General features: G+C 65.7%; 46 protein-coding genes (2 of these 46 cut by a window edge). 23 read left to right on the top strand and 23 right to left on the bottom strand.

Annotation, left to right across the window (positions count from 1 at the left end; genetic code table 11):
* Both AC56LV_RS07005 and AC56LV_RS07000 read left to right on the top strand, forming a co-directional pair.
* Nucleotides 1-23 carry the end of a glycoside hydrolase family 43 protein gene (locus AC56LV_RS07005; RefSeq protein ID WP_499556654.1) on the top strand. The gene continues 1,003 nt to the left of window position 1, outside the view, so 23 of the gene's 1,026 nt are visible here — the last part of the coding sequence; its start codon lies beyond the left edge, outside the window; its stop codon occupies nt 21-23.
* A gap of 67 nt (nt 24-90) precedes the next feature.
* Complete coding sequence (locus AC56LV_RS07000; protein ID WP_499556653.1) at nt 91-3,906, top strand: beta-galactosidase; 3,816 nt, start codon at nt 91-93, stop codon at nt 3,904-3,906.
* A gap of 168 nt (nt 3,907-4,074) precedes the next feature.
* Here the strand turns inward: AC56LV_RS07000 and AC56LV_RS06995 are convergent, their stop codons facing one another.
* The 6 genes from AC56LV_RS06995 to AC56LV_RS06970 are packed head-to-tail and all read right to left on the bottom strand — an operon-like array spanning nt 4,075 to nt 11,100.
* Entirely contained in the window at nt 4,075-5,487 is a 1,413-nt protein-coding gene (locus tag AC56LV_RS06995; RefSeq protein ID WP_499556652.1) for an FGGY-family carbohydrate kinase, read from the bottom strand.
* A gap of 13 nt (nt 5,488-5,500) precedes the next feature.
* Nucleotides 5,501-6,553, bottom strand: a complete 1,053-nt coding sequence (locus AC56LV_RS06990; protein WP_499556651.1) for an ABC transporter permease — start codon at nt 6,551-6,553, stop codon at nt 5,501-5,503.
* Nucleotides 6,550-7,569, bottom strand: a complete 1,020-nt coding sequence (locus AC56LV_RS06985) for an ABC transporter permease (protein WP_499556650.1) — start codon at nt 7,567-7,569, stop codon at nt 6,550-6,552. The genes AC56LV_RS06990 and AC56LV_RS06985 overlap by 4 nt, the downstream gene beginning before the upstream one ends.
* 8 nt (nt 7,570-7,577) lie before the next feature.
* Entirely contained in the window at nt 7,578-9,164 is a 1,587-nt protein-coding gene (locus AC56LV_RS06980; protein ID WP_499556649.1) for a sugar ABC transporter ATP-binding protein, read from the bottom strand.
* 59 nt (nt 9,165-9,223) lie between these two features.
* Nucleotides 9,224-10,243: a rhamnose ABC transporter substrate-binding protein gene (rhaS, locus tag AC56LV_RS06975; protein WP_499556648.1), complete on the bottom strand. Its 1,020-nt coding sequence runs from the start codon at nt 10,241-10,243 to the stop codon at nt 9,224-9,226.
* On the bottom strand, nt 10,240-11,100 hold the full coding sequence (locus AC56LV_RS06970; RefSeq protein WP_499556647.1) for a DeoR/GlpR family DNA-binding transcription regulator: 861 nt from the start codon (nt 11,098-11,100) through the stop codon (nt 10,240-10,242). Before AC56LV_RS06970 ends, rhaS begins: the two co-directional genes overlap by 4 nt.
* 376 nt (nt 11,101-11,476) lie before the next feature.
* Here AC56LV_RS06970 and AC56LV_RS06965 point away from each other — a divergent pair, with 376 nt between their 5' ends.
* From AC56LV_RS06965 to AC56LV_RS06950, 4 genes are all read left to right on the top strand, one after another.
* Nucleotides 11,477-13,585, top strand: a complete 2,109-nt coding sequence (locus AC56LV_RS06965; RefSeq protein ID WP_499556646.1) for a bifunctional rhamnulose-1-phosphate aldolase/short-chain dehydrogenase — start codon at nt 11,477-11,479, stop codon at nt 13,583-13,585.
* A gap of 98 nt (nt 13,586-13,683) precedes the next feature.
* Entirely contained in the window at nt 13,684-14,979 is a 1,296-nt protein-coding gene (rhaI, locus tag AC56LV_RS06960) for an L-rhamnose catabolism isomerase (protein ID WP_499556645.1), read from the top strand.
* Nucleotides 14,980-15,044: 65 nt separating this feature from the next.
* Nucleotides 15,045-15,368 carry an L-rhamnose mutarotase gene (locus AC56LV_RS06955; protein WP_499556644.1) on the top strand — a complete coding sequence of 108 codons (324 nt, stop codon included), beginning with the start codon at nt 15,045-15,047 and terminating at the stop codon, nt 15,366-15,368.
* A gap of 214 nt (nt 15,369-15,582) precedes the next feature.
* On the top strand, nt 15,583-16,761 hold the full coding sequence (locus AC56LV_RS06950; protein ID WP_499556643.1) for a GGDEF domain-containing protein: 1,179 nt from the start codon (nt 15,583-15,585) through the stop codon (nt 16,759-16,761).
* A 181-nt stretch (nt 16,762-16,942) separates the two neighbouring features.
* Here the strand turns inward: AC56LV_RS06950 and AC56LV_RS06945 are convergent, their stop codons facing one another.
* The 4 genes from AC56LV_RS06945 to AC56LV_RS06930 all read right to left on the bottom strand — a co-directional run bounded on the left by AC56LV_RS06945 (nt 16,943) and on the right by AC56LV_RS06930 (nt 20,202).
* Nucleotides 16,943-17,245, bottom strand: a complete 303-nt coding sequence (locus tag AC56LV_RS06945) for a hypothetical protein (protein WP_499556642.1) — start codon at nt 17,243-17,245, stop codon at nt 16,943-16,945.
* 89 nt (nt 17,246-17,334) lie between these two features.
* Complete coding sequence (locus tag AC56LV_RS06940; RefSeq protein WP_499556641.1) at nt 17,335-17,679, bottom strand: hypothetical protein; 345 nt, start codon at nt 17,677-17,679, stop codon at nt 17,335-17,337.
* A gap of 221 nt (nt 17,680-17,900) precedes the next feature.
* On the bottom strand, nt 17,901-18,836 hold the full coding sequence (locus AC56LV_RS06935) for an alpha/beta hydrolase (protein ID WP_499556640.1): 936 nt from the start codon (nt 18,834-18,836) through the stop codon (nt 17,901-17,903).
* A 16-nt stretch (nt 18,837-18,852) separates the two neighbouring features.
* Nucleotides 18,853-20,202, bottom strand: a complete 1,350-nt coding sequence (locus AC56LV_RS06930) for a TolB-like translocation protein (protein ID WP_499556639.1) — start codon at nt 20,200-20,202, stop codon at nt 18,853-18,855.
* 154 nt (nt 20,203-20,356) lie between these two features.
* Between AC56LV_RS06930 and AC56LV_RS06925 the strand changes: the two genes are divergently transcribed.
* Entirely contained in the window at nt 20,357-22,657 is a 2,301-nt protein-coding gene (locus AC56LV_RS06925) for a DUF6250 domain-containing protein (protein WP_499556638.1), read from the top strand.
* A 16-nt stretch (nt 22,658-22,673) separates the two neighbouring features.
* Nucleotides 22,674-24,098 carry a glycoside hydrolase family 88/105 protein gene (locus AC56LV_RS06920; RefSeq protein WP_499556637.1) on the top strand — a complete coding sequence of 475 codons (1,425 nt, stop codon included), beginning with the start codon at nt 22,674-22,676 and terminating at the stop codon, nt 24,096-24,098.
* Nucleotides 24,099-24,134: 36 nt separating this feature from the next.
* Here the strand turns inward: AC56LV_RS06920 and AC56LV_RS06915 are convergent, their stop codons facing one another.
* The 5 genes from AC56LV_RS06915 to AC56LV_RS06895 are packed head-to-tail and all read right to left on the bottom strand — an operon-like array spanning nt 24,135 to nt 32,246.
* Nucleotides 24,135-25,109, bottom strand: coding sequence for a glycoside hydrolase family 43 protein (locus AC56LV_RS06915; protein ID WP_499556636.1), 975 nt, complete (start codon nt 25,107-25,109; stop codon nt 24,135-24,137).
* Complete coding sequence (locus AC56LV_RS06910) at nt 25,106-26,419, bottom strand: rhamnogalacturonan acetylesterase (protein ID WP_499556635.1); 1,314 nt, start codon at nt 26,417-26,419, stop codon at nt 25,106-25,108. The genes AC56LV_RS06915 and AC56LV_RS06910 overlap by 4 nt, the downstream gene beginning before the upstream one ends.
* Before the next feature lie 15 nt (nt 26,420-26,434).
* The gene (locus AC56LV_RS06905) at nt 26,435-29,134 is read right to left on the bottom strand and encodes an exo-rhamnogalacturonan lyase family protein (protein ID WP_499556634.1); all 2,700 of its coding nucleotides are present in this window, start codon (nt 29,132-29,134) and stop codon (nt 26,435-26,437) included.
* A gap of 2 nt (nt 29,135-29,136) precedes the next feature.
* Nucleotides 29,137-30,363: a DUF4861 family protein gene (locus AC56LV_RS06900; RefSeq protein WP_499556633.1), complete on the bottom strand. Its 1,227-nt coding sequence runs from the start codon at nt 30,361-30,363 to the stop codon at nt 29,137-29,139.
* A 14-nt stretch (nt 30,364-30,377) separates the two neighbouring features.
* Complete coding sequence (locus tag AC56LV_RS06895) at nt 30,378-32,246, bottom strand: rhamnogalacturonan lyase (protein ID WP_499556632.1); 1,869 nt, start codon at nt 32,244-32,246, stop codon at nt 30,378-30,380.
* A gap of 210 nt (nt 32,247-32,456) precedes the next feature.
* On the opposite strand from AC56LV_RS06895, the gene lldD reads away from it, so the two are divergent.
* Nucleotides 32,457-33,602, top strand: a complete 1,146-nt coding sequence (gene lldD / locus AC56LV_RS06890; protein ID WP_499556631.1) for an FMN-dependent L-lactate dehydrogenase LldD — start codon at nt 32,457-32,459, stop codon at nt 33,600-33,602.
* 20 nt (nt 33,603-33,622) lie between these two features.
* Here lldD and ppsR read toward each other — a convergent pair whose 3' ends face one another.
* The gene (gene ppsR, locus AC56LV_RS06885) at nt 33,623-34,480 is read right to left on the bottom strand and encodes a posphoenolpyruvate synthetase regulatory kinase/phosphorylase PpsR (protein ID WP_183552950.1); all 858 of its coding nucleotides are present in this window, start codon (nt 34,478-34,480) and stop codon (nt 33,623-33,625) included.
* A gap of 197 nt (nt 34,481-34,677) precedes the next feature.
* Here ppsR and ppsA point away from each other — a divergent pair, with 197 nt between their 5' ends.
* The 3 genes from ppsA to AC56LV_RS06870 all read left to right on the top strand — a co-directional run bounded on the left by ppsA (nt 34,678) and on the right by AC56LV_RS06870 (nt 38,596).
* Nucleotides 34,678-37,110 (top strand): phosphoenolpyruvate synthase, encoded by a 2,433-nt coding sequence (ppsA, locus tag AC56LV_RS06880; protein WP_183552948.1) that lies wholly within the window; start codon nt 34,678-34,680, stop codon nt 37,108-37,110.
* A gap of 92 nt (nt 37,111-37,202) precedes the next feature.
* The gene (locus AC56LV_RS06875) at nt 37,203-37,625 is read left to right on the top strand and encodes an NfeD family protein (protein ID WP_499556630.1); all 423 of its coding nucleotides are present in this window, start codon (nt 37,203-37,205) and stop codon (nt 37,623-37,625) included.
* A 50-nt stretch (nt 37,626-37,675) separates the two neighbouring features.
* On the top strand, nt 37,676-38,596 hold the full coding sequence (locus tag AC56LV_RS06870) for an SPFH domain-containing protein (RefSeq protein ID WP_499556629.1): 921 nt from the start codon (nt 37,676-37,678) through the stop codon (nt 38,594-38,596).
* A 7-nt stretch (nt 38,597-38,603) separates the two neighbouring features.
* Here the strand turns inward: AC56LV_RS06870 and AC56LV_RS06865 are convergent, their stop codons facing one another.
* Nucleotides 38,604-40,787: a TonB-dependent receptor gene (locus AC56LV_RS06865; RefSeq protein WP_499556628.1), complete on the bottom strand. Its 2,184-nt coding sequence runs from the start codon at nt 40,785-40,787 to the stop codon at nt 38,604-38,606.
* Nucleotides 40,788-40,907: 120 nt separating this feature from the next.
* Here AC56LV_RS06865 and AC56LV_RS06860 point away from each other — a divergent pair, with 120 nt between their 5' ends.
* From AC56LV_RS06860 to AC56LV_RS06850, 3 genes are all read left to right on the top strand, one after another.
* Entirely contained in the window at nt 40,908-42,086 is a 1,179-nt protein-coding gene (locus tag AC56LV_RS06860) for a PepSY-associated TM helix domain-containing protein (RefSeq protein WP_499556627.1), read from the top strand.
* On the top strand, nt 42,083-42,274 hold the full coding sequence (locus AC56LV_RS06855) for a hypothetical protein (RefSeq protein WP_499556626.1): 192 nt from the start codon (nt 42,083-42,085) through the stop codon (nt 42,272-42,274). Before AC56LV_RS06860 ends, AC56LV_RS06855 begins: the two co-directional genes overlap by 4 nt.
* A 95-nt stretch (nt 42,275-42,369) precedes the next feature.
* Entirely contained in the window at nt 42,370-43,824 is a 1,455-nt protein-coding gene (locus tag AC56LV_RS06850) for a Ppx/GppA phosphatase family protein (RefSeq protein ID WP_499556625.1), read from the top strand.
* Here AC56LV_RS06850 and AC56LV_RS06845 read toward each other — a convergent pair.
* Both AC56LV_RS06845 and ppk1 read right to left on the bottom strand, forming a co-directional pair.
* On the bottom strand, nt 43,821-44,288 hold the full coding sequence (locus AC56LV_RS06845) for a SixA phosphatase family protein (protein WP_499556624.1): 468 nt from the start codon (nt 44,286-44,288) through the stop codon (nt 43,821-43,823). The two genes, AC56LV_RS06850 and AC56LV_RS06845, sit on opposite strands and share 4 nt — an antisense overlap.
* The gene (gene ppk1 / locus AC56LV_RS06840) at nt 44,260-46,410 is read right to left on the bottom strand and encodes a polyphosphate kinase 1 (protein WP_499556623.1); all 2,151 of its coding nucleotides are present in this window, start codon (nt 46,408-46,410) and stop codon (nt 44,260-44,262) included. The genes AC56LV_RS06845 and ppk1 overlap by 29 nt, the downstream gene beginning before the upstream one ends.
* A gap of 156 nt (nt 46,411-46,566) precedes the next feature.
* Between ppk1 and lepB the strand changes: the two genes are divergently transcribed.
* The 4 genes from lepB to AC56LV_RS06820 all read left to right on the top strand — a co-directional run bounded on the left by lepB (nt 46,567) and on the right by AC56LV_RS06820 (nt 50,280).
* Entirely contained in the window at nt 46,567-47,238 is a 672-nt protein-coding gene (gene lepB / locus AC56LV_RS06835; RefSeq protein WP_499556622.1) for a signal peptidase I, read from the top strand.
* A 124-nt stretch (nt 47,239-47,362) separates the two neighbouring features.
* Nucleotides 47,363-48,556, top strand: a complete 1,194-nt coding sequence (locus AC56LV_RS06830) for a multidrug effflux MFS transporter (protein ID WP_499556621.1) — start codon at nt 47,363-47,365, stop codon at nt 48,554-48,556.
* A gap of 30 nt (nt 48,557-48,586) precedes the next feature.
* Nucleotides 48,587-49,666: a hypothetical protein gene (locus AC56LV_RS06825; RefSeq protein WP_499556620.1), complete on the top strand. Its 1,080-nt coding sequence runs from the start codon at nt 48,587-48,589 to the stop codon at nt 49,664-49,666.
* Nucleotides 49,663-50,280 (top strand): ATP-binding cassette domain-containing protein, encoded by a 618-nt coding sequence (locus AC56LV_RS06820; RefSeq protein WP_499556619.1) that lies wholly within the window; start codon nt 49,663-49,665, stop codon nt 50,278-50,280. Before AC56LV_RS06825 ends, AC56LV_RS06820 begins: the two co-directional genes overlap by 4 nt.
* 6 nt (nt 50,281-50,286) lie before the next feature.
* Here AC56LV_RS06820 and smpB read toward each other — a convergent pair whose 3' ends face one another.
* On the bottom strand, nt 50,287-50,736 hold the full coding sequence (gene smpB / locus AC56LV_RS06815; protein ID WP_343028481.1) for an SsrA-binding protein SmpB: 450 nt from the start codon (nt 50,734-50,736) through the stop codon (nt 50,287-50,289).
* A 96-nt stretch (nt 50,737-50,832) separates the two neighbouring features.
* On the opposite strand from smpB, the gene AC56LV_RS06810 reads away from it, so the two are divergent.
* Complete coding sequence (locus AC56LV_RS06810; protein ID WP_258834442.1) at nt 50,833-51,264, top strand: type II toxin-antitoxin system RatA family toxin; 432 nt, start codon at nt 50,833-50,835, stop codon at nt 51,262-51,264.
* Nucleotides 51,257-51,589: an RnfH family protein gene (locus AC56LV_RS06805; RefSeq protein ID WP_499556618.1), complete on the top strand. Its 333-nt coding sequence runs from the start codon at nt 51,257-51,259 to the stop codon at nt 51,587-51,589. The genes AC56LV_RS06810 and AC56LV_RS06805 overlap by 8 nt, the downstream gene beginning before the upstream one ends.
* On the opposite strand, the gene AC56LV_RS06800 is transcribed toward AC56LV_RS06805, so the two are convergent.
* On the bottom strand, nt 51,561-52,091 hold the full coding sequence (locus AC56LV_RS06800; protein WP_499556617.1) for a DUF4124 domain-containing protein: 531 nt from the start codon (nt 52,089-52,091) through the stop codon (nt 51,561-51,563). The two genes, AC56LV_RS06805 and AC56LV_RS06800, sit on opposite strands and share 29 nt — an antisense overlap.
* 149 nt (nt 52,092-52,240) lie before the next feature.
* On the opposite strand from AC56LV_RS06800, the gene guaB reads away from it, so the two are divergent.
* Nucleotides 52,241-53,701: an IMP dehydrogenase gene (gene guaB / locus AC56LV_RS06795; RefSeq protein ID WP_499502666.1), complete on the top strand. Its 1,461-nt coding sequence runs from the start codon at nt 52,241-52,243 to the stop codon at nt 53,699-53,701.
* 168 nt (nt 53,702-53,869) lie between these two features.
* Nucleotides 53,870-55,480, top strand: a complete 1,611-nt coding sequence (guaA, locus tag AC56LV_RS06790) for a glutamine-hydrolyzing GMP synthase (RefSeq protein ID WP_499556616.1) — start codon at nt 53,870-53,872, stop codon at nt 55,478-55,480.
* Between the two features lie 490 nt (nt 55,481-55,970).
* Here guaA and proX read toward each other — a convergent pair whose 3' ends face one another.
* Together proX and proW are read right to left on the bottom strand one after the other, a co-directional pair.
* Complete coding sequence (proX, locus tag AC56LV_RS06785) at nt 55,971-57,008, bottom strand: glycine betaine/L-proline ABC transporter substrate-binding protein ProX (protein WP_499556615.1); 1,038 nt, start codon at nt 57,006-57,008, stop codon at nt 55,971-55,973.
* 21 nt (nt 57,009-57,029) lie between these two features.
* Nucleotides 57,030-57,671 carry the 3' portion of a glycine betaine/L-proline ABC transporter permease ProW gene (gene proW, locus AC56LV_RS06780; RefSeq protein ID WP_499556614.1) on the bottom strand. The gene runs 411 nt beyond the window's last position, so the window shows 642 of its 1,053 coding nt (coding positions 412-1,053); its start codon lies off the right edge, out of view; it ends in the stop codon at nt 57,030-57,032.

Below are 57,671 nucleotides of genomic sequence, written 5' to 3'. Positions count from 1 at the left end.
TCGGCGAGCCGGTTGCGGACTGATGGCTTTTTCGGCGCGGCGCGACAATCCCGCCCGTCTTGATGACGATTTGCAGCAAAGGAGTGCCGTATGAAGTGGTTTTACACGGTGGACGAATATACGATGCGCGGCATGGCCGCAGTGGCCGCAGTGGCCGCATTGGCCACTGCGGGCGCCGCGGCGCAGGAACTGGGCATTCCCCAGGGTTCGGGGCTGGAGGCCGCGGCCCACGCCGCCAAGGCCAGGGAGACCGCGGGCCAGGTCACCCTGATGCCGGCGCTGAGCGCCGGTACCGCCAACGCCCTGAGCATTCTGGCGTCAAACGACGGCGTCGACTTCACGTCGCTGGCATCGGAAACCTGGACCCCGCCTGGCGGCGTGCTGCGCGACCCGGCGCTGGTGCGCCATACCGACGGCCGTTACTATCTGGCTTATGCGAACGGCGCCGGTGGCGTCGGCCTGGCGCGTTCAAGCAATTTGCGGCAGTGGGAATTCGTGCGCAACCTGCCCGCGGGCGGCGCGGCCAGGCCGGGCTGGGTGCGCGACCGTGACGGTCGGCTGCACCTGGTGCTGGCGTCGGACAGCGGCGCGCAGGTCGTCACGCCCGATGCGGCGTTCAGGGACTGGCCGGCGGCGCGGCCATTGGAGGGACTGGCCGGCCATGCCGGCGCCGTGGTGCTGGCCGATGGTGACGGCTATCTGGGGCTCGCGCGCGCGCCGCAGGGCGGCCAGCTCGTGCTGGCGCGGGCCCCGGCGCTGGCCGGGCCGTGGCGCGTCGAGGCGGCGCTGGCGGGCTTGGGCAAGGATGTGACGCCGTACGCCCTCGTGCGCCATGGGTCAGCACTGCGCCTGTATGGCAGCGACGCGCAGGCGCGTGCCTGGCATGCTGACAGCACTGACGGCGGGCGCACCTGGGGCGAACGGCGCTCTCTCAAAGGCACGGCGGCGATGGTAGCGGGGTTTGGGGCGATGCAGGATGAAGCCAGGCTGCTCTCGGCCGCCACCGCGCCCAAGGGGAAACCAAAGCAGGTGGCCTGGGACCAGTACTCGCTCAAGATCGACGGCAAGCGGGTGGTCGTGTGGTCGGGCGAGATCCACCCGTTTCGCCTGCCCAACCCGTCGCTGTGGCGCGACGTGATGCAGAAGATGAAGGCGCTGGGCTTTAATGGCGTGGCGTTTTATTTCGACTGGGGCTACCATTCGCCGGCGCCGGGCGTGTACGACTTCTCGGGTGTGCGCAACGTCGAGCGAGCGCTGGAAATCGCGAAGGAAGAGGGCATGTACATCATCGCGCGCACCGGCCCGTACATCAATTCCGAGCTGACGGGCGGTGGTTATCCGGGCTGGATGTTCCGCAACCGCGGCGAGGCGCGTACCGACGATCCGGTCTACCTGGCCGCAGTCGACGAGTGGATGACGCAGGTGAACGCGATCATCGCGCGCCACCAGGTGACCGACGGCGGCGGCACCGTGATCGCGTACCAGCTTGAAAATGAGCTGGGCAAAGTCGAGCCGAAGCACGTGCGCCAGATGGCGCACCTGGCGCAGAAGGCCCGCCAGGACGGCATCACGGTCCCGTTCTTCCACAATTCCGCCGGGCGCCTGCCAGACTGGACCCCGAAGAATTCGACGGCGCCCTGGGCCAACCCGGGCCCGACCGACCTGTATGCGTTTGACGGCTATCCGGGCGGCAGCTGCGACGTGCACGCCAACCCGGCGGGCGCCAACAAGGCCCCGGACTGGGGCATCTATGCCACGCCAGGCCCGCGCGCCGGCGCGCTGTCCTCGCCCGGTACGCCCGGCTTCGCGGCCGAACTGGGCGGCGGCTGGTTCGACTACTGGGGCTCGAACGGCACCTATGCCTGCACGGCCGAGCGCCAGGGCAAGGGCTACCAGCGGGTGTTCTACGGCACCAACCTGATCAACCGGATCACGATCCACAACGTCTACATGACCTTCGGCGGCACGTCCTGGGGCTGGCTGGCAGGGCCGGTCGTGTACACGTCGTACGACTATGGCGCTGCGATCTCGGAAGACCGCGGCCTGCGCGAGAAGGCCTACGCCCTCAAGCAGCAGGGCATGTTCGTCCAGGCCGCCGAAGCGGTGCTGGCCGAGATGGACAAGGGGCCACCACTGGCTGCCGAGGGCGGCAAGGTCAAGGTTTACCACAACATCAACCGGCGCCTGGGCACGCATATCGTGTTCGCGGCCCACAATCCCGCCGACGGCCAGGGCGAGGAGCGCTTCAGCGTCAGGCTGGCCACGCGCGACGGCGACTACACGATCGCCTCGAGCATCCGCGGCCAGGATGCGCGCATGCTGCTCGCGTCCTACGACATGGAGCGCCAGCGCCTGGTGTACTCGACGTCCGAACTGCAGACGCACCTGCGCGACGGCGCGCGCGATATCGCGCTGCTGCACGGGCGCGACGGCATGGTCGGCGAGACGGTGCTGCGCTACGCGAGCGCGCCGAAGGTCGAGGTCCTGGCAGGGACCGTGCAGTCGCGCTGGGATGCGGCCAAGGGTGACCTGGTGCTGAACTACGTGCACGACGGCCTGGCGCGGGTACGCGTCTCGGGTGGTGGCCGCGCGCCGCTGCTGCTCCTGCTGGCTGACGAAAAGACCAGCATGCGCTTCTGGACCCAGGACACCGGCGCCGGCCGCGCGTTGCAGCTCACGCCGGCGCTGGTGCGTTCGGCCACGCTGGCCGGCGGCAAACTGGCGCTGCGCGGCGATATCGACGCGGATGCGGGCATCGAGATCTGGGGGCCGGCATTCGAGAGCGCCAGCTTCAATGGCCAGGATCTGGCGTTCACGCGCCAGCCCGATGGCAGCGTGCGCGCTGCGGGCCTGAAGGGGCCGGACGCGGTGCGCCTGCCGGACCTGGCCCGCACGGCCTGGACCCGGCGCATGGACAGCGTGGAAGCGGCGCCCCGGTTTGACGACAGCGCCTGGGTGCAAGCCGACCGCCGGCCATCGGCGGCGCAGACCTGGACCATGCCCGAACGGGGCCAGCCGACACTGGCGATGAGCGACTACGGCTTCCACCACGGCGATGTGTGGTACCGCGGCCGCTTCACAACGAGCGATCCGAAGGCCAACCAGCTCGAACTGTTCTATGGCGCGGGCGGCGCCGGCATGATCCAGGTATGGGTCGACGGCCGCTTCGCCGGCCAGCACGAACTGGACGTGGGCCGCGCCTTCCCGGAAACCACGGACAGCGTCAAGCTGTCCCTGGGCGACTTGAGGCCGGGTGAGCACGTGGTTGCGGTCATGGTGCGCAACAACGCCCATAACTGGAACCTGATGGCGGACGACTTCCACCGCGAGGCGCGCGGGCTGATTTCGGCTTCGCTGACAAGCCGCGGCGGCCAGCGCTTCGGGACCCCAATCGCCTGGCGCATCCAGGGCCGGCAGGGCGGTGAGGCGCTGGTCGACCGCGTACGCGGCCCGATGAACAACGGCGGCCTGTACGGCGAACGCAGCGGCTGGCATCTGCCATCCGCGCCATCGCAGGGCTGGACCAGCGCCCGCCCGACCGCACCGCCGCCGGCTGCCGGCACCTACTGGCTGCGCACGCAATTCAAGCTCGACCTCCCGCGCAACCACGACATCCAGCTCGGCCTGGCCTTCGGCGACACGACAACCCCCCGCTCCGAGCGCGAAAACCGCGCGCTGATCTTCGTCAACGGCTGGAACATGGGCCAGTTCATCGCCCACACCGGCCCCCAGCGCACCTTCGTGATCCCGCCCGGCATCCTGAACCCGAACGGCGACAACACGATCGCACTCGCCGTCACGACGAACGGCCGCCCCGAAAACGCCCTCGAACCCGTGCAGCTGATCAACCTGCGCACCACCCGCGGCGGCGTCCCCCTCGAACTGATGCAAGGACCCAACCAATAATACAATGAGGGTCAGCGTCAGATTGTTTGCCAACTTCTGTAAATCAATTGGCCAATAATTCGACTCTGACCCTAATTGTTGCTGGCGTGAGTAGTTGAACAATCAGGGTCGGAGTCAGATTGTTTGCCAACTTCTGTAAATCAATTGGCAAATAAATCGACTCTGACCCTAATTGCAGGTCGTGGCGAGTTGCGCTGCGGGCGCGTGAAGGGTGAGTGCGTTGCGCCAGGTGGTGCGGTAGGCGGAGAGGCCCTCGATCGTACTTGGCGGTGTGGGGTGGTGCTGGCCGGGTGGGGTGGCGGCGCGGTAGCGCAGTAGCCAGCCGCCGCAGGTGGTGCCGCTGGCGTCGTCGGAGTAGCTGACCGCTTGCTGCGGGCGCAGGCTGGCCAGCAGGGGGCCGAACCAGGGGTTGGCGGTGAAGCTGCCTTCGACGGTGATCGGGCCGCGCGCGCCGAGCGCGTCGAGGCAGTAGTCGGTCATCAGGACGCAGTACAGCGTCGCCAGCGCGAAGCGTTCGCCGGCGTCGATGGGCGCGGGGCCGTCGATGCGGCCTGCCTTGCCGGCGAAGGGACCGCCGCCATCGGCGAAGCACGGGATGGCCATCGTGCCGCGGGCGACCATCTGTTCGAGCTGTTCGAAGGAGCAGGTGGCTGGCTGGTCGCCTGCCAGGGCGCCGAATTCGCGGCCGCCCATGAAGCGCATGCAGGCCACCGGCTGGCCGTGGGCGCTGGTGTTGGCCAGCATGTCGGCGTCTTCGCGCAGGCCGGCCAGGTCGGCGCCGAAAGCGGCGGCGATCAGCCAGGTGCCGGTCGAGAGCACCGTGCGCGGCGTGGTGGCGCTGTCGCCGCCGAGGTAGCGCATCAGCGACGCGTTGCTGTCGTGGATGCCGCACAGGACTTCGCAGTCGGCAGGCAATCCCGTGGCCTGGGCCACGTCCGGGCGCAGCAGGCCGAGCGTGGCCCAGGGTGGCGCCAGCGGGGGCAGTCGGGCTTCCCAGCCCATGCGCGCGACCAGTGGTGAGTAATCCTGGCGCACCGGGTCCCACAGGTCGGTGTGGCAGCCGAGCGAGGTGGCCTCGCCGGCAGCCACGCCGCACAGGCGCCAGGCCCAGTACTGCGGGTACATCAGGATATGGCGTGCGCGCGCGAACGCGTCGGGATGCTCCTGCTGAAGCCAGGCGAGCTGGCGGCCCAGGTTCAGGCCGGCCGGCAGCAGCGGCGAACAGGTCTGCGCATAGGCCGGGCGCAGCGCCGCGTAGTCCAGGCCCGGCAGCGCCGCTTCGTAGTCGAGTACCGGCAGCACCAGGCCGTCGTCGTTGACCAGGGCCGCGGTGGCGCCATGGGTCACCGGGACGATGGCCGAGATGCGGGCGCGGCCCGCGAACGCGCGGCAGGTCGCCAGCATCCAGGTCCAGATGCCCTCGGTGTCATGGTGCGGATAAGGGCCGTCGTGCAGGATCGCGTTGGGCCGGCGCTGTTCGGCGACGAGCCGACCATCGGCGTCGACCAGGGCCAGCTTGACATTGGTCTTGCCGATATCGAGAACGATCAGGGCGTCGCCCGGGATTGCATGCATGTGCATCCGTTCTTTCTTGCTAGTGGCGGGTTGACTTGCCGCGCATCAGGCGCGACAGCGAGATCGTGGCCAGCAGCAGTACGCCCACCACGATCGTCATGTAGATGCCGGGCACGTTGGCCAGCGCCAGGCCGTAGGTCACCGCGCCCATCGTCAGCACCGCCAGCAGCACGCCGCCAATGGTGCCGGCGCCGCCGGCGATGCTCACGCCGCCCAGGATCACCATCGTGATGATTTCCAGTTCCCAGCCGGTGGCGATATTCGGCCGCGTGCTGCCGATGCGGCCCGTCAGCAAAAAGGCCGCCAGGCCCGCCATGGCGCCGGTGAACATGAACAGACCAAGGCGGTAGCGGTCGACCGCGATGCCCGAGAAACGCGCGGCGTCCGGATTGTTCCCGATGGCGAAGATGCGCCGGCCGGGTGTCGTGGCGTGCAACACCACCGCGAACAGCAGGGCAAAGCCGAGCAGGATCACGAATGCGCGCGGCACCACGCCGAAGAAGGTGCCCTGGCCCCAGTCGGCCATCAGCTGCGGGTAGTTGGTGAAGGCCTGGTCGCCCAGTGCGACGCTGGCCAGGCCCCGGTACAGCGCGATGGTGCCGATGGTGACGACGATCGAGGGCAGCATGAAGCGCGTGACCAGGAAGCCATTGAGCCAGCCGCAGACCAGGCCCGTGCCGACGGCCACGAACACCAGGGCCTCGGGCGGTGCGCCGGCCTGGTGCGCCATGCCCATCGCGACCGACGACAGGGCCAGCGTGCCGGCGACCGAGATGTCGATCTCGCGGCAGATGATCAACAGCGCCATCGGCAATGCGATCAGGGCCTTCTCGCTGAAGTTGACGGTCCCGTCGAGCAGGTTGTACGGGTCGAGGAAATGCTCGAGCGAGACGCCGCCGATGACGAACACCGCCAGCAGCAAGAGCGCAAGAAGCGTCTCCCAGCGCGCCAGCACGTGGCGCAGGGACGGCTTCTGGCGGTCCAGGATCGTATAGCGGGACGTGGTCACGGGCCTGGCGCCTGACGTAATTGGTGGTGGGACATCGACCGGGACGATGGTTCGCGCATTCATGCGGCGCTCCTTGCGGCAGGAAGTTGGGACTGGTGCAGCGGCAGGATCTGGCGGCTGCGCTTGCGGTTGCCGCGGGCGTTGAGCAGGACGGCGACCAGGATCACGGTGCCGGTCAGTGCGCTTTGCCAGAACGGCGAGACCTGCAGCACCGGCAGTGCGTTGCCGATCACCGACAGGAACAGCGCACCGAGCAGGGTGCCGAGCACCGAGCCGACACCGCCGGCGATGCTGGCCCCGCCGATGACGCAGGCAGCGATCACGGTGAACTCGAAACCGTAGGCGATCTCGGTATAGGCCACGGCGTAGCGCGCCACCCACAGGTAGCCGCACAGCCCCGCGACGGTGCCCGACAGGCCGTAGGTCCACAGCAGCCGGCGCGCGGTCGGAATGCCGATATAGGCGGCGCATTGCGGTGCGTTGCCGATCGCGTACAGGTCGCGCCCGAAGCGCGTGGAGCGCGCCACGAAGGCCATCGCCAGCACGGTGCCCAGCGCGATCCACACCAGGTGCGGCAGGCCGAGAAGGCGCTGCAGCGGGAAAGCGACGAAGTTCGCGGGCATCTGGTGCGCCGAGACCCAGGCGCCGCCCGAAATCACGAACACCAGCCCGCGATACACGCTCATGGTGCCGAGCGTAACGACGATCGGCGGCAGCGCCAGGTAGCCGACCAGATAGCCGTTGACCAGGCCGAGGGCCAGGCCGGTGGCGGCCGCCGCCAGCATCACGATGGCCAGCGGCAGGCCGGGATTGGCGGCGGCGAGCATCGCCGCGACCATGCCCGCCAGCGCCAGCGTCGAGGCCACCGACAGGTCGATGCCGCGCGTGACGATCACCAGCATCTGCGTCAGCGCCAGCATCACGAGCAGGGTGCTGTCGGTGAGCAGGTTGGACAGCGAACCGACGCTCAGGAACACGGGGGAGCGCAGGCCGACCAGCAGCACCAGCGCGACCACCATCAGGGCCAGCAGCGCCTCGCGCTGCCGGAACAGGTCCGGGATGCTCATATGCTTGCTCATGTGCGTGCTCATGCTGCCGCCTCCAATCCTAGGTCTACCCCGGACGCCGCCGCGACCACGGTTTCAGGCGTGGCCTCGGCGCGCGTGAATTCGCGCACCACGCGGCCCTGGCGCATCACGACCACCCGGTCGGCCAGTCCAAGCACTTCGGGCAGTTCGGACGAGACCAGGATCACGGACAGGCCGCGCTCGACCAGTTCGCTCACGAAGCGGTGCACGGCGGCCTTGGAGCCGATGTCGATGCCCTTGGTCGGCTCGTCGAGGATGATGACCTTGGGGGCGGTGGCCAGCCATTTGCCGAGCACCACCTTCTGCTGGTTGCCGCCCGAGAGTTCGGCGACGTGCTGGGTCAGGAAGGCGGCCTTCAGTTCGAGCTGTTCGGCAAAGCGCCGGGCCAGCGCCGCCTCGGCGCGGGCGCGCGGGAAGAAGCCGAATGTCGACAGGATCGGCAGGGTGATGTTATGCATGATCGGCAGCGTCAGATGCGCGCCATGGTGCTGGCGGTCTTCCGGCACATAGGCCAGGCCGCTCGCAATCGCTTCGCCGGGCGTGCGAAACACGGCCGGCTTGCCCTCGAGGCGCACGGCGCCGCTCACCTGCGTGGTCAAGCCGAACAGCGCCTGCATCACTTCCGAGCGGCCGGCGCCCACCAGGCCATAAAAGCCCAGGATCTCGCCCTTGCGCAAGGTGAAGCTCACGTCGCGAAATTCGGTCGGATGGCACAGGCCTTCCACTTCCAGCAGCGGCGCGCCGAGCGCCACGTCGGCTTTCGGATACGCCTGGTGCACGGCGCGGCCCACCATCAGCGCCACCAGTTCGGGTTCGCTGATGTCGGCAAGGCGCCCTTCGGCGACGAACTGGCCGTCGCGCAGCACCGTGTAGCAGTCGGCCACTTCGAAGATCTCGTCGAACTTGTGCGAGATGAAGATGACGGCGGTGCCGCTGGCGCGCAGCTGCCCGATGATGCGGTACAGCTCGCGAATTTCGCGCTGCGACAGCGCGGCAGTCGGCTCGTCCATGATCACCACGCGTGCATCCTGTGACAGCGCGCGCGCGATCTCGACGAAGTGGCGCTGGGCCACCGACAGGTCGCGCACGCGGGCGCGCACCGGCAGCGCCACTTCCAGGCGGGCGAACAGCTGCTCGGCTGCGGCCTCGATGCCAGCCCAGTCGATGCGCCCGCTGACGCCGCGCGTCGGATGGCGGCCGACATAGATGTTCTCGGCGACGGTCAGTTCGTCGAACATCACGGTTTCCTGGTGCACGGCGGTGATCCCGGCGGCCATCGCTTCCTGCGGGCTGCCGAAGGCCACGGCCTTCCCGTCGAGCAGGATGGCGCCTTCGTCGGGCCGGTGGATGCCGGTCAGCGTCTTGACCAGGGTCGACTTGCCGGCTCCGTTCTCGCCGATCAGGGCCATGACTTCGCCGGGGCGGATGGACAGGCGCACGCCATTGAGCGCGCACACGCCGTTGAAGCGCTTGGTGATGCCGGTCAGCTGCAAAACTGGCGTGAGGGACGCGCCAGGGCGAGCTGCTGCATCGTGTGCGCCGTCAGTCGGGCGCAGGGGAGGGCTTGTCAGTTGGGTCACTGGCATTCGGTGTCGCAAAACAGATGAGGGGCGCCGCGCGATATGCGCGCGGCGGGCGGGCCGGGTCAGAACAGCTTGGCGAACTTGTCGACGTTGCCGGCGTTGTACGTGAGCGGCGCACCGAGGTCGGCTTCGCCGTTGGCGTCCAGCGTTACGGCGCCGAGACGGCCGACTGAAACGCTGGCACCTGCGCCGGACGTGGCCTTGCCAGTCACGAACTGGTGCGCCGCATACGTGGCGGCATATCCGAGGTCGATCGGATTCCAGATCGCGAACTCGCGCACCGCACCGCTCTTGACGTGGCCGGCCATCTCGGACGGCAGGCCGAGGCCCGTGACGAATACCTTGCCGACCAGGCCTTCATCAGCGACGGCCTTGCTGGCCGCGACGATGCCGACGGTGGTCGGGGCGATGATCGCCTTCAGGTTCGGGTGACTGCGCAGCAGGCCGATGGCTTCGCGGTAGCTCTTGTCCGACTGGTCGTCGCCATACACGGTGGCCACGAGCTTCAGGCCGGCGTACTCGGGCTTCTCAAGCGTTTTCTTCATCACGCCGATCCAGAGGTTCTGGTTGGTCGCCTGTGCCGACGCCGACAGGATCGCGAGCTCGCCCTTGCCTTGCAGTTCGGCCGAGGCCATTTCGATCTGCTTCTCGCCGATCAGCTGCGCGTTGGATGGATTCAGCTGCATCTGGCGCCCGCCCGGGGCCACCGCGCTGTCGAACGAGATCACCTTGATCCCGCGCTGCATCGCCTTTTTGGTGATCGGCATCAGGGCGTTGGGGTCGTTGGCCGAGATCACGATCGCGTCGACCTTCTGGCTGATCAGGGAATTGATGATCTCGATCTGGCCTTCGGCGCTGGGCGTCGTCGGGCCGGTGTAGATGATTTCGACGCCACCGATTTCGGTGGCGGCATCCTTCGCGCCCTGGTGGGCGGCGTCGAAGAAGCCATTGCCGAGACTTTTCACGACCATCGCGATGCGGGTCTTTTCAGGCTGCTGGTCGGTCTTCTTGTCGGCGCAGCCGGCCAGGCCGGCAAACACGCCGACCGCTGCTGCGGCGAGCAGGAGCTGTTTGATCTTCAATGGGAAATCTCCATCAGGGCGGCGGACTGCATGTCGTATTGGGGATTGAAGCGCGAGGCGCGCAGCGCCAGCGCTTCGCCGTCGGGTTCGACCGTGACCACCTTCACGCCATACTGCTCGAGCAGCTGCACGGCCTTGTCGGACGCGTCGGTATCGGTGATGACGGTGGACACGCGGTCCAGTCCGCACAGGATCAGGCCGGCCTTGCGCGCGAACTTCGAGCTGTCGGCCAGTACGATCAGTTCCTCGGTCTGGCTGATCAGGCGCTTCTCGGCCTGGATCAGCATCGGGTCGGCTTCCATCAGGCCCAGCAGCGACAGGCCATACACGCTCATGAACATCTTGCCGGCATAGTGGTGCTGGGTGATGTCATTGTCGAACGGCGACAGGATGACGTTCTGTTCGCGGTACACGCGTCCGCCCGGGACGATGATCTCGTTCTCACTCGACACCAGCAGGCGCTCGGCCATCAGGAACGAGTTGGTGAGGATCTTGAGCTGCTTATCGGTGAGGAACTCGGCCATCATGAAGGTGGTGGTGCCACCGTTGATGATGATCGTCTCGCCGTCGGTGCACATGCCGGCCGCATGGCGGGCGATGGCGCGCTTGCGTGATGCGAAGCACTGGATATTGTTCTGGAACGTTTCGCTCGTGAGCGGGAACTGGCGTGTCCTGGGCAGCAGGTTCTCGGCCCCGCCACGACTGCGCGTGAGCAGGTTGCGGCCAGCCAGCCAGCTGATATCGCGCCGGACCGTTGCCGGGGACGCATTGAGCCATTCAACAAGCTGCTGGACCGTTACCGTCTGATGCTCGGCAAGCAGTTTCAGCAAACGCTTGCGGCGTTTGTGATTCACCATTTTGTCTCCTCCTTATGCCGTCTGTATTTTTGTGCGGCGTGGAACCCGTCGTTCGGGCCTCTTTTTCAGCCCAAATCGCGGTTTGTTGGAAAAGAGTAATTTCAAGATGCAATAAGGTCAATCATCCAATGATCAATTGATTGATTATTTGCGCACGTTGCGCTGCACAAACGCGCAATCCAATCACGTTCGTGAGTGATTCGCACTTGCTCAGCAAGTTGATTGCTTCGTCGTTGACACCCCGGTGGCCACTGATTTCTACTGTCTGCCGACGCCGTATTGCGCAAGGCAGGCCGGCCGCAGTACTGGAATGCAGGACATGGAAGAGACGCATCGATCATCGGTCGATGACAAAACAATCAACTAGGAGAAATTGATGGGCGCTTTGAGCGAAATGAACCAGCGTGAACCGATCACCTCGCGCTGGGATGCCAGCGTCGCTGCCACGCTGAGCGAGCCGGAACTGCTGCTGTACCGGTCCAACCTGCTGGGTTCCGACCTGCGGATTACCAATTTTGGCGGCGGCAACACGTCGGCCAAGATCGACATGGTCGACCCGCTGTCGGGCGAGCAGGTCGAGGTGCTGTGGGTGAAGGGCTCGGGCGGCGATCTGGGCAGCATCAAGCTCGACGGCTTCTCGACGCTCTACATGAGCAAGCTGCACGCGCTCAAGAACCGTTATCGGGGTCTCGAGAACGAAGACGAAATGGTCGCCTACCTGCCGCACTGCACGTTCAACCTGAACCCGCGCGCAGCCAGCATCGACACCCCGCTGCACGCTTACATCGCGCACCGCCACGTCGACCACATGCACCCGGACGCGTGCATTGCCATCGCCGCCTGCAAGAACAGCAAGGAGCTGACCGCAAAAATCTTCGAAGGCGAACTGGGCTGGCTGCCATGGCAGCGCCCGGGTTACGACCTGGGCCTGAAGCTCGAGGCCGTGTCGCAGGCAAACCCGCAGTTGAAGGGCCTGATCCTGGAAGGCCACGGCCTGTTCACCTGGGGCGACACTTCCGAATCGTGCTACGAAACGACCCTGGCGGTCATCAAGCGCGCCGAGGATTGGCTGGCGGCGAATATCCAGCAGCCGGTGTTCGGCGGCCAGGCCAAGCAGGTCTTGCCGCCAGCCGAGCGCGCCGCACTGGCCGCCCGCCTGATGCCGCTCCTGCGCGGCAAGATCAGCAAGGACGAATTCAAGCTGGGCCATTTCGACGACAGCGACGCGGTGCTCGAATTTGTCACCAGTGCCGACCTGGCGCCGCTTGCGGCCCTGGGCACCTCGTGTCCCGATCACTTCCTGCGTACCAAGATCCGCCCGCTGGTGCTGGACTTCGATCCGGCCGCGCCCGACTTCGACCGCCTGGCCGCGAGCCTGGACCAGGCGCTGGTCGACTACCGCGCCGACTACACCGCCTACTACGAGCGCTGCAAGCGCAGCACCAGCCCGAAGGTCCGTGACGCCAACCCGATCATCTACCTGATCCCGGGCGTGGGCATGCTGGCCTTCGCCAAGGACAAGGCCACCGCGCGCATCGCCGGCGAATTCTATGTCAACGCGATCAACGTGATGCGCGGCGCGAATGGCGTCGACACCTACGTCGGCCTGCCGGAGCAGGAAGCGTTCGACATCGAGTACTGGCTGCTCGAGGAAGCCAAGCTGCAGCGCATGCCCAAGCCGAAAAGCCTGGCCGGGCGCATCGCTTTGGTCACGGGCGGCGCCGGGGGCATCGGCCAGGCAGTCGCCCGCCAACTGCTGCAGGAAGGCGCGTGCGTAATGCTGACCGATATCGATCCGGAGGCGCTCGAACAGGCGGGGCGCGACCTGGTCAAGGTCGGCGGCAAGGACAGCGTCGGCATCGTGCGCGCCAACATCACGAGCGAAGACGACGTGGCCGGCATCCTCGAAGCAGCGTCGCTGCGGTTCGGCGGCATCGACCTCCTGGTCTCGAACGCCGGCATCGCCTCGGCCGCGCCACTGGACGAAACGACGCTCGAGATCTGGAAGCGCAACCAGGACATCCTCGTCACCGGTTACTTCCTGGCCAGCCGCGCCGCCTTCCGCATCATGAAGCAGCAGGGCCTGGGCGGCAGCATGATCTTCGTCGGCAGCAAGAACGGCCTGGTGGCGTCGGCCGGCGCCTCGGCCTATTGCACCGCCAAGGCCGCCGAGCTGCACCTGGCGCGCTGCGTGGCGCTGGAAGGCGCCGAATACGGCATCCGCGTTAACGTGGTCAATCCGGACGCCGTGATCCGCGGCTCGCGCATCTGGGACGGCAAGTGGAAGGAAGAACGCGCCGCCTCCAACAAGATCGAGGCCGACGATGTCGAGGAGTTCTACCGCAAGCGCAGCATGCTGAAACTGGCCGTGCTGCCGGAGGATATCGCGGAAGCCGTCTACTTCTTCGCCAGCGACAAATCGGGCAAGAGCACCGGCAACATCCTGAACGTCGACGCCGGAAACGCCGCCGCCTTCACCCGATAAGTTAAGATAGATAAAATCACAACATGCCGGGATGCGGCCCTTGGCGGGCACATCACCGGCAATCGGCGGGTACGCCCGCCGGCCTCAAGGAGACAAGTATGACGAGCGTAATCGACGCCGGCCTGGTCGCGGACCAGAACGCGAAGCACCACGCACAACTGCAGGCCGACTATGACGCTTTGGGCGGCATGCTTTCGCGCCGCGGCGTGGACATCGAACAACTGACGGCGCTGGCGCAGACCTTCGCCGTGGCGGTGCCCAGCTGGGGCGCCGGCACCGGCGGCACGCGCTTTGCCCGCTTCCCGGGCCGGGGCGAGCCACGCAATGTGTTCGAAAAGCTCGAAGACTGCGCCGTGATCCACCAGCTGACCCGCGCCACGCCGAGCGTGTCGCCGCACTTCCCATGGGACAAGCCGACCGACACCGCCGAACTGCGCGAGACGGCGCGCGCGCTGGGCCTCGTGTTCGACGCGGTCAATTCCAACACCTTCCAGGATCAGCAGGGCCAGGACCAGACCTATAAATTCGGCAGCCTGACGTCCAACAGCGCCGCCGTGCGCGCCCAGGCCATCGCCCACAATATCGACTGCATCGAGGTCGGCCAGGCGATCGGCTCGAAGGCGCTGACGGTCTGGGTCGGCGACGGCGCCAACTTCCCGGGCCAGCACAATCTGCGCGGCGCGCTCGAGCGCTACCTGGACAGCATGCGCGAGATCTACGCCGCGCTGCCGTCGGACTGGAACGTCTTCATCGAGCACAAGCTGTTCGAGCCGGCGTTCTACGCAACCACCATCGCCGACTGGGGTACGAGCTTCGCCTGCGCCACCGAGCTGGGGCCGAAGGCCAAGTGTCTGGTCGACCTGGGCCACCACGCGCCGAACACGAACATCGAGATGATCGTGGCGCGCCTGGCGCAATTCGGCAAGCTGGGGGGCTTTCACTTCAATGACAGCAAGTACGGCGACGACGACCTCGATTCCGGTTCGATCAACCCGTTCCAGCTGTTCCTGGTATTTAACGAGCTGGCCGACGCCGCCAAACGCGGAGGCGACGCCTTCAATCCGGCCTATATGCTGGACCAGTCGCACAATGTGACCGATCCGATCGAAAGCCTGATGAGCAGCGCCGTCGAAGTCCAGCGCGCCTTCGTGCAGTCGGCCCTGGTCGACCGCGCCGCACTGGCCGGCCTGCAGGAGCAGAACGATGTACTCGAAGCGGCGCAGACGCTCAAGCGCGCCTTCCGCACCGACGTCAGCCCGATCCTGGCGATGGCGCGCGTGCGCCTGGGCGCCGCCGCCGACCCGGTAGCGTGCTACCGCGCCAGCGGCTACCGCGACCGCGTCGCGGGCCTGCGGCCCGTCAAGCCGGGCGCCAGCAGCAGCGGCATCGTCTGATCCACCCATCGGCGCCTGCGGGCGCCGATCTTCTTTACGACTAACCAGCAGGAGCAGCAAGACCCATGAGCAGCCACGCCACGCGCGCCTTCCGCATGAAACTCAAGGCCGGCAACGAAGCCGAATACCGCCGCCGGCACGATGAGATCTGGCCCGAGCTGGCCGAACTGCTGGGCGGCGCCGGCATCCACGACTATGCGATCTTCCTCGACGAGGCGACGCTCGACCTGTTCGCCGTGATGAAGCTGCACCCGGGCCACGACCTGGGCCCGCTGCCACAGCATCCGGTGATGCGCAAATGGTGGGACTACATGGCCGACCTGATGGAAGTCGAGCCGGGCAACCGGCCGAAGGAATGGCCGCTGACCCAGGTGTTTCATCTGGCGTGAGTGTCTGGAACATCCGTCGGGATGTCACGCCATCGACGGCGTCAGGCATCTTGATGGAACCGGCTGCTTACGAACCGAAGCTGGCGTTCACGACTGCTCGCGAGATTTCCTGAGGGAACTTGCTTTACTTGCAAGAAATATTCGGCTACATTATCGAAATTCAACAAAGCGACAGTCAACATGACGTTCCGTCTGCTCATTCCGGACACCTGTCATGTCCTTTGATATCGCTTCAATACTGGTTGCCATGACGCTCACCATGGTGACCATGGCGTTAGCGCTGTTTGCCGTCATGGACGGGGCCGACAGGGCGGCCAGGCTCGCGCAAGTCAGCGCAGGCTTACAAGCTTGCGGATGGTCGCTATTGCTTGCATCAGGTGCAGTTGCGCCGTACAGCATTCCCGACATCATATTGTCGACCCTGTCGATGGCATGCATTTCCGGCAGCTTCGCCTGTAGCGCGGCCGCGTTCGAACTGTGGGCTGGTCGCAAGGCCATCGACAAAACCCCTGCGGTTCTGGCGATATTTTTGACAGTCGGCTACGCAGCGGGTTTTGCCAACTATGCTTTCCGCGTAGGTTGGGCCAACGGGCTGCTCGCCTTTCAGATGGCATTCATCGTTGTCACCCTGCTGAAAAAGCCGCATGCCACCAGTGCGCGCTGGCGCTGGCTCCCAATCGTTGGACTCACTATCCAGGGCTTGGTCACCGCTTGCCGCGCAGTGCTCGGGGCGTTTTATCCTGCTGATTTTCCTGCTTTTCTCACACCGCATCCAATCAACGTGGCTTTCGCGTTCGCGGGCAACTGCACGGTCGTGTTGCTCATGATCGGCATGCTGCTGGCATATCGCGAGCAGGCAGCCCAGGCACTCGAGCGGCTGGCGACGACGGATGGTTTAACTGGTGTTCTCAACAGGCGAGCATGGCTTGCATTGGCAAACGCAAAGCTTGCAAGTAGCAATGTCGACGATCGTCCACTCAGTGTTTTGATCATGGATATTGACCACTTCAAGCAAATCAACGACACGCGTGGGCATGATGCCGGCGACCGCGCGCTGCAGTTGTTTGCCAAACTGATGCAGGAGGCCTGCCTTTCCGGTGACCTGATCTGCCGGTACGGAGGAGAAGAGTTCTGTGTGCTGATGGCAGGCGAGCAAAATGGCGTGACGAACTTCGATCAACGACTGCGCGCTCGTCTGGCTGATACGGTGTTTGAGGCACTCGGGCATCAGATGACGTACAGCGCCGGCCTGGTAACGCGAAGTTCGTCCGACAAGCAGATTTCGGAGTTGCTTTTACGTGCTGACCAGGCCCTCTACCGTGCCAAAACTTCCGGAAGAAATCGCACAATCGACGCTGTGGATTTGCGTTGTTTGACTGAAGTGGCGGCTTAGACAGCAGTCACGCAGCGCCCCATCGCGATCCGCACGCTGCGGAAACGAGATTTTTTGACGGTTGACTCAAGGTCTTGATGCGCTTGCAAAGAAACGCATGCATTGCACTACTTTTGCAGAGCTGGCCGAAGTCGGTCGTTCATGTCAGTCTGGCGGATTGACCCCAGGCGGACGATGGACTTCACGCATCGTCAAGATCGGAAGCCCAGGCAGGATATGCATCCCAAGTCGCGTAGTGACACACGAATTCAGCCTTTGTCTCTCTAGAGCTTCGCTTCGAGGCAATCACCTCCAGCAACTCAGTTACAAGTTCAGCTTCGAGAAAATAGACAAACCCTTCTTCCTTGTCGTGCCGCACGACCGTGTCGTCCTCTCCAAACTGGACGATCTTCGCCTTATTGCTCAGGTGGAATGGTTCGCGCGTGTAGATCACGGAGTTCTCCGGCATCTGTCCGACAAGAAAAATCGCATCGAGAAGCTGCATATGACCTCTGGAGGGAGTACCGAGCCGCATCGTGAACGTTTCAAAATGTGCTCGAAAACCGTATCCGCCGATGCATGTGGTGCGGCTACTCAGGGTGTTTGAGGAGCCGCGCCGTGTTTGTGAAGAGAGATCTCGCGACACTGCACTTCATACGCCCTGGCCTCGGATACAAGAGGTGAAAAGTCATGCCACTCTACAACCAGATCGAGACCAGTCGAGTTCATGGACAGCGAAAGAACTTCTCCTTCTTCTTTTTCCATCCTGAGCGAATCGGTCAACACCCCATCGCGGTCAATGCGCGTAACGTCGTGAAGCTCGATCCGGACTGCGCTTTTCACAGACTCCACGGTGGCATCATCAACAACAATGGTGATTGTCCGATCAAATGAATGGATATTGCGGATGGTTGCTTCATGAAACGAAATTTCGGACACGTTTTTTAGCGTTACCTGATGAAACGACGCAAGCGGGCAGAGTCGTAAGCGAGCAGGGTAACACGAGCGGTCAGGGTCAAGAGAGCAGGATCATGTCTGTCATTCAGAAACCAGCTCAGCAAAAAAAAGGCGATTGATCAATACCTCAGTGAACGCACCACGGAAGTGTCCGAGTTTAAATGTCAAACCTCCCCGTCACCTGGCTTGACGGGCAGCGCCAGTCAGCCGCCGCGATCGAGCAACCCGCGCGCACGCAGCCATTCCTCGGCCCGGCGCGGCCACAGCGACGCGGTGCCCAGTCCATCGCGCATGCCCATGCCGTGCGAACCCTGCTCGAACAGCAGCATCTCGGCGGGCACCTTGGCGCGCGTGAGCGCCTGGTAGAACAGGATGCTGTTCTCGACCGGCACCGCCTGGTCGGCCTGGGTGTGGATCAGCAGGGTGGGCGGCGTGCGCGCGGTCACCTGGCGTTCGAGCGACATCAGCTCAATGTCGGCCGGGCTGCGCGTGGCGCCCAGCAGCGCCTTGCGCGAACCCGCGTGCACGGCGGGGCCTTCCATCGTGATCACCGGGTACATCAGTATCAAAAAGTCGGGCCGCGCGCTGACGCGGTCGAGCACCGCGCCGGTGCGGCCCAACGGATGGTCGAACAGCGTGCCAGCGCTCGCGGCCAGGTGGCCGCCAGCCGAACTGCCCATCACCCCGATCCGGTCCGGCCGCACCCCGAAGCGCGCCGCCTCCGAGCGCACCAGGCGCACGGCGCGCAGTACGTCCTGCAGCGGCGCCGGGTGGCCGAAGTCGCGCATGCGGTACTTGAGCACAAAGGCGGTGATGCCGAGCGTGGTGAGCCAGCGCGCGGTCTGCTCGCCTTCACGGTCAATCGACAAGCGCTCGTAGCCGCCGCCGGGGCAGACGATCACGGCCGTACCGTTCGGGCGGTCGACCGCCGGCAGGTAGACCGTGAGGTCCGGATCGATTACCTGGCTGACACGGCCGCTCTCCGTCTTTTCGGGCCCGAGGCCGGCGCGCATGCCCGGAACGCCCTCGGGCCACAGGGGCAGCACGGTGGGCGCGGCCGCGCGGCCATGCAGCGGGATGGCGGCCGCCAGTATGCCGGCGCCAATCGCGTGCAGCGTGGTTCTTCTGGATGCAAGCATCGCGTCGTCCTTTCGATCAGCGCGCCGGCGCGCCGCGTTTGAGCCAGGCGTCCGGCACCGGCACCACCACGATATTCATCGAGCGGCCGTCTTCGGCCAGCATGGCGGACTGGATCTGGATGCGGGTGCCGTCGGCATTGAAGGTCGGGTGCGGATGGTCGGCGGCCGTTGTCTTGTGGCCGGTGGTCAGCATCATCATCTCGCGGTTGCGGCGGTCGATCAGGTAGACGCTGCGGCTGAAATCGTCGCCGACGGCAAAGCGCCCGTCACTCGACCCATGCACGTGCCACAGGCCGCTGCCCGATTCGGTCTGGCCGACAATCTGCATCTGGCGCGTGCGCAGGTTGACGATCGCCAGGCCGGTCGGCTTCTCGCGGGTACCGGTGACGCCCCAGCCATCGTCCTGGCCGGGGTTGGCGCCGCCGACGCTGGTGGCGGGGCCGGCGACCGCGGCGGCCGCGCCCGGAATGGCACGGTGGCCCATGATGGCCATCGCCACTTCGTCCTTCGAGATCACCGCTTCGTGCGTGACCCATTCATACGACGCTTCCGGGTACAGCGGACGCAGGCCGGTACCGTCGGCGCGCACGGTCCAGGTGCGCTGCGGCGACTTGCCGCCGGTCTCCCAGCAGAATACGATCTCGCCCGGGTTCCACAGGTTGGCCTGGATGTGGCCGACCTGGAACGGCACCGAGACCACGTGTTTGACTTCGCCCGTGCGCACGTTCAGGCGCGCGATGCCCTGCGGGCCGGCGCCCATCTGGCGGGGGCCGAACGCCGCTTCAATCTTCGTGCCCGGCGCGAGGTGCTTGGCGGCCTGGCCGGGGCCAACCTTGAAGTAGACCCACTCTTCGTCGGCATCGAGCGCGAGGTCGCCGCCTGCTTCCAGTTCGGCTGGCAGGTTCGAGACCACGCGCTGGTACGTGGCCGCCGGCTGCATGCGCTTGCTGGCGCTGTCGGCCAGCACCCGCGCGAGGTCGGTCTCGACGATCTGCAGCCCGGTATCGGCCTTGCGCATGTAGTACAGCTTCATCGATTTTCGCGCCAGGTTCAGCATGCCGGTGTAGCCGCCTTCGGTCACCTGGACCAGGTCGCCCGTCTGCTCGTTGACCGCCAGCGCCTCGCTGCCGGCAAGGGCCGAGCGGAACACGAGCCACTTGCCGTCGGACGTCCATTGCGGGTGGGTCGGGTAAATCTTCGAGTCGCCGTGCGGTTTGCTGGTCAGGAAGGTGAGCATCGTGCCGGTGACCGGGTCCTTGACGAGCTTGCGCTCGGACGGAAAGCGTTTGCCGATCTGGGCCGACGCATCGGCGCACAGCAGCAGGGCGACGGCCAGGCCGATCGCGGACGTGAAAAGAGGGCGCATGGGAGTGTCTCCGTATTGTGGATGTTGTTCGCTCATTGTTACAGTACGTGTTGCTCAATTCCAATCAGTTTGTTGATTCTTTCTGCGTATTGACTGCCGCTGCCGGCAGCGCCGCATAAAATCCGCATACAACAAGACCATGGAGACCCTGACGATGACATCCCTGCGCGCCCCGTATCGCCTGCTGGCCTTCGTGCTCGCCTGGCTCGTGCTGGCCGGCGCCGCGCGCGTGCAGGCGCAGGCGCCAGCGGCTGCTGCGGCCGTCAATACGGATCCTGCGCGCGCCCAGGTCGTGCTGCCCGAGCCGGCCAATCCGGCGCTGCCATCGATCATCCTGATTGGCGATTCCACCGTGCGCAATGGCCACGACGACGGTCAGGGCAAAGGCGCGCAAGGGCAGTGGGGGTGGGGCAATCCACTGGCGGCCCATGTCGATGCGTCCAAGGTCAACCTGGTCAACCGCGCGGTCGGCGGGCTGTCGAGCCGCACCTACATCAGCAGCGGGCACTGGGCGCGCACGCTGGCCCTGGTCAAGCCGGGCGACATCGTGATCATGCAGTTCGGGCACAACGATGCGTCGGCCGTCAACGACGACAAGCGCGCGCGCGGCTCGATCCGCGGCGTGGGCGACGACGTGCAGGAGATCGACAACCACCTGACGGGCAAGCGCGAAACGGTGCACAGCTACGGCTGGTACCTGCGCAAATTCATCGCCGACACCCGCGCGAAGGGCGCTACGCCGGTCGTTGCTTCGCTCATCCCGCGCAAGGCCTGGATCGACGAAGGGCCGGAGCAGGGCACCGTGCGCCGCAACCGGGCCGACTATGCCGGCTGGGCGCGCGAAGTGGCGCGCAGCGAACAGGTGGGCTTCATCGACCTGAACGAACTGGTGGCGCGCCGCTACGACGCGATGGGCCGCGAGGGCGTGATGGCGATGTTCCCGGCCACCGTGCCCGAGGAGCGCATCCACACCAACTGGGCCGGCGCTGCGCTCAATGCGCAGGTGGTGGCGACCGAACTGAAAGCCCTGGGCGATGCGCGCATGGCAGTGTTCCTCAAGCCCGTGGACGATGTGCGGCCCGTTGTCGATGCGCGCACCGTGCGCGAAGAGGCAGCCCGCGACCCGGCGCTGCCGACGCTGTTCCTGGTGGGCGACTCCACTGTCAAGAGCGGCGGCCAGAACGGCGCGATTGGCTGGGGTGAGCGCCTCACGCCGTTGTTTGACACGCGCCGGATCAATGTGGTCAATGCGGCCATCGGCGGGCGTAGCAGCCGTACATTCTTTACTGAAGGGCGCTGGGACCGGGTCGTCGCCCAGCTCAAGCGCGGCGACGTGGTGCTGATCCAGTTCGGCCACAACGACGGCGGGCGCGTTGGCGACCCGGCGTCGAAGAACCGCGCATCGGCGCCCGGCACCGGACCTGACACGGTCGAGGATACCCGTCCCGACGGCAGCAAGGAACAGGTGCACAGCTTCGGCTGGTACCTGGCGCGCTACGTGGCCGACGCCAAAGCAAAAGGTGCGACCGTCATCATCGCCTCGCCGATCCCGCACCGCGACAAGTGGCAGGACGAGCGCGACTTCGCCAATTTTGCCGACTGGGGCCGGGAAGTCGCGCGCAGCAGCGGCGCCCATTTCATGGACCTGACGATGCTGGTGTCGGACGGCTACCGCGCCATTGGCGCGGCCACGGTGGATACCTTCTTTTCCGATGCGCGCACCCACACGAACGCCGCCGGCGCCGAATTCAATGCGCGCCAGGTCGTTAAGGGCCTGGCCGCACTGCCGGGTAACCCGCTGCGCCCCTACTTCGCGGCGCTCGTCTCCTGCGACACCTGGGGCGAGCGCGGTGCGCTGCTGCACCAGGACGATTTCGACGGGCCGCTGACGGGCTATATCAGCGAATACGCGAGGAAGCCAGGCAACGTCGTCGCCAACGTCGACGGCCGCCTGCTGCTCGATGTCGATTCTGGCGCCACCGTCTGGCTCGACAAACCGCTGTCGGGCAACCTGTTGATCGCCTACACGCGCAGGGTGGTGGTGGACGGCGGGCCGAATGACCGGCTGTCGGACCTGAACCACTTCTGGATGGCGCAGGATCCCCATCGCGCCAGCCTGTTCACCCGGTCCGGCGCATTCGAGGAGTACGACGACCTGGACCTGTACTACGCCGGCATCGGCGGCAACGGCAACACGACCACCCGCATGCGCCGCTACGGCGCCGGCAAGCGCGAACTGGTCGGCGAGCGCCTGGCGCCGAACGACCTGCTCGAGGCGAACCGCGATTACCGGATCGAGATCCTCGTGCGCGACGGCTGCACGCGCATGCGCGTGGACGGCCGTGACCTGTTCACCTATCACGACCCGCGCCCCCTCACGCGCGGGTATTTCGGTTTTCGTACCACGTGGTCGCGCCAGACGATCGACGGACTGACCATCCATCAAATCAAATAACAAGGAGACTTCACCCATGCATTTCCTCAAGCCGCGCCAGACCCTGATGGCCATTCTCGTCGGGGGCCTGTTCCCGTTGTCCCTGAACGCGAGCGCGCAGCACGCGCCGCCACCGCAGGAAAAGGGACCGGCACCAGCCGACGCCATGCTGCATGCGCTCGAGGTGAAGTATCCGACGCCGTACCGCGCGATGGACGCGGCCGAGATCAAGACCGTGCTGGATCGCGTGTTCACCTACCTCGAGCGCACCACGCCCGCTGAACTGATCGACAAGACCACGGGCGCCGCCATCACCGATGCCGCGACGGCCAATCCGAACGCGGTGCTCAAGCCGGGCGACTTTCGCCTGAACAGCTATGAGTGGGGCGTGACCTATATCGGCATGCTGGCCGCGGCCCAGGCCACGGGCGACGCGCGCTACCAGGACTACGTCACCAGACGCCACACGCTGCTGTCGCAGCTGACCAAAACCTACCTGCCAGTCGTGCGCGCCGATCCGGCGAACTCGCATGCGCCGATCAAGGGCTTCCTGAACCCGCACGCGCTGGACGATGCCGGCGCGCTGTGCCACAGCTTCATGAAGTCGAAGGTCGCCGGCTCAAAGGTCGACTACAGCCAGATGATCGGCATCTGCGGCGACTTCGTGACCAACAAAGAATATCGCCTGAAGGATGGTACGCTCGCGCGCGGCGGCCCGGATGGCAAGGGCGGCCGCAAGATGCGTCCGCTGCCGGACACCCTGTGGCTGGACGACATGTTCATGGGCGTGCCGACCATGGCGTACCTGGGCAAGACGACGGGTGACACCAGGTACTACGATGACGCGGTGCGCCAGGTGCAGCAGTTCTCCAAGCGCATGTTCAATCCGAAGCTCGGGATCTACATGCACGGCTACGTCGAAGGCATGCGCGATCATCCGGAACTGCGCTGGGCGCGCGCCAATGGCTGGGCGGTGATGTCGATGGTCGAGGTGCTGGAAGTGCTGCCGAAGACCCACAAGGGCTACAACATCGTGCTCGAGCAGCTGCGCGCGCATATCCGGGGCCTCGCCAACTACCAGAGCCGCGACGGCTTCTGGCACCAGCTGATCGACCGCAACGACACCTATCAGGAGACCTCGGCCACCGCCATCTATTCGTACGCGATCGCGCGCGCGGTCAACCGCGGCTACGTCGATGCGGCGATGTACGGGCCGATGGCCAACCTGGCCTGGAATGCGGTGGCCAGCAAGGTGAAGCAGAATGGCGAGATCGAGGGGATCTGCGTTGGCACCGGCATGGCGTTCGATCCGGCCTTCTATGCCTATCGCCCGACCAGCGTGAAGGCGGCGCACGGCTACGGCCCGACGCTGCTGGCAGGCGCCGAAATCATCGAGATGAACAAGAAGTTCAAGTTTGGCCTGAACGACAGCGGACTGATGTTCCAGGGCGGCCGCGACTGATCCCGCGAGGGCTGCGCGCCCTCGCAGCTTTCGTACTCAGGGCGCCAGCGCCCTGAGTCGTTCGACCAGGCTGGCCGGCGCCGCGAACGCGGTCCCATGCCGCATCTTGTGCGGAAAGCGCATGCGCGCGCTGACGTCTTCCCACTGGCGCATGTCGCGCGAACGCAGCGCGCCGTAGTGCCCGGCGGTGTAGGCGTCGAAATACAGGATCACCTCGTCACCCACCTGCAAGCCGCTTGGCCCTTCGGCCCACAGCCCCGGCGGCGTGATGGGCGCGCCCAGCGGACCGAATGGTCCTTGCAAGCTGTCGGCGGCGGCGACCTGCAGGTACTTTTTCGGCGGATACCGCGTCTCGTCCTTGACCACCAGCCAGTCGCGGCCCAGTGCCTGCACGAACGTGGCGTCGATGACCGAGAAGCCCGGCTCGTAGAACAGCGTCGCTGGCGTGAAGCTGGTGAAGTCCTTCGTGGTGGTGGCGTAGATGCGGTGGTTGTACTTCTGGTCGCCGGCGGCGTCGCCGTCGGCCTCGGTCTGCCGGAAGCGGCCGGGAATCGTCGACGCCCACAGGATCAGAAAGTGGCCGCGCGCCGCGTCGTGAATGATTTCGGGCGCCCAGGCATTGAGCGCCTGCGGCTCGTGCGCCATCACCGGCAGGTCGCGCTGGGGCGACCACTGCACGAGGTCCGGTGAGGACGCGTAGCCGATGCCGGTGTCGTTCCAGCCGCTGGTCCACACCATGTGGAACATGCCGTCCGGCCCGCGCGCGATGCACGGGTCGCGCATCAGCCGGGTCTTGCCGACGGTCGGCGCGAGGAAGCTGGCGCCGCCGCGCAGCGCGTCCCACTGATAACCATCGCGGCTGGCGGCAAAGTGCAGGCCATCGGCGCCGTTGCCCAGAAAGTACGAGAACAGATAGGCCTGCTCTTCGCCGGGACGGGCGCTGCCCCGCATCGCGCTGCAACCGCCGAGCAGGCCGCCGGCCAGCAGGCCCAGTGCGCGACGGCGCTTCATTGCATGCTCCGGTTGGCTGCCTTGGTGCCGACGAGCGGATTGCCCTCGTCGCCGAGGGGCCGCTGCTCCGTGCGGCGCGGGCTCGGTGGCACCGTGAAACGGGCTACCGGATCGGGATGGGCCGGGTCAAAGCGGAATTCCGGCACCAGGTGAGCCGCCAGTGGGATGCCAGCCTGGCGCATGCCCAGGGCAACCGCCTTGGCCATCAGGTAACTGCCGTAGCTGTTGTGATGTGTGTTGTCCAGCTTTCCCGGTGCGGGCGACGCAAAGGCCGCTGTCGATCCTTCCACGCCGAGCGCGCCGTAGATCGTCTTGCTGTACGTGTTCAGGTCGATGAACGGCACGTCCAGTTCGCGCGCGCTCTGGCGCGCCGCTTCAGCGTAGTCGGTCAGCGAAGGCTTGACCTGGCCAGCCTCGTCGAAGGCGCGCCGTTCGACGGGCGAGACCAGCACCGGCAGGCCGCCGCGCGCCCGCACCGCGTCGACGTGGGTCTTGATCTCGGCCTTGTAGGTGGTGAAGGGGCCGCTGCGGCCATCCTTGATCTGCTTCTGGTCGTTGTGGCCGAACTGCATCAGGAGCGTGTCGCCCGGCTGCATCATGCTCAGGATCTTGTCGATGCGGCGGCGCGCCAGTGAATCGCGGTAGGTTTCGCCCGATTGCGCATGGTTCGAGACGGCGACGCCGGGCCCGAAGAAGCGCGGCAGCATCTGGCCCCAGCTGTTGAACGGCTCGCCCGGCTGGTCGCTGACCGTGGAGTCGCCCAGCAGGAACAGCGTCGGCACCCTGGCCGGCACGATCTCCAGCCGCTGCACGGCGGCCGGGGCACCATTGAATTCCAGGGTCAGACGCCCGTCCCAGTTCCATGCTTCAGTCTCGGTCTCGCGCGGGGCCTTCAGGTCGACGACGCCGGCGGCGACACCCGGCACGGCGGCGATGCGCGGCGTGCGCACGTTCACGACAAAGGTACGCACGACACTCTGGCCAGGGGCAGTAAAGACGTTCTCGAGCATCAGGCGGCGCAGCTCGGACTTGATGGTCGTCGCCGTAGCGCGCCCGTCGTCGCCCAGAACGACGGTGACGGCGTAGTTGCCCTCGGGGAGGTCGACTGAAAAATAGCGGGCGCCGCGTTCTGCGCCGGGCTCGAAGCCGTAGCCGCGCGCCGTGTCGTAGAGCATGCCGGGGGCGACCCGGGTGTGGCCGGCGGGTGCGGCGGCGTCACCGAACACGAACCGGGTCGGCGCGGCGGCATGCGCCTGCATGGCCAGCAGCGTGGCCACGGCGAGAGCGAGAGCAAGGGAGCGATTAATCATGGCGGTGACATCGGATCAGGTGGGTGGCAGCGTATCGCCGATCAGCGCCAGGTTCTGGATCGCCGCCAGGCCCCATTGCGCAGTGTCGTTGGTCGTGACCCACGGTACCTCGGTGACGGGATTGAGCGTGGCCGGGCCGTCGACCTTGCGCGCCACGAACGGCGGATAGGGCCGGCCGGCACTGGCAAATTCGGTCCAGGCGCGGCGCGCCAGTGCCGGGTCGTTGCGCTTCCAGGCGGCGTACGCCGTCAGGCGCGAGTGGCCGATCACGAGGACGTCCGAGCCGCCATGCGGCTTGCCCAGGCGGCGCGCCTGTTCTTCTTTCGGCGCGCTGTACAGGGCGCAGTAGTCGACCCAGGCGCGCTCGAAAGCCTTGTCGCCTGTGAGGGCAATCAGCTCGTCGAACACTTCGACCGCCCCGAACACGGCATTCAGGTGCGACGCCTTGACGTTGTCGCCCGCCATATTGTGCAGGCGGCCGGTCTCCGGTTCGTAGCCCATGCGCTCGGCGCTGAAAAAGCCGTGCGGCATGGCGGCGATGTCGCGCATGCCGGTCACGATTTTGTCGCGGTAGCGGGTGTCGCCGCTGCGCTCCCATTCGGTGAGCCAGTTGGCGGCCAGCGACGCCCAGTCGGTGCCGAAGCTGGCGCGCACGGGGTACGGTCCCTTGGGTGGCTGGTTGGCGAGTTTGCGCACCGGGTCGACCGCATCGAGCCGGCGGTCGGCGTCGAGTACCTCGCGCATCACGTCGCCCGTGCGCTCGTCGGCTGTCAGGTAATAGTACATGCGGCGGTAGACCGCGGTGCTGATGCGCACCTGCTTGGCGCTGCAGCCCCAGTGCTGGACATTGTGGCGCGTGCCCAGGCCCGCGAAGCGGCCCAGGTGGTAGGTGTCGACGTCGCTGGTGTGGCGCACCATCGCTTCGCCCATCCGGAAGATATCGGCGCGGCCGGTGCGCAAAAACGCGTACCACAGCCACAGGTCGGGCGAGAGTTCCGAGTTGGCCCAGGCATAGCCGCCGACGTCGTAGCGCCATTCGTGGCGGTCGGTGTCGTAGGTGTGGCGCACGTCGCCGTGGTCCCAGAAGCCATACCAGCGGCGCTGCTCGACCTCGTCGCGGTAGAACGCGAAATGGGCGTCCAGCCGGTCTTCGATATGCGCCCTGGCCGGCGTAGAGCGGTCCGGCAGCGCGATCAGGTTGCCGAACACGCGCGTGGCCAGGATGTGGGCGGGCGCGGCGACCAGCTGCGGCGGGGTCTGGACGGCGGCGGCCATGCGTACCGTCGCCTCGCGCGCCGGCGTGGCGTCCAGCGCCCACAGCGTGAATTCACTGCTGCGCGCCACGCCCACCGGCGTGCCGAAGCCTTTTTCGTAATCCTCGTAGGTCACGTCCAGCGCCTGCAGTTCGTCGGCGTGCGACGCCATGCCCATGCCGTCGTGGTAGAAGCGCAGGTCCATCGCCGGCGCGTCGGGCGACCAGATCCACAAGGTCACTTGCGCCGCCTCCGTATGGGCGTTGCGCACGTCGAGCTGGGTCGGATGGCGCTGCCAAAAGTCGCGCATGCCGAAGGCCAGGCCGCCGCTGGCGCCGCCGATGTAGCCCAGCCCCGGCGCGCGCCGGCCCCATGTCGCGTTGATCCAGCCATGACCGGCCTTGGTCCGCTTGCGGATGCGGAAGCTGTCCGGCGAGAGTTGGGCCAGGCTGTAGTCGCCCCAGGCCGGGATCAGGTGCAGAGATTTGCTTACGCGCTCGGCGATCGGCGGCGTGGCCAGGCCCGCAAGCTGCGCCTTGCGCACCGCGTCGCCCGGATCGCGCCGCAGGCCCGTGAGGTTGCGCACGCCTTCGGCCCACAGGCCGCCCGCTTCGCCGGCGAAGCGCACGTGGCGGTCGTGCGGGGCATCCGTGAGCGGCACGTCGAAGCGCAGTCCGAGGCCGCGCACGAAGTCCTTCTGCTCATCGCCGTCAAACACGAAGGTGTGCATGATGCGGACCGATTCGGCGCCGGCGTAAAAGTACAGGCGCACGGTGAATGGCAGCCAGGCCCGCTTGCCATCGACGGCGCGGTGCATGCCTTCGAGCTTGACCACGCTGCGCAGCACGCCGTTCTGCTCGAGCGTCACGCGATCGAGCTGGCTTTCGTAGGCGGCCTGGCGCGCGCTGCCCTCGGGGCTGTCGTCGCACAGGGCCACCAGCTTGCCGGCACGGGCGATCTCGCGCCCGCCGCGGCGGATGCTTTGCACAAGCTCGGCGCCCTGGCGCGGGATCGTGCATTCGATGACGCCGGTATTGACGACGATCGCGTCCGGGCGTTGGGTGATCGTCAGCCGCGTGCTTGCGGGTGCGGCCACGCTGCCCGCACGAAGGTGCAGGCGTCCGGGCACCCGGCCCTGCGGCGGCAGCGCATGCGCCGTCCACTTGAGCGAGCCATCCGGCCAGTAGGCGGTCGGCCAGCTCTGGATGGCGATGTCGCCATCATCGCCGGAAAGGACGAACGCCTGGTCCTTGCGGCAGGCGCCGCGCGGCCACGGCACGCCGAACGTGGTGCCGGTCATGAGAGCGGGCGTGCCTTCCAGCCAGGCCAGGTCCACCACGCCCGGCGCGGCGACGGGGGCTGGTGCGGCCGATGCGGCGGGCTGCCCGGCGCGTACACTCAGCGGCAGCGCCGCCGCCAGCGCGCCGGATTTGAAGAACGCGCGTCGTGACAGCGGCGCCATCGTCAGCGTCCCGCCGTCATGTTCACATTTACGCGCACCGGCGCGCGCAGCCGCGCCGCTTCGTTTGCCACGTGCTTCCTGTAGTCGGCCTGGGTGGCGAACGGGCTGCCACGGGTCCAGGCGGCGCCGACGTGGTAGCTGATCGGCTTGCCGGATGTGACCGGCGCTGTCACCAGTGCATTGCGCTCGTCGGCGGCGAAGCCCGACGCCGGCGGCACGATCAGGGCCACGCCGAAGTCGCCCAGGCTGCGCTGCGTCACCCACTGCACCAGGCTGCCGTCGGCCTTGTTCTCGCTGAACTCGACCTTCACTTCCTGGCCCTTGTCGCTCGGGCGCTTGTTCAGGCCCACGGCGGCAGTGAGCGTCGATGGGCCGGTGAAGGTGAAGGTGCTGTCGATGCGGTCGAAGTGGCGGCCGGCGTCGACCGTGAAGCGCTTGACCTCCGTGACCTTGACGCCGGCGGCGTCCCAGGCGTCGTAGCGCAGTTCGAACACGGTGCGGATCGGGCCATTGGCCAGGATGGTCCAGTCGGTGTAATTGGCGCCGACATGCAGCGTCTTGCCGTCCCAGATGCCGGTGCCGCCCGCGCCGCGGGTCGTGCCGACGTTGTACATGTCGATGCCTTCGCCCAGGTCGACGTGGTAATGGTCGTGGCCGATGTTGTACCAGCGGTCGACAATCGGATACGGCACGCGCTTGAACCAGATGTCCATGCCGCTCGTGGCCAGCACTTCCTTGTCGCTGCCGGCCGGCGCCGGTGCCCCCAGCGCCGGGCCATAAGCGCGGTGAGCCAGCTTGTCGTTTTCCCAGCCGAAGTCGTCGAGGCGTTCCTTGACGAAGCGCGCGTAGGTCTTGGGCGGGAACGGCGGCATGACGGCCGCGGCTTTCTCGATGGTGAAGGTGGCGCTCTTTTCGCCCGCCTTGAAGTCGTGCTGGAACAGCAGTTCGCCGTAGGCCACGCCGACCATCTGCGGGTCCTTGGCCGTGGCATTGAGGTTGGTGACCTGGTAGGGCAGGCTGCGCCCGGCCGCGTCCTTGATGACCAGTTGCTGCGAGCGCGCTTGCGGCAGCGCCTCGTTGACGCGGGCCCAGGGAATCGCGATGGTTTCGGCCGGCCGCGCGATGTCGAGCGCGTGGCTGGCAGTGACGGACAGGCGCTCGGCGGCGGCCGCGTCGAACACGCAGACGGAAGCGAAGGCGGCAAGGGAGAGGGAAAGGCGCAGGATCATGGCGGGGAGCGTTATCAAGGCTGTTGGGAAGCGGGCGGCGGCGTCATGCCTTCGCCAAGGAAGTAGCTGGGATGCGGCGGCTGGTTGTAGGCCGCGTTCTGCGCCGCCACCTGCACCCGGTACTGCGAATCGTGCATCAGCGTCGTGATGCGGTGGCGGGTCGGCGCGGTGGTGGAAAACACAAGCAGCGCGTCGTCGTTTGTGCTGCGCCAGACGACTTCTTCGCGCCAGTCGCCGAACAGGTCGGCGGACAGCACGGGATTGGCCTTGGTGCCGTTGATCGAGGCTGCGCCGTAACGCGCAGCGTCGAGCAGCGGTTCGAGGCGCTGCGCCTGCGGGTTCCACTTGTCGATCCTGGTGCCGTCGAGCGATTCGCGCAGCAGGTCGCCATCCCACCACAGGCCGAAATTGAGCGAGCGCGGCCGTACGGCCGAGATCTGCACGCCGACCGCGTTGTAGAGGCCCCCGACGGGATTCGTGATGCCGCCGGTGCTGGCCCAGCACTCGTTGCCCGGGTGGGCCGGGTCGATGTCCATGCAGATGCCGCGGCCCACATCGATGGCGCCCGGGATGTGCCACAGGACGTCGCCGGTGGCCGCATCGTGCATCTCGGCGCCATGGCCGCGGTAGCACGAGGGCGACTCGTGGACCATGAACACCTGCAGGCCGGGACGGTCCGGCATGTGCCTGCCGACGTGCAGCGCGTCGCCGTGGCACAGGCCCGTGCTGTACATCAGCGTGCCATCGCTCCTGATCGTCGCTGCGCCATACACGATGTCGTCGCGGCCGTCGCCATCGGCGTCGGCCACCGCCAGCCAGTGGGCGCCCTGGCCGGCGGCGCTCTGGTTGGCCGGGACGTCGCTGTCGAACACCCAGCGCTGCGTCAGCTGTCCGCCGCGCCAGTCCCAGGCCGCCACCACGGCGCGCGTGTAGTAGCCGCGCGCGAAGATGGCACTCGGGCGCGCACCGTCGAGGTAAGCCACGCCGCCGAGGAAGCGGTCGACCCGGTTGCCGCTCGTATCGCCCCAGGCCGCGACGTCGCCGCGTGGCGGCGTGTACGGGCTGCTGGCCAGCGCTGCCCCGGTACGGCCGTCGAACACGGTCAGGAACTCCGGGCCTTCCAGGATAAAGCCATCCTTGTTGCGGTAGTCGGCTGTGGCGTTGCCGATCACCTTGCCCGCGCCGTCCACGGTGCCGTCGGCCGTCTTGGCCATCAGCTCGGCGCGCCCGTCGCCGTCGAAGTCGAAGGCCAGGTAGGTCGTGTAGTGCGCGCCGGCGCGGATATTGCGCCCCAGGTCGATGCGCCACATGAACGTGCCGTCGAGCCGGTAGGCGTCGATCAGGGTCGACCCGGTATGGCCGCGGTGGGCATTGTCGTGCGCATTGGTCGGCTGCCACTTGACCAGCAGTTCGTAGGCGCCATCGCCATCCAGATCAGCGGTCGAGCCGTCGTTGACCATATACGTAAACGGCGTGCCGTCGGGCTCCACGCCGCCCGCGGGCTTGCGCAGGGGGATGGTCTTGAAAGGTTGGGACCAGGCGGCGACGGCGCGCGCGTCCTCGGTGCGCTCGGCCCCTCGCACCACCGCGCGCACGCTGTAGGTCGCGCTGGCGGCGCTGCCGGTGTCGACGAGATTGGTGGCGGCAAGCGGCATGGCGTTCACGCGCACGCCGTCGCGGTACAGGTTGAAGGCGGTGGCCGGGTCGTCGGTACCGAGCGCGCGCCAGCTGACGAAGTTGCCGGCCTGGGTATGGATCGCGACGACGCCGCGATCGAGCGCCTCGCGTTGCCGCCCGGGGGCGGTGCAGGCGGTGCAGGCCAGTGCCAGCAGGCCGAGGGCCGCGCCGCGCTGCAGCAGATCGAGGTGGGGTAGGGGTGTCATCTGGCCGAGTATTCATTTTCCATTCGGAACGTGTCAACCGGTTGGCGCCCGGGCGGTCCATTTAATCAGACGCTTGAGCGTTTGCTCTCTGTCGTCAATACGGCCGGTGCGCTCACGGCGCTGATTATCCGCGCCCGGCAATGGACGGGTGCGGCCGGGCCGGCATACACTGCCGGTTCGATCCTCACAGTGCCGCTTCGCACACCGTCCATGATCATTTCGTCCGCCACCGATTTTCGCCAGGCAGCGCGCCGGCGCCTGCCGCCGTTCCTGTTCCACTATCTCGACGGCGGCGCTGGCGCCGAGCAGACCCTGCGCAGCAACGTCGACGACCTGCAGGCGATTGGCCTGCGCCAGCGCGTGCTGCGCGGCTCCGAAACGCAGGACCTGGGCGTGCAGTGGTTTGGCGAAGACTATGCGCTGCCGATCGCGCTGGCGCCGGTCGGCCTGACCGGCATGTATGCGCGGCGCGGTGAAGTGCAGGCCGTGCGCGCCGCCTGCCGGAGCAACATTCCGTTCATCCAGTCGACCGTGTCGGTGTGTCCGCTGGCCGAGGTGGCGGCGCAGGCCTCGCACCCGATCTGGTTCCAGCTGTACGTGCTGAAGGACCGTGGCTTCATGCGCGACGTGATGCGCCGCGCCTGGGAACTGGGTTCGCGAACCCTTGTGTTTACCGTGGACATGCCGGTGCCGGGTGTGCGCTACCGCGACGCCCACAGCGGCATGAGCGGCCCGAACGCCCCGCTGCGGCGCGTGCTGCAATCGGCGCTGCATCCGCGCTGGGCGTGGGACGTGGGCCTGTTCGGGCGCCCGCATGACCTGGGCAATATTTCTGCCTACCGCGGCAGCGTGACGGGCCTGGCCGACTACATCGGCTGGCTGGGCGCCAACTTCGACCCGGGCATCGCCTGGCCCGACCTGCAGTGGATTCGCGACGAGTGGCAGGGTAAGCTCATCATCAAGGGCATCCTCGACCCGGACGATGCGCGCGACGCGCTGGCCTTCGGCGCCGACGGCATCGTGGTCTCGAACCACGGCGGGCGCCAGCTCGACGGTGCGCCATCGAGCGCGGCGGCGCTGCCGGCCATCGCGGCCGCAGTCAAGGGACAGATGACGATCTTCGCCGACGGCGGCGTGCGCACCGGCACCGATGTGTTTCGCATGCTGGCGCTGGGCGCCGATGGCGTGCTGCTCGGCCGCGCGTTCGTGTATGCGCTGGCGACCCAGGGCCAGGCCGGGGTCGAGCGCCTGCTGCAGATCATGGAAAAGGACTTGCGCACCACGATGGTCCTGACCGGCGTGCAGTCGGTGCGCGAGATCGGGCCGCACCTGCTGGCGCCCCGCGCCGGGCTGTAACGCACAGCAGCCCTGATGGCTCAGTATTCGCGGCGGTCGGGGGCGATCTCTTGCAGGATCGTGGTGGCGATTTCTTCGATGGATTTCGTCGTTGACGAGAGCCAGCGGATGCCTTCGCGGCGCATCAGCAGTTCGGCTTCGTTGACTTCGTAGCGGCAGTTTTCGATGGACGCGTATTTACTGCCGGCGCGGCGTTCGTTGCGGATTTGCGAGAGGCGTTCCGGCGTGATCGTCAGGCCGAACAGCTTGGCCTTGTACGGCGGCAGGTTGCTGGGCAGGCGGCCGCGTTCGAAGTCGTCCGGGATCAACGGGTAGTTGGCGGCCTTCAGGCCGTATTGCATCGCCAGGTACAGGCTCGTTGGCGTCTTGCCCGAGCGCGACACCCCGACCAGAATCACATCGGCATCGGCCAGGTTCTTGTGCGACTGGCCGTCGTCGTGCGCCAGCGAGAAGTTGATGGCTTCGATGCGGTTCTTGTATTCTTCACTGTCAACCGCGTTATGGATGCGGCCGATCGTGTGCGTCGACTTGACGTCCAGTTCTTGCTCCAGCGGGGCGACGAAGGTCTGGAACAGGTCCATGTGCATGCCCTTGGCCGAGCGGATCACGCTCGACAGGTCGTGCTTGACCAGCGTGGAGAACACGATCGGGCGCTGGCCGTGCAGCGCGAAGCTGTCATTGATGCGGCGCGCGGCGTCGTGCGCTTTTTCGATGGAGTCGATGAAGGGCAGGCGAATCTGCCGGAAGCGCATCTCGAACTGGCTCAGGACCGCGTGACCGAACGTCTCCGCGGTGATGCCGGTGCCGTCGGACACGAAGAACACGGTGCGCGATGGTGCCGGGGCCAGTGCTGGCAGGGACTGGGGATCGTCGATCATGGTCGGTTTGTTAAGCTTTGCTGACAGAGTTGCATGTAAAGTGCGCTGCACATCCCCGTTTCGCGGGGTAGAATGCTCGGCAACGGATTTTGCATTGTGCTGCACGCGGGCCAGAATAACAAGAATACGCGAATCGCGCCCCCGCCTTGCACCGATGCGCCAACAGGTTTCCATCATCAAGTAAGGTGTTTTTTATCATGACCAATCCAGCTACTGCAGCGATTCAACCGGGGCAGGCCGACCGCGTCTACGTCGCGTCGTTCGAAGACCTGCGCATGACCGACGTCGAGTCGGTCGGCGGCAAGAACGCGTCCCTCGGCGAAATGATCAGCCAACTGGCCGGCGCCGGCGTGCGCGTGCCAACCGGCTTTGCCACCACGGCCGACGCCTTCCGCGACTTCCTCGATCACAGCATCGATGGCGGCGCGTCGCTGGGCGAGCGCATCGCGCGCCGCCTCGACAACCTCGACATCGACGACGTGCGCTCGCTGGCCGTCGCCGGCGCCGAGATCCGTGAATGGATCGTCGCCACGCCATTCCAGCCGCGCCTTGAACAAGAAATCCGCAACTTCTACGAGCGCCTGTTCGCCGATTCGGAAACCGAAGTCTCGTTCGCCGTGCGTTCGTCGGCCACCGCCGAAGACTTGCCGGATGCGTCGTTCGCCGGCCAGCAGGAATCGTTCCTGAACGTGGTCGGCATCGACAACGTGCTCGAGGCGATGAAGCACGTCTTCGCGTCGCTGTACAACGACCGCGCGATCTCGTACCGCGTGCACAAGGGCTTCACCCACGCCGAAGTCGCGCTGTCGGCCGGCGTGCAGCGCATGGTGCGCTCGGACACCGGCGCCGCCGGCGTCATGTTCACCATCGACACCGAATCGGGCTTCAAGGACGTCGTCTTCATCACGTCGAGCTACGGCCTGGGCGAGACCGTCGTGCAGGGCGCCGTGAATCCGGACGAATTCTATGTCCACAAGCCGATGCTCGAGATGGGCAAGTCGGCCGTCATCCGCCGCAATATCGGCTCCAAGCTGATCAAGATGGAATTCACCGCTGAAGCCAAGGCTGGCCGCTCGGTCAAGACCGTCGACGTGCCGATCGAAATGCGCAACCGCTACTCGCTGGTCGAAGAAGAAATCATCGAGCTGGCCAAGTACGCCGTCATCATCGAAAACCACTACGGCCGTCCGATGGACATCGAGTGGGGCAAGGATGGCCGCGACGGCAAGCTGTACATCCTGCAGGCGCGTCCCGAGACCGTCAAGTCGCAGCAGAAGTCGACCGACGCCCAGCAGCGCTTCCACCTCAAAGGCACCGGCACCGTGCTGACCCATGGCCGCGCGATCGGCCAGAAGATCGGCGCCGGCCGCGTGCGCGTGATCACCGACCCGTCCGAAATGGACCGCGTCCAGCCGGGCGACGTGCTGGTGGCCGACATGACCGATCCGAACTGGGAGCCGGTCATGAAGCGCGCCGCAGCCATCGTCACCAACCGTGGTGGCCGTACCTGCCACGCGGCGATCATCGCGCGTGAGCTGGGCGTGCCGGCCGTCGTCGGTTGCGGCGACGCGACCGACGTCCTCAAGGACGGCACCCTGGTCACCGTCTCGTGCGCCGAAGGCGACGAAGGCATGATCTACGACGGCCTGCTGGAAACCGAAGTGACCGAAGTCGCGCGTGGCGAACTGCCACCGATCAAGACCAAGATCATGCTCAACGTCGGCAACCCGCAGCTGGCCTTCGACTTCCAGTCGGTGCCGAACAGCGGCGTGGGCCTGGCGCGCGTCGAGTTCATCATCAACAACAACATCGGCGTGCACCCGAAGGCGATCCTCGAGTACCCGAACATCGACGCCGACCTGAAAAAGGCCGTCGAATCGGTCGCCCGTGGCCATGCATCGCCACGCGCGTTCTACGTCGACAAGCTGGTCGAAGGCGTCTCGACGATCGCTGCGGCGTTCTGGCCAAAGCCGGTCATCGTGCGCCTGTCCGACTTCAAGTCGAACGAGTACAAGAAGCTGATCGGCGGTTCGCGCTACGAGCCGGACGAAGAAAACCCGATGCTGGGCTTCCGCGGCGCGGCGCGCTACCTGGCCGACGATTTCGCCGAATCGTTCGCGATGGAGTGCACGGCCATGAAGCGCGTGCGTAACGAGATGGGCCTGACCAACGTCGAGCTGATGATCCCGTTCGTCCGCACGCTCGGCCAGGCCGAGGCAGTCGTGAACCTGCTGGCCAAGAATGGCCTGGTGCGCGGCGAGAACGGCCTGCGCCTGATCATGATGTGCGAAGTGCCATCCAACGCCATCCTGGCCGAGCAGTTCCTCGAGTTCTTCGACGGCTTCTCGATCGGCTCGAACGACCTGACCCAGCTCACGCTGGGCCTGGACCGCGATTCGGGCATGGAGCTGCTGGCCAAGGACTTCGACGAGCGCGATCCGGCCGTCAAGGCGCTGCTGTCGATGGCGATCAAGGCCTGCCGCGCCAAGGGCAAGTACATCGGCATCTGCGGCCAGGGTCCTTCGGACAACCCTGACTTCGCGCAGTGGCTGGTGGAAGAGGGCATCGAGTCGATGTCGCTCAATCCTGACTCGGTGATCGACACCTGGCAGAAGCTGGCAAAAATGTAAGCAACGGCGGGCATCCGGTGCTCGCGAAGCCCTCGCTATCCATTCCGGGTAGCGGGGGTTTTTTTTTCACCACAATAAAAAGGAGACATACCATGGCCGACTGGACCTACTGGCTGATCGGGGCCGGCGTATTGATCGTCGCGGAGCTGTTCATCGGCACGTTCTACCTGTTGATGATCGCGCTCGGCCTCGTGTTCGGCGCGCTGGCCGCCTGGCTGGGCGCGAGCGGCGCGCTGCAGACGCTCGTTGCGGCGGCGGTCGGGATTGCCGCCACGCTGGTCTTGCGCCGCACGCGCTTTGGCCGCGGCGGCCGGCGCGCCGCAGCCAATGACCCGAGCATCAACATGGACATCGGCCAGCGACTCAGCGTGGCGCAGTGGCACGGCGGGCGCGCGCGCGTACTGTACCGCGGCGCCTTGTGGGACGTTGAACTGCAGCCTGGCCAGGACGCGCGGCCGGGCGAGCACGAGATCGTCGAAGTGCAGGGCAATCGCCTCATCGTCGCGCGGCAGTGATCCTGCCACCCCATTCAACCCGCATCCAACCGAACCTCAAAGGCAATCACATGGAATCGACCTTCAGCATCGTCGCCCTGATCATCTTCGTCATCGCACTGGTCTTCGTCTTCAAGACCATCAACGTCGTGCCGCAGCAGAACGCCTGGGTGGTCGAGCGTCTGGGCAAATACCACGCCACGCTGGCGCCGGGCCTGAACTTCGTGGTGCCGTTCGTCGACCGCATCGCCTACAAGCACAGCCTCAAGGAAATCCCGCTCGACGTGCCACCGCAGGTCTGCATCACGCGCGACAACACGCAGTTGCAGGTCGACGGCGTCCTGTACTTCCAGGTCACCGATGCGATGCGCGCATCCTACGGCTCATCGAACTACCTGCAGGCGATCACGCAACTGGCACAGACCACGCTGCGCTCGGTGATCGGCAAGATGGAACTCGACAAGACGTTCGAGGAGCGTGACCACATCAACACCCACATCGTCAACGCCATTGACGAATCGGCCGCCAACTGGGGCGTCAAGGTGCTGCGTTACGAGATCAAGGACCTGACGCCGCCGGCTGAAATCCTGCACGCGATGCAGGCGCAGATCACGGCCGAACGCGGCAAGCGGGCACTGATCGCTGCGTCGGAAGGCCGGCGCCAGGAACAGATCAATATTGCCAGCGGTGAGCGCGAGGCGTCGATCGCGCGCTCGGAAGGGGAGAAGCAGGCGGCCATCAACCGCGCGATGGGCGAGGCGACGGCGATTGTTGCGCTGGCCGAAGCCAGCGCGTCAGCGCTGCGCCAGGTGGGTGATGCGATACAGTCGCCGGGCGGGATGGACGCCGTCAGCCTGCGCGTGGCCGAGCATTATGTGGACGCCTTCGCCAACCTGGCCAAGACCAACAACACACTGATCGTGCCCGCCAATCTGGGCGACATCAGCACGGCCATCGCCAGCGCCATGCAGATCGTCAAGGCGCAGCGATGAACGTGCTTTAGAAGCCGACGGTTGCCGACACCGCCACGGTGCGCGGCGCTGCCAGCACCAGGTAGCCCGAACCCGGGTAGCCGCCGGCCGAGGCCCAGTAGTTCTTGTCGGCGACGTTGTCGACACGGGCGCGCAGCGTCAGGTCACGGTCCATGAAGGTCGTGCGGTACGTTGCGCCCAGGTCGACGCGGGTCCACGACGGCAGCTTCTGGGTATTGGCGCCATCGGCGTACTGGGTCGCCGTGTAGACGGTGCGGGCATTCAGTGCCAGGCCCTGCACGCCCGGCACGTCCCAGTCGGCGCCGATGTTCAGCTGCGTTTCGGGTACGCCGATCGCATCCTTGCCCTGGTTGATGCCGCCGGCCGTGACGCGCTGTTCGGCGTCGATCAGCGTCAGACCACCCAGCACGCGCAGGCCGCGCACCGGATTGCCGAACACCGACAGCTCCAGGCCGCGGTTGCGCTGCTCGCCGAACACGCCGAACACGCGGTTCTGCACATAGGCGCTTGGCTGGCTGGTCGAGAATACGGCAGCGCTCAAGCCATAGCGGCCGCTGTCGAACTTGACGCCCGCTTCACGCTGGCGCGATACGTACGGTGCGAAGACCTGGCCCTGGTTGACGATCTGGTCGCCGGAGGCAACCGCGCCGCGCTGCAAGCCTTCGCTGTAATTGGCGTACACCGACAGGTCCTTGCGCAGCTTGTAGACGACAGCGGCGAACGGGGTGTTCTCGCTTGCCTCGTAGGCCGAGTTTTCCAGGCCGGTGCCATAGTCGTAGCCGAAGTCCTTGATACGCTGGTGGCGCAGGCCCAGATTGACCAGCACCGTGTCGTCCAGCAGCGACAGCGTGTCGGCAATGGCCAGGCTCGATAGGATTGCCTTGGACGTCACGAGCGGATTGCCCATGTCGCCGCCGGTGAAGAACGATGACGATGGCGCTGCCACGTCACGCGGCATGTAGACGTTCGAGGCAAAGCCGGCGAAGTCACTGAGGGCATAGGCGTTGCGCGACTCGCTGTGGAATCCCGAGGCCGAGGCGCTGAGCATGTGCTTGATGAAGCCGGTGCGCAGCGCGCCGCGCACGCCCACTTCGCCGGTGCGGACCTGGTCCTTGCGGATGTTGTCGAAGCGGGTCATGGTGCCGTCGCCATTGGCGTTGTTGACCGTGATCGACGACAGGATGTTGTATTCCTGGCCGCTACGCGCACCCAGTGCGGCCCAGGCGACGGCGCCGCCGGCCAGGTCGACTTCGGCGCGCACGGTGCCGAAGGTGTGGCGCTCTTCCGAGATGGTCCATGGCTGCGCGAAATTGCGGTCGGCGCTTGGCGCCGCGATCATCGGGGTGGTCGCGCCCAGCGTCACGCTCGGGCGTGCTTCCGTCAGTTCGTGGTCCTGCGCGCCGATGTCGGCCGACAGGCGGAAGCCCCGGCCGCGGTAATCGACACCCAGCGAATACACGCTCAGTTCACGGCCTTCGCGATCGACCGCGGTGTCGCCCTTGCGGTGCGCGACGTTCACGCGCACGCCGGCGCGGCCTTCCGGTCCGAAGCGGCGACCCAGGTCGATGGCGCCGTAACCCTGGCCGCCCGTCTCGGCGCCGAACGTGACTTCGCTCAGGTCCTGATTCGGCGCGCGCTTGGGCAGCAGGTTGATCGAGCCGCCGATGCTGCCGCCGGCAGGGGCCGCGCCGTTGATGAAGCTGTGGGCGCCGCGCAGTACTTCGACGCGTTCGACCAGTTCGGTCGCGACGAACTGGCGTGGCAGCAGGCCATACAGGCCGTTGTACGCGGTGTCGTCCGAGCCGACCGCGAAGCCGCGGATCATGTACAGCTCCTGGTAGTTACCGAAGCCGCGCGCCACGCGCACCGACGGGTCGTTCTGGACGACGTCGGCCACGCTGCGCGCCTGCTGGTCCTGGATCAGCGCATGCGTGTAGTTGGTGCTGTTGAACGGCGTGTCCATGATGTCGACGTTGCCCAGCAGGCCCAGACGGCCGCCGCGCGCGACCTGGCCGCCGGCGTAGACGGCCGGCAGGCCCTGGGCCGATGCGTCGGCCGACGCGCTGATGACGACGGTCGGCACGGTGGCGCCGTCCGTGGCCGGCCCGCCATCCTGGGCGAATGCGGTACCTGCAGCGAGGAGGGCGGCGGCGAGTGCGGCCGGGGTCAGTGCGAAACGGCGAGTGTTCATGTGATGCAGTCTGGATAAATGGTGGGTAGCGCGCATTCTATCTCCACGACTTGCCAATGTAAATGAGAACGATTATTATTCTGGACTCATTGAATCCTGCCATAGGCACGCGCAACCATCATGTCACCCGTCTCCCTGCGCCGCTGGGGCTGGATCCACAAGTGGAGCAGCCTGATCTGCACCACTTTCATGCTGCTGCTTTGCCTGACCGGTCTGCCGCTGATCTACCACCACGAAATCGGCCACCTGCTGGGTACCGAGGTGGAGCCGTCCGTGCTGTCGACCCCGATGCCACAGGGGAACGTCGACGCCGTGATCGCGTCGGCCAAGGAACTGTATCCGGCCAAGAAGCCGATGTTCATCTCGCAGGAAGCCGACGTGCCCGAGATCTGGAACGTCACGCTGGCTGACCACATGCACGACCCGAACTACAAGCCGATCGCGGTCGATGCACGCACCACGAAAGTGATCACCGAGCCGGCCTTCGAGGGCGGCGTCTTCATGTCGACGATGCTGGCGCTGCACGTCGACCTGTTCATGGGTCTGCCCGGAATGCTGTTCCTGGGCTTCATGGCCCTGCTGCTGCTGGTGGCCATCGTCAGCGGCGTCGTGCTGTATGCGCCGTTCATGCGCAAGCTCGATTTCGGCACCGTGCGCAAGGAGCGCAGCGCGCGCCTGAAGTGGCTCGACATGCACAATATGCTGGGCATCGTCACGCTGGTCTGGCTGTTCGTCGTCGGCGGCACCGGGATGATCAATACCTGGGCCGACCTGATGTACAAGTACTACCAGAAGAACGAGCTGGCGCAGATCCTCAAGCAGTACGAGGGCAAGAAGCCGCTGCCGCATACCGCGTCGGTGCACGACGCGATCGAGACGGCCAGGGCGGCGCTGCCGGGCATGCGCGTGGCCTTCGTCGCGTTTCCGGGCACCGACTTCAGCAGCGAACATCACTACGGCATCTACATGAACGGCAACGAAGCCTTCAGCTCGCGCATGTACCGGCCGGTGCTGGTCGATGCGAACACGGGCCAGTTGACGGACGCCCCGGTATTGCCGTGGTATCTGAAAGCCCTGCTGGTCTCGCAGCCGCTGCACTTCGGCGACTACGGCGGGCAGGCGATGAAGCTGCTGTGGGCGCTGCTGGATATCGCCACCATCATCCTGCTGGGCACGGGCCTGTACCTGTGGCTCAAGCGCGGCAAGACGGGCAACGCCACCACCAAGGTGGCCGCGCACGCGCACCCGCATCCGCACCCGATGCCGTCAACGCACACTCTCACCGGAGAACGACCATGATCCGCACACCATCACAAATCTGGGGCGCGCCGATCGTGCTCGGCATCCTCACCACGATCGGCCTGATCTCGGCGCTGCTGGGCGACGGCATCTGGGATGCCGTCTCGGCCGTCGCACTCGGCATCCCGTGCCTGCTGGGCTTCTGGTTCAGCATGCGCCGCACGCCGGCGCAGCGCAGCGCGCTCTAGGCGCACACCGGCACAGGCTGTATACTCGGTCCCTTGAAGATACCTGGCGCGGCGCCTTGCCCGCCCAGGCATCCGGTCATCATCGAAAGGGCCTCATGTTTGCAGCAGTCGACCTCGGGTCCAACAGCTTCCGCCTCCACATCGGCGAGCCGGCCGGTGGCCGCATCCACATCGTGCGCACCGCGCGCAATCCGATCCGCCTGGCGGCCGGTCTCGATGCCGACAATATGCTCAGCGAAGCGGCAATGCGCACCGCGATCCACTGCCTGCAAGAGTTCCGCAAGATCCTCGACGAATACCAGCTCGACGCCATGCGCGTGGTCGCCACCAACACGATGCGCGTGGCGAAAAACGCCGACCTGCTGCTGCCGCTGGCCGAGAACGCGATCGGACATCCGATCGACATCATCTCGGGCGAAGAAGAAGGGCGCCTGATCTACATGGGCGTGGCGCGCGCGATCGAGCGCCACGACGAGCGGCGCCTGGTGATCGACATCGGCGGCGGCTCGACCGAAGTCATCGCCGGCACCGGGAGCGACATTGGATTGGTCGAATCCTTCGGCATCGGCACCCAGCCGCAAACGCTGGCCTACTTCCCGGATGGCCGCATCACTGCGCACAATTTCGACGCCGCCGTCACGGCCGCCCGCGCGCGTTTCGAAGACGCTGCCTCGCTGTACCACGCCAAGGGCTGGGACACCGCCTACGGCTCGTCGGGCACGATGCGGGCGATTTCCGAAGTCATCTCGCGCAACGCTATCGGCGATGGCACGGTCTCGCAGCACAGCCTGCAGGCGCTGCGCGCCGTCCTGCTCGACCTGGGTCACGTGGATGCGTTCGTGCTCCCGGGCGTCAAGCGCGAGCGGGTGCCCGTGATGGTTGGCGGCCTGACGGTGCTGATCGGCGCGATGCAGGAGCTGAAGGTCGAGCGGCTTACCGCCATCAATGCAGGCCTGCGCCTGGGCGTGCTGTCCGATCTGGAACTGCGCGCGAACCGGCGCGACCGGCGCGACGCCGCGATCCGTGCCTGCATGGGGCGCTTCCGCGTCGACGGCGGGCGTGCGCTGCGCACCGTGGGCATCGCGACGCAGCTGTTCGAACGCCTGCAGCCGCAGGGCGAGACGCACCGGCCGTACCTGGCCTGGGCCGCGATGCTGCACGAAATCGGCCTGGCGATCTCGATGAGCGGCGCGCACAAGCATGGCGCCTACATCGTCGAACACGCCGATCTGGGTGGCTTCACGACGCGCGAGCAGCGCATGCTGTCCACGCTGGTGCTGGGGCAGAAGGGCAATCTGCGCAAGATCCGTGAAACGCTGGTGGAGGCCGATCTGGCCAAGGCAGTACTGGCGCTGCGCCTGGCGATCGTGCTGATGCACGCACGCGCGGACGACGATATCGCCGGGCTGCGTCTGCGCATGAAAGCACGCATCGACCTGGATCTGCCGGCGGAGCTGATGCGCAAGCACCCGACGCTCGCGCCCTGGCTCGAGAAGGAAGTGCAGGCCTGGAGCGAGGTCGGGGTGCCGTTCCAGGTCCGCCAGGGTTAACGCAGCTTGCCGATCACGTCCGGCCCGGCGACGAGCCGGATGTACGGCATGCCGTCGCTGGCCTTGTGCTCGATCCAGAACACGCCGCCCTTGCGGATGCGCCAGTCCTGCTTTTGCCCGCACAATAACAGCGAGGCTACGTTACCCAGCAGCGGCTGGTGACCTACCACCAGCACCGGCTGCCGGTGCGTCGGCCAGCCGCAGGCCTCGATGATCGCTTCCGCGCTCGACGCCGTGCTCAATGCCTCGGCCACCTTGTAGCGCCGCCCGAGCGCATCGGCCGTCTGCACGCAGCGCGTGGCGGGGCTGACCAGGATGCGGCAGTCGGCCGGTAGTTTGCGCTCGAGCCACGCGCCCATGCGGGCGGCGTGGCGCTGGCCTTTGGGCGTGAGCGCGCGGTGTTCGTCGGCCAGTTCAAGCGAGCCCGGCTCGGCTTCAGCGTGGCGCCAGAGGATCAGTTCCATTGTCGATTTCCTTGTTGGGGGCGCTCTCGGCGCCGAGCATGTCCATCAGCGCCTGCTGCGCGCTGAAACCAACCTGTTTGCCGCGCGGCCGGCGGCGGCGGTAGCGGCCATCGCTGCCCAGGTCCCAGGCATTCACATTGTCCTTCAGGTAGGGCAGCAGGCCTTCGCGCATGATGCGGCGCTTGAGCAGCGGCGCGCGGATCGGGAATGCCACTTCGACCCGGCGGAACAGGTTGCGGTTCATCCAGTCGGCGCTGCTCAGGTACGTGTCGTGTTTCAGGTCGTTGCGGAAGTAATAGATCCGCGTGTGTTCCAGGAAGCGCCCGACGATCGAGCGCACCTTGATGTTCTCGGACAGCCCTTCGACTCCCGGGCGCAGCGCGCAGGCGCCGCGGATGATCAGGTCGATCTTCACGCCCACGCACGACGCGTCGTACAGCGCCTTGATCACCGATTCGTCGGTCAGGGAATTCATCTTGGCGATGATGCGTCCTGGTTTACCCTGTTTCGCCAGCTCGGTCTCGTTGCGGATCGCGCGCACGATTTCCTTGTGCAGCGAAAACGGCGCCAGCCAGATGCTGGCCAGCTGCTTGGGCCGCGTCATGCTGGTCAGGTGGATGAAGACTTCATTCACATCCGACGTCAGGTCCTCGTCGGACGTGAGCAGGCCAAAGTCGGTGTAGAACCGGGCGGTGGTGGGGTTGTAGTTGCCGGTGCCGAGGTGCGCGTAACGGCGCAGGCCACTCGGTTCGCGCCGCAGCACGAGCGCCATCTTGGCGTGCGTCTTCAGCCCCACGACGCCGTACACGACCTGGGCGCCGGCCTTCTCGAGCTTTTCGGCCCAGTTGATATTGGCTTCTTCGTCGAAGCGCGCCATCAGTTCGACGATGACGGTGACTTCCTTGCCGCGCTCCGCAGCCGTGATCAGCGCCTCGACCAGCTCGGAATTGCTGCCCGCCCGGTAGATGGTCTGCTTGATCGCCACCACGTTGGGATCCGCCGCCGCGCACTGGATGAAGTTGATCACCGGCTGGAACGATTCAAAAGGGTGGTGCAGCAGCGCGTCTTGCTTGCGCAGCGCGGCGAACATGTCGGCGCCCGACAGCTTGCCCGGATAGCCCGACACATACGACGGGAACTTGAGCTCGGGCTGGTCGTGCTGGTTGACGATTTCGAGCAGGCGCCCCAGGTTCACCGGGCCGTCGACCGGGAACAGCCGGCTACGGTCGATGTGGAACTGATTGAGCAAAAAATCGGCCAGGTGCGCCGGGCATGAGCGGCCCACTTCGAGGCGCACGGCAAAGCCATACTGGCGGCCGTGCAGCTCGCTCTGGAGCGCCTGGCGCAGGTTTTTCACTTCTTCTTCGTCCACCCACAGGTCGCTGTTGCGGGTGACGCGAAACTGTGAGTACGACACCACTTCGCGGCCCGTGAACAGCTCGGCCATGTGCGACTGGATCACCGACGACAGCAGGCAGTACGAGGTGCCCGGCTTGTCCGACAGGTCGTCCGGCAGGCGGATCACGCGCGGCAGCACGCGCGGCGCCTTCATGATGGCGATCCCCGAGCCGCGCCCGAACGCATCCTTGCCACTGAGTTCAACGATGAAGTTCAGGCTCTTGTTGATCACGCGCGGGAACGGGTGCGCCGGGTCGAGGCCAATGGGCGTGAGCAGCGGACGCACTTCGCGGTCGAAATACTGCTTGACCCACGCGCGCTGGGCTGCATTGCGTTCGCTGCGGTGCAGGAGGTGGATGCCTTGCCCGGACAGCTGCGGCAGGATCTCGTCATTGAACAGCGCGTACTGGCGCGCGATCAGGTGGCGGCACTCGGCGCTCGCGCGTTCGAGGTCGGCAGCCAGGGTCTCGGGCAGTTCGCTGTCGTTGCGGTCGATCTGGTAGGTGGCGAGCAGGCTGGCCACGCGCACTTCGAAGAATTCGTCCAGGTTGCTCGCGACGATGCACAGAAAGCGCAGGCGCTCGAGCAGCGGTACGGTGGGGTCTTCCGCCTGCGCCAGCACGCGGCGATTGAATTCGAGCAGCGACAGCTCGCGATTCAAATAAGCGCTGCCGTCGGAAAATTGTTTCAAGTCAGCCTCGGTGGCCTTTTTCTTCATATCCATGGTCTGCGGTCGTAGTCGTCCCGCAATCAGTCTAGTTGTCGAATATGACAGCGTGGTGACACTGCTGTCAGGATTGCGTTGTTAATGAAAGGCTAAGCATCGACGGTTGATCGACATTTACCATCGATGGTTCCATCACCCAATCAGGAGCAGTCCGTGACCAAACTCATCCGCGCCAACAAGGGTTTTCTGCTGTTTCTGCTGTTGTTTGGCGTCTTTCGCACCGCGGTCGCCGACTGGAGTCCGATTCCATCCGGGTCGATGCGGCCCAATCTGCTCGAGGGCGACGTCGTGTTCATCAACCGGCTGGCATACGACCTCAAGATACCACTGACTGAACGGCAAGTGGCGCACCTCGGGGATCCTGCCCGCGGCGACGTGGTCGTGTTCTATTCGCCGCGCGACGGCACGCGCCTGATCAAGCGTGTGCTGGCGTTGCCGGGCGACCTGGTCGAGATGCGCAATGACCGCTTGAGCATCAATGGGGAAGAGGCTGCCTACGGCTTGGCGGGGACCGCACGCGAGTCCGCCTGGGGCCGCGAGGTCGACGCCGTCCGGCTCAGCGAATCCGTGGGCGGCACGCATCAGCGCGTACAACTGCTCCCTGGCGTGCCCGGGCTGCGTGACATCGCGCTGATGCGCATACCGCCCGGTCAGTACCTGATGCTCGGCGATAACCGCAACAACAGCGCCGATTCGCGCGTCATCGGCCTGGTGCCGCGCGCCAAGCTGCTTGGCCGCGCCGAACGCATCCTGGTCTCTGCCGATTACCAGCACGACTGGATGCCCCGTTTCGAGCGTTTCGGCATGACGCTGCGCACCGATTGAAAACAGGGCGGCGGCAGATCGGGAAGGCCGAAGTCGATTACAATCGCAGCCCTCCAATGCCCGTCATCCGGCCCCATGCATCGTGCATCGTGCAGCGCCGGCAGGTTTTCCGAAAGCGCCGTCCATGCAAAAACTCCTCACCGTCATCCTCGCCTGCCTCGGCATGATCGGGGCCCTGGCCATCGACACCTATCTGCCGTCGATGCCGGCCATCGGGGCCGAATTCGCGGTCGGCCCGGTCGCGGTGCAGCAGACGCTGAGCGTGTTCCTGTTCACGTTTGCGTTCATGATGCTGTTCTACGGGACGCTGTCCGATTCGTTCGGCCGCCGTCCCGTGATCCTGACCGCGCTGACCGTCTACACGCTGGCCTCGATTGGCGCGGCGTGGGCACCGAGCTTCGGCTGGCTCCTTGTGTTTCGCGCGTTGCAGGGGCTGTCGGCCGGCGCGGGCTCGGTGATCGGTCAGGCCATCGTGCAGGACCGCTTCTCGGGCGCGCAGGCGCAGCGCATGATGTCGCACATCATGATGGTGTTCGGCCTCGCGCCAGCGATCGCCCCGGTCCTGGGCGGCTGGCTGCACGTCACCTTCGGCTGGCGCTCGTCGTTCGTGTTCCTGGCGGTGTTCGGCGCGCTGCTGATCCTGGTGTGCCTGAAGTTCCTGCCCGAGAGCCTGCCGCGTGAAAAGCGCCAGGTGTTCCATCCCGGGACCATCGGCCGCAACTACGTCAAGGTGCTGCGCCATCCGCAGTTCGTGCTGCTCTCGCTGGCGCTGGGCCTCGCGTTTTCAGGCCTGTCGCTGTACATCGGCTCGGCCTCGAACTTCGTCATGGTGATCCTTGGTCTGCCTGAGACGGCGTTTGCCTGGATGTTCATTCCGCTCGTCGGCGGCATGGTGGTCGGCTCGGCCTGGGGCGGCAAGCACGCGCACAAAAGCACGCCGACCCGCATGATGTGGCTGGGCTTTGGCGTGATGGCGCTGGGTGCGGCATTCAATGTCGGCTACAACGCGGTGTTCACCGCCGCCGTGCCGTGGGCCGTGCTGCCGCTGTTCGTCTACACGTTTGGTCTGTCGGTCGCGATGCCGGCGATCCAGATCACCGCGCTGGGGCTGTTCCCGGACAACCGCGGGCTGGCCTCGTCGATGATCGGCTTCATTCAGATGATGTCGTTTGCACTGGTCTCGGGCCTGGTGGCGCCGCTCTTGTTCCACAGCGCGCTGCACCTGGCGCTGGGCGTGGCGGCCGGGCTGGCGCTGAGCTTCGGCGCCTGGCGCCTGTCGGTGCTCATGGCGGTCAAACCTGCCGTCGTCGCGGCCTGAGTGATGGCCACGCGGCGCTGGCGGGCAGCGGTGGCCGAACCTTTCGGTACCCTGTTCCTGCTGCGCCGCCGGTATTTCGCCGCGCAGTCGCGGGCGCTGTACGCGCGCTATGCGCACGTACTGGTCATCTGTCTTGCCTTGTTTGGCCTCGCGCTCGTTGAGCGGCCCACGCTGCTGGCCGCGCCGATCCTGCACTTCTGGCGTGATCCCGCCGACTGGGGCACCGGCTCCATCTATATCGTCGGCTGGCTGGCGGCGGTTGCATTGTGGGCGCGCGTCCACCGGCCATTTGTGCGCGGCGCGGCGCTTGCCGGGTTTGCCCGTGCGAGCCTGCACGGAGGGCGCGTGGCGCCTGCGCTGGATGTTGCCTTGCTGCTCGTCGCACTGCAGTGGTGGGCGCTGCCGTTTGCGGTCGCTTTCTGGACCGTGGCCACGAGCCCCGCACCGCCGCCCGGCGCTGACGGTTTCTTTCCCCTGTATGTTCTTGGGCTGGTCCTGCTGACACTCGCCGTGGCGCATGTCGTGGTGTTCGGTGCTGACCGTGCTCGTGGCGCGCGGCGCACGGACGCAAGCGGCGTGCTGCGTGTTCCTGCACTGGTGTCCCTGACACTGCTGCAGGTGCGCAGCCTGTGGCGCGGCCACCTGCACGTGGCGCTGCCGCGTATCGGGGCGGCGCTGCTCGTGCATGCGACCAGCTGGTGGATGATCTGCCAGGTGGGCAAGCGCCAGGATGCCGGCGGCTTCATCGCGGTGGCGTGCGCCGTGAGCGCGCATGCACTCGCCGGCCTGTATTACGCGTTCTGGCGGGCGCGCCAGCCGCTCGAACCCTACCTGCGCAGCATACCGTTCGGCGTGACCAAGGCGCTCGTGGCCGAACACCTGGTCGTGCTGGGCCTGGGCGGCGGCATCGGCATCCTGGTGTGGCTCGGGTACCGCGTCACGCCGGCGAGCAGCCCAAACCTGCTGTCGATGCTGGCCCACTGCCTTGGCCTGTCCCTGCTGCTGCTCACACTGCTCGGCGCCCCGGCGCTGCAGCGGCACCGGTACGGCGCCGCGTTCAAGGCCGCACTGACATTCGCTGCACTGATCCTGATGGGAGCAACACAATGACGATGCTGTTGACAGCCGAAGGACTGGGCATGCGCTACGGCAGCCACGTGGTGTTCGAGGACCTGCATCTGGCCTTTGGCGCAGGCGCCGTGGCGCTGGTGGGGCCCAACGGCGCCGGCAAGTCGACCTTGCTGGCGCTGCTGGCCGGCATCGACGCGCCGCAGAGGGGGCGCGTGCTGGTCTGCGGGCATGACCTGGCGCGCGGGCAGGGCGCCCGCGCGGCACTGGCCTGGGTGCCCGATGCGTCGGTTGCGTACGACTTCATGACCGGCGACGAATTCCTGCGCATGGTGCAGGCGCTGCGTGGCTGCGGCGGACCACACGCAGCACTGCTGGAAGGCTTCGGCATCGCGGCGTATCTTGGCGCGCGCTTTGGCGACATGTCGCTCGGCACGCGCAAGAAGTTCATGCTGGCCGCCGGCTTGATGGGGGACGCGCAGGTCGTGCTGATGGACGAGCCGACCAATGGCATCGATGCCGACGCCCGGGCATTTCTGATCGATCAGATCACCACGCGGGCGCACGAACACCTGGTGCTGTTCTCGACCCATGACCGCGACCTGATCGCGCTGACCGGCGCCCGCGTGCTCGAGTTATCGGCACGGGACGCCTAGAACGGCTTAGCGCCGGTTGGTCTTCATCGCCGCATCGACCTCGCGCTTGGCGTCGCGGTCTTTCTCGGTCGAGCGCTTGTCGTGCTGCTTCTTGCCCTTGGCCAGGCCGATCTCGCACTTCACATTGCCCTTCTTGAAGTGCAGGTTGAGCGGCACCAGCGTGTAGCCGGAACGCTCCACCTTGCCGATCAGCTTGTCGATCTCGGCGCGGTGCAGCAGAAGCTTGCGCGAGCGCAGCGCCTCGGGGTGGCTGAAGCTCGACGTGGTCGTCAATGCACTGACGTGCGCACCGAACAGGTACAGCTCGTTGTCACGGACGAGCACGTAGGCTTCCTTGATCTGCACCCGCCCTTCGCGGATGGCCTTGACTTCCCAACCCTCCAGCACGAGACCTGCCTCGTAGCGGTCTTCGATGAAGTAGTCAAAAAATGCTTTTTTATTGTCAGCGATGCTCATGAAAAGGCGAAAATTCGCGTGTCGGTTAAACTACTGCTATTGCGCCAACGGTGGCGCCACTTGCAAACGACCCCCATCATAACAAACGGTTGACCAATGGCAGTAGTGCACAAATCAGTTTTCCTTGGCTATAGCGCAGAACAGATGTTCGACCTCGTTGCCAAAGTCGAAGATTATCCCAAGTTCCTTCCCTGGTGCAGTGGCGTGAACATCGTCGAACGCACCGATGACAAGCTCGTCGCGGCCCTGCAAATTAATTTTCACGGCGTCAAGCAAAGCTTCACGACCTCGAACCACAACCAGCGCCCGACCCAGATGAAGATGCACCTGGTCGACGGCCCGTTCAAGCTGCTCGAAGCCACCTGGAGCTTCAAGTCGCTGCGCGCCGATGCCTGCAAGATCGAGTTCGACATGCAGTACGAGTTCTCCAGCATGATCCTGGCGCAGATCGTCGGCCCCGTGTTCGGCATGATCGCCAACAGCATGGTCGACTCGTTCTGCAAGCGCGCCGAGGTCGTGTATGGCTGACCTCGCGGCCTCGCCCGCGTTGGTGGGCATCTCGGTCTGCTACGCCAGTGACAAGGTCGAATGGCTGCGCGAGCTGCAGGTAGAACCCGGCACGACGATCGGCATGGCCATCGAGCGCTGCGGCGTGCTGGAAGCCTTCCCCGACATCAATCTGACGACGCAGCCGGTAGGCATCTACGCGAAGAAGAAGACGCTCGACACGGTGCTGCGCGAGCGCGACCGCATCGAGATCTACCGGCCGCTCGTGGCCGACCCGAAAGAGTCGCGCCGCAAGCGCGCGGCCAAGCGGGAAGGCGCTAGCGGCAGCCCTGCAGTGCCTGATTGACCTGTGCGGCCCGCGTGGCGCGCTCGGCATCCGTCATATAACGTTTCTGACCATCCTGGCCGTAGCGCGCGATGCGTGTGCCGGACGCGAGCTGCGCTTGCGTTTCGCGCGCGGCGTTGCAGCGTTCGGCCAACTGGCGCGCACGCTGCGCTTCTTCCTGTGCTTTCAGATTGGCTTCGTCGCGTGCCTTGGTGCGCGCGCGATAGGCGGCTTCCTGCTCGGCCAGCGTGGGTGGGCCTTTCGGTGGCAGCGGCTTGGCGGCAGGATCGGTGGTGACTGGTTCGACTGGCGTGGCCGCAGGCGGCGCGGGCGCCGGTGCCAGTTCGGGGGCGGCGCGGCCCGGCGCCTTGACGATCTTGCTGGCCGGCGTGCCGGGCGGTGGCGGGCGATCGGAATACTGGCGCGTACCGCCAGGGCCGATCCAGACATACTGGGCCTGCGCGGCCGTGGCGGCAAGAAAGAGCAGGGTGGCGCCGAGGGCGCGGTACGGCATACGCGTCATAGAAATTGCTCCTGAGAATTAACAGATTTCGCCATGCTTCGGCCTGGCTGTCAATCGCAAACCGTACCGCACCAACTAAATTTGGGCCAGGGCGGCGACGGAAATCACGGGTTTCTGTATAATTCGCTTTTGCGCCTATAGGAAATACTATGCGTCTCCTCCAAAAAGCACTCACCTTCGATGACGTGCTGCTCGTCCCGGCCTACTCCAACGTTCTTCCGGCCCAAACTTCCCTGCGCACCAAGCTCACCCGCAATATCACGCTGAACATTCCGCTGCTGTCCGCCGCGATGGACACCGTGACCGAAGCGAACCTGGCGATCGCCATGGCGCAAGAGGGCGGCATCGGTATCATCCACAAGAATCTCCGTCCAGCCGACCAGGCGCGCGAAGTCGCGCGGGTCAAGCGCTTCGAAGCGGGCGTGCTGCGCGATCCGATCACGATTCCACCGACCATGAAGATCCGCGAAGTGCTGGCGCTGTCGCAACAGCATGGCATCAGCGGCTTCCCGGTGGTCGAGGGCAATCAGGTGGTCGGCATCATCACGAACCGCGACCTGCGTTTCGAGGAAGACCTGGACGCCGAAGCGCGCGCCAAGATGACGCCGCGCGACAAGCTCGTCACGGTCAAGGAAGACGCGGACACGGCCGAAGCCAAGCGCCTGATGAACAAGCACCGCCTCGAGCGCGTGGTCGTCATCAACGACAACTTCGAACTGCGCGGCCTGATCACCGTCAAGGATATCCAGAAGTCGCACGAACACCCGCTGGCCTCGAAAGATTCGCAGGGCAAGCTGCTGGTGGGCGCCGCTGTCGGCGTCGGCGAGCGCGATGAAGAGCGCATCGAACTGCTGGTCGCGGCCGGTGTGGACGTGCTGGTGGTCGACACCGCCCACGGTCACTCGCAAGGCATCCTCGATCGCGTGCGCTGGATCAAGGACCGTTACCCGCACGTGGACGTCATCGGCGGCAATATCGCCACCGCATCGGCCGCGCTGGCGCTGGTCGAAGCGGGCGCGGATGCGGTCAAGGTCGGCATCGGCCCTGGCTCGATCTGCACCACCCGCATCGTCGCCGGCGTGGGCGTGCCGCAGATCACCGCGATCTCCAATGTTTCCGAAGCACTCGAAGGCACCGGCGTGCCGTGCATCGCCGACGGCGGTATCCGCTTCTCGGGCGACATCTCGAAGGCACTGGCTGCAGGCGCACACACCGTCATGATGGGCAGCATGTTCGCCGGTACCGAAGAAGCACCGGGCGAAGTCATCCTGTACCAGGGCCGCAGCTACAAATCGTACCGCGGCATGGGCAGCCTGGGCGCGATGGCCGACGGTTCAGCCGACCGCTACTTCCAGGAAGCGTCGAGCAAGGCCGACAAGTTCGTGCCTGAAGGTATTGAAGGCCGCGTGGCCTACAAGGGCAGCGTGCTGGCGATCATCTTCCAGCTGATCGGCGGCGTGCGCCAGTCGATGGGTTACTGCGGTTGCAGCACCATCGAAGAGCTGCGCTCGAAAGCCGAATTCGTCGAAATCACGTCGGCCGGCATGCGCGAATCGCACGTGCACGATGTGCAGATCACGAAAGAAGCGCCGAACTACCGTTCGGAGTAACACGACACGCGACGCGGCCGCTTGTGGCCGCACCCACGTGGTCGCTTGCGGCCGCATCCGTAGGGTGGACGGCTCTGCCGTCCACGCGTTCAATCAGTGCTGGCTTTGTCTGAACGCGTGGACGGGAAACCCGTCCACCCTACCTAGATTTCTATTGACAGCTAACTCATGCACTCCAAAATCCTCATCCTCGATTTCGGTTCCCAGGTCACCCAGCTGATCGCCCGCCGCGTGCGCGATGCCGGCGTCTTCTCCGAAGTCTTCCCCTACGACGTCAGCGACGAGTTCGTCCGCGACTACGGCGCCTCGGGCATCATTCTGTCGGGCAGCCACAATTCGACGCTCGAAGGCGATTCGCCACGTGCGCCGCAGGCCGTGTTCGAAGCCGGCGTGCCCGTGCTGGGCATCTGCTACGGCATGCAGACCATGGCGGCCCAGCTGGGCGGCAAGGTCGAAAACGGCCTGAAGCGCGAATTCGGCTACGCCGAAGTGCGCGCCCGTGGCCATACGGCGCTGCTCAACGGCATCAATGACTTCGTCACCGACGAAGGCCACGGCATGCTGAAGGTCTGGATGAGCCACGGCGACAAGGTCCTCGAAATGCCGGACGGCTTCAAGCTGATGGGTTCGACCGACAGCTGCCCGATCGCCGCGATGGCCGACGAAGAGCGCCATTTCTACGCGCTGCAATTCCACCCGGAAGTCACGCACACGACGCAGGGCGAAGCCATCATCGGCCGCTTCGTGCACGAGATCTGCGGTTGCAAGTCGGACTGGAACATGCCGGATTACATCGGCGAAGCCGTTGAAAAGATCCGCGCACAGGTCGGTACCGACGACGTGATCCTGGGCCTGTCGGGCGGCGTCGACTCGAGCGTGGCTGCCGCGCTGATCCACCGCGCGATTGGCGACCAGCTCACTTGCGTGTTCGTCGACCACGGCTTGCTCCGCAAGGACGAAGGCAAGATGGTCATGAGCATGTTCGAAAAGAACCTGGGCGTGAAAGTGATCCGCATCGATGCCGAAGACCAGTTCATGGGCCACCTGGCCGGCGTGAACGATCCCGAGCAGAAGCGCAAGATCATCGGCCGCGAGTTCGTCGAAGTGTTCCAGGTTGAAGCGGGCAAGCTGACCAATGCCAAGTGGCTGGCGCAGGGCACGATCTATCCGGACGTGATCGAGTCGGCTGGTAAAGGTAAAAAGGGCCAGACGATCAAGAGCCACCACAACGTGGGTGGCCTGCCAGAGACACTGAACCTGAAGCTGCTCGAGCCGCTGCGCGAGTTGTTCAAGGATGAAGTCCGTAAGCTGGGCGTCGCGCTGGGCCTGCCGCATGACATGGTCTACCGTCACCCGTTCCCGGGTCCTGGTTTGGGCGTGCGCATCCTGGGTGAAGTCAAGAAAGAGTTCGCCGACCTGCTGCGTGAAGCCGATGCGATCTTCATCGAAGAGCTGCGCAACACGCCGTTCGAAGTACCGCACGTGCCGGGCATTGATGCGGGCAAGGCGCCGCTGAACTGGTATGAAGCGACCAGCCAGGCGTTTGCCGTGTTCCTGCCGGTGAAATCGGTGGGCGTGATGGGCGATGGCCGCACGTATGAATACGTGGTTGCGCTGCGCGCCGTGCAGACGCTGGACTTCATGACGGCGCAATGGGCGCATCTGCCGCATGCGTTGATGGGCAAGGTGTCGAACCGCATCATCAATGAGGTGCGGGGGATTAACCGCGTTGTCTATGATATTTCGGGGAAGCCACCGGCGACGATTGAGTGGGAATAAGGTTTCGTGCTTAAATCATTCTTCGGAAGATTTTAGAAAAGCTCGCTTCGGCGAGCTTTTTTGTTAATGCCTGCTGATGGCGACGCGTCGGGCAGGTGCTCGGCATCACTGGATAGGCAGGTGTAGTACCCGTCTCCACAATGTTTTGGCTTTGTGACGCTTTGTAGATTGCCTGCGTTTTTTGCTGGAAGGCTATGCCATTCCCGACACGAATGCATGAAATACGCGGAAGGTTAGAGAATCGATCGGAGCGGGCGGAACAACAGCAGAAATTTACAAAATGTAACTAACCAACGTATTGAGCAAGAAAACAGAAGGCTTTTGCGCCAACAATACCGATAACACGCCAGTCAATCAACCAGGCTTACAGGGATAGGGTGACGGTCATGCAGATCACATTCAGCGTACCGTCTGTTCAGGCGACCAAGAGGGGCCGCCAGGCCAATCGCAATCACTGCGTCCTGACGGCGCTCTTGCGACTACGGCAAAATCACGGCGCCGCCGCCCGCGCCTGCGAAATCCAGTCATCAAATTCCTTCTGATGGAACTTGATCCACCCCGACACATGGCGCGCAATATCGGCCTGGGAGTTTTCGCCAGTGCGCATGCGCGCATTCTGCGCGTCGATATCGGCAATCGGCAAGCGCATCACCTGGAACAGCTTCACGGCAGCCGGGTTCTTCTCGGCCCAGGCACGGTTCACGACAAAGCGCGTCGTGTTGATGGCAAAGCCGTAGTCGCTGCCATCGGGAAGGCGTGTATCGGGCTTGCCCGGATACGCCGTCTTCGGCGCCTGCAGCCACACGACATCCTTGCCCGGAATCAGGACGCCATTGACCCAGTAGGGCGTCCAGGCGTAATACAGGATCGGGTCGCCGCGCTTGAAGCGGCCGATGGTATCGGCGATCAGTGCGGAGTAATTGCCCTGCACATGCGTGACCGTGCTGCGTAGCTTGAAGCCGTCCATGTGCTGCTCGATCATCGCTTCGCAGCCCCAGCCCGGATTGCAACCGGCCATGTCCGCCTTGCCATCGCCGTCGTTGTCAAACAGCTTGGCCAAGCGCGGCTCGCGCAGTTGGCCGATATTGGTGATGCCGTACTTGTCGGCCGTGGCCTTGTCGATCAGGTAGCCCTGGGCTGCCGGCCCGGCGTACTCGCCGGTGCGCAGCAACCTGGCGTCGCCGCCGGCGTTGTCATAGAAATCCTTGTGCAAGGGGTCCCAGTGCACCGCCAGGAACGTGGCATCGCCATTGGCAATGGCGACGTGGGCCGTGGGGTATTCCACTTCCTTGATGGGTTGCGGTGCGTAGCCCAGCGCTGCCAGCGCACGGTCGACCAGCATGGTCTGGAACGTCTCTTCGGCCACCGGGCTTTGCAGCGCTTGCACCTTGATCCCTTTGCCGGGAAGGGCGTCCGCCGGCGTTTGCGCCACGGCCAGGTGGGTAGTGAGCGCCAGTGCGCCAAGCGCGATGGTGGCGATCCAGCGAAACATGCGTCGTGACTGATGTTTGATCGTAAATTTTTTCATGCGATGCATTCGTTGTCCTTTTTATGATTGTGGCTTGCCGCGCGTCAGGCGCAGGATGAGGCCGGCCGGGCCGGTCTGGTACCAGTGGCGTACGCCACGACGCGGCTGTCCCATCGATTGCGTCAGGCGGTCCAGCGTGATTGCCAGCAGCACGATGCCCAGGCCGCCTACGGTGGCCAGACCCATGTCGAGGCGGCCGATGCCGCGCAGGACCATCTGGCCCAGGCCGCCCACGGCGATCATCGAGGCGATCACGACCATCGACAGCGACAGCATCAGCGACTGGTTGATGCCAGCCATGATCGACGGCATTGCCAGCGGAAACTGGACGCGGGTCAGTAACTGCCACGGCGAGGCGCCGTAGGCGCGCGCTGCCTCGATCAGGTCGGGCCGCACCTGGCGAATGCCGAGATTGGTCAGGCGCACCAGCGGTGGCAGGGCAAAGATGATCGTCACGATCACACCCGGCGCATTACCGATACCAAACAACATCACCACCGGCACCAGGTAGACAAAGGCCGGCGTGGTCTGCATGGCGTCGAGCAGCGGACGCAGGAGGTTCTGGGCGCGGTCGCTGCTGGCCAGGAAAATCCCCAGCGGCAAGCCGATCACCATGCAGAAAGCAAGCGAGGTCAGCACCAGCGACAGCGTGATCATGGCGTC

The sequence above is a fragment of the Telluria sp. RB2R28 genome (genome assembly GCF_059685835.1).
Note: the sequence above shows the minus strand (reverse complement) of the source record. Positions and strands in the feature narration are given on the sequence as shown.

Bases quoted from the DNA above. Each gene is read 5' to 3' on its own strand.
- AC56LV_RS07000 (WP_499556653.1), top strand. From the start codon at position 91: ATGAAGTGGTTTTACACGGTGGACGAATATACGATGCGCGGCATGGCC.
- AC56LV_RS06995 (WP_499556652.1), bottom strand. From the start codon at position 5,487: ATGCACATGCATGCAATCCCGGGCGACGCCCTGATCGTTCTCGATATC.
- AC56LV_RS06990 (WP_499556651.1), bottom strand. From the start codon at position 6,553: ATGAATGCGCGAACCATCGTCCCGGTCGATGTCCCACCACCAATTACG.
- AC56LV_RS06985 (WP_499556650.1), bottom strand. From the start codon at position 7,569: ATGAGCAAGCATATGAGCATCCCGGACCTGTTCCGGCAGCGCGAGGCG.
- AC56LV_RS06980 (WP_499556649.1), bottom strand. From the start codon at position 9,164: ATGCCAGTGACCCAACTGACAAGCCCTCCCCTGCGCCCGACTGACGGC.
- AC56LV_RS06970 (WP_499556647.1), bottom strand. From the start codon at position 11,100: ATGGTGAATCACAAACGCCGCAAGCGTTTGCTGAAACTGCTTGCCGAG.
- AC56LV_RS06965 (WP_499556646.1), top strand. From the start codon at position 11,477: ATGGGCGCTTTGAGCGAAATGAACCAGCGTGAACCGATCACCTCGCGC.
- rhaI (WP_499556645.1), top strand. From the start codon at position 13,684: ATGACGAGCGTAATCGACGCCGGCCTGGTCGCGGACCAGAACGCGAAG.
- AC56LV_RS06955 (WP_499556644.1), top strand. From the start codon at position 15,045: ATGAGCAGCCACGCCACGCGCGCCTTCCGCATGAAACTCAAGGCCGGC.
- AC56LV_RS06950 (WP_499556643.1), top strand. From the start codon at position 15,583: ATGTCCTTTGATATCGCTTCAATACTGGTTGCCATGACGCTCACCATG.
- AC56LV_RS06945 (WP_499556642.1), bottom strand. From the start codon at position 17,245: ATGCAGCTTCTCGATGCGATTTTTCTTGTCGGACAGATGCCGGAGAAC.
- AC56LV_RS06935 (WP_499556640.1), bottom strand. From the start codon at position 18,836: ATGCTTGCATCCAGAAGAACCACGCTGCACGCGATTGGCGCCGGCATA.
- AC56LV_RS06930 (WP_499556639.1), bottom strand. From the start codon at position 20,202: ATGCGCCCTCTTTTCACGTCCGCGATCGGCCTGGCCGTCGCCCTGCTG.
- AC56LV_RS06925 (WP_499556638.1), top strand. From the start codon at position 20,357: ATGACATCCCTGCGCGCCCCGTATCGCCTGCTGGCCTTCGTGCTCGCC.
- AC56LV_RS06920 (WP_499556637.1), top strand. From the start codon at position 22,674: ATGCATTTCCTCAAGCCGCGCCAGACCCTGATGGCCATTCTCGTCGGG.
- AC56LV_RS06915 (WP_499556636.1), bottom strand. From the start codon at position 25,109: ATGAAGCGCCGTCGCGCACTGGGCCTGCTGGCCGGCGGCCTGCTCGGC.
- AC56LV_RS06910 (WP_499556635.1), bottom strand. From the start codon at position 26,419: ATGATTAATCGCTCCCTTGCTCTCGCTCTCGCCGTGGCCACGCTGCTG.
- AC56LV_RS06905 (WP_499556634.1), bottom strand. From the start codon at position 29,134: ATGGCGCCGCTGTCACGACGCGCGTTCTTCAAATCCGGCGCGCTGGCG.
- AC56LV_RS06900 (WP_499556633.1), bottom strand. From the start codon at position 30,363: ATGATCCTGCGCCTTTCCCTCTCCCTTGCCGCCTTCGCTTCCGTCTGC.
- AC56LV_RS06895 (WP_499556632.1), bottom strand. From the start codon at position 32,246: ATGACACCCCTACCCCACCTCGATCTGCTGCAGCGCGGCGCGGCCCTC.
- lldD (WP_499556631.1), top strand. From the start codon at position 32,457: ATGATCATTTCGTCCGCCACCGATTTTCGCCAGGCAGCGCGCCGGCGC.
- ppsR (WP_183552950.1), bottom strand. From the start codon at position 34,480: ATGATCGACGATCCCCAGTCCCTGCCAGCACTGGCCCCGGCACCATCG.
- ppsA (WP_183552948.1), top strand. From the start codon at position 34,678: ATGACCAATCCAGCTACTGCAGCGATTCAACCGGGGCAGGCCGACCGC.
- AC56LV_RS06875 (WP_499556630.1), top strand. From the start codon at position 37,203: ATGGCCGACTGGACCTACTGGCTGATCGGGGCCGGCGTATTGATCGTC.
- AC56LV_RS06870 (WP_499556629.1), top strand. From the start codon at position 37,676: ATGGAATCGACCTTCAGCATCGTCGCCCTGATCATCTTCGTCATCGCA.
- AC56LV_RS06865 (WP_499556628.1), bottom strand. From the start codon at position 40,787: ATGAACACTCGCCGTTTCGCACTGACCCCGGCCGCACTCGCCGCCGCC.
- AC56LV_RS06860 (WP_499556627.1), top strand. From the start codon at position 40,908: ATGTCACCCGTCTCCCTGCGCCGCTGGGGCTGGATCCACAAGTGGAGC.
- AC56LV_RS06855 (WP_499556626.1), top strand. From the start codon at position 42,083: ATGATCCGCACACCATCACAAATCTGGGGCGCGCCGATCGTGCTCGGC.
- AC56LV_RS06850 (WP_499556625.1), top strand. From the start codon at position 42,370: ATGTTTGCAGCAGTCGACCTCGGGTCCAACAGCTTCCGCCTCCACATC.
- AC56LV_RS06845 (WP_499556624.1), bottom strand. From the start codon at position 44,288: ATGGAACTGATCCTCTGGCGCCACGCTGAAGCCGAGCCGGGCTCGCTT.
- ppk1 (WP_499556623.1), bottom strand. From the start codon at position 46,410: ATGGATATGAAGAAAAAGGCCACCGAGGCTGACTTGAAACAATTTTCC.
- AC56LV_RS06830 (WP_499556621.1), top strand. From the start codon at position 47,363: ATGCAAAAACTCCTCACCGTCATCCTCGCCTGCCTCGGCATGATCGGG.
- AC56LV_RS06820 (WP_499556619.1), top strand. From the start codon at position 49,663: ATGACGATGCTGTTGACAGCCGAAGGACTGGGCATGCGCTACGGCAGC.
- smpB (WP_343028481.1), bottom strand. From the start codon at position 50,736: ATGAGCATCGCTGACAATAAAAAAGCATTTTTTGACTACTTCATCGAA.
- AC56LV_RS06810 (WP_258834442.1), top strand. From the start codon at position 50,833: ATGGCAGTAGTGCACAAATCAGTTTTCCTTGGCTATAGCGCAGAACAG.
- AC56LV_RS06805 (WP_499556618.1), top strand. From the start codon at position 51,257: ATGGCTGACCTCGCGGCCTCGCCCGCGTTGGTGGGCATCTCGGTCTGC.
- AC56LV_RS06800 (WP_499556617.1), bottom strand. From the start codon at position 52,091: ATGACGCGTATGCCGTACCGCGCCCTCGGCGCCACCCTGCTCTTTCTT.
- guaB (WP_499502666.1), top strand. From the start codon at position 52,241: ATGCGTCTCCTCCAAAAAGCACTCACCTTCGATGACGTGCTGCTCGTC.
- guaA (WP_499556616.1), top strand. From the start codon at position 53,870: ATGCACTCCAAAATCCTCATCCTCGATTTCGGTTCCCAGGTCACCCAG.
- proX (WP_499556615.1), bottom strand. From the start codon at position 57,008: ATGAAAAAATTTACGATCAAACATCAGTCACGACGCATGTTTCGCTGG.